The sequence below is a fragment of the Amycolatopsis ultiminotia genome (assembly GCF_039536925.1).
GTDB classification, from domain to species: domain Bacteria; phylum Actinomycetota; class Actinomycetes; order Mycobacteriales; family Pseudonocardiaceae; genus Amycolatopsis; species Amycolatopsis ultiminotia.
Genome location: NZ_BAAAZN010000010.1, coordinates 203,407 through 260,394 on the forward strand (window position 1 = coordinate 203,407; position 56,988 = coordinate 260,394).

General features: G+C 70.2%; 50 protein-coding genes, 2 tRNA genes, 1 other RNA gene and 1 pseudogene. 32 read left to right on the plus strand and 22 right to left on the minus strand.

The genetic code is table 11. The features are described 5' to 3' along the window. Positions 1-298 precede the first annotated feature (298 nt). Both ABD793_RS23445 and ABD793_RS23450 read left to right on the plus strand, forming a co-directional pair. On the plus strand, positions 299-847 hold the full coding sequence (locus ABD793_RS23445; RefSeq protein ID WP_344863704.1) for a DUF6328 family protein: 549 nt from the start codon (positions 299-301) through the stop codon (positions 845-847). An 87-nt stretch (positions 848-934) separates the two neighbouring features. Further along, positions 935-2,767, plus strand: coding sequence for a LamG-like jellyroll fold domain-containing protein (locus ABD793_RS23450; protein WP_344863428.1), 1,833 nt, complete (start codon positions 935-937; stop codon positions 2,765-2,767). Between the two features lie 149 nt (positions 2,768-2,916). On the opposite strand, the gene ABD793_RS23455 is transcribed toward ABD793_RS23450, so the two are convergent. Next, positions 2,917-3,405 carry an Lrp/AsnC family transcriptional regulator gene (locus ABD793_RS23455; RefSeq protein WP_344863430.1) on the minus strand — a complete coding sequence of 163 codons (489 nt, stop codon included), beginning with the start codon at positions 3,403-3,405 and terminating at the stop codon, positions 2,917-2,919. Between the two features lie 243 nt (positions 3,406-3,648). Here ABD793_RS23455 and ABD793_RS23460 point away from each other — a divergent pair, with 243 nt between their 5' ends. Together ABD793_RS23460 and ABD793_RS23465 are read left to right on the plus strand one after the other, a co-directional pair. Next, entirely contained in the window at positions 3,649-5,178 is a 1,530-nt protein-coding gene (locus ABD793_RS23460; RefSeq protein WP_344863432.1) for an APC family permease, read from the plus strand. Positions 5,179-5,460: 282 nt separating this feature from the next. Further along, positions 5,461-6,426 carry an RNA polymerase subunit sigma-70 gene (locus tag ABD793_RS23465; RefSeq protein WP_344863434.1) on the plus strand — a complete coding sequence of 322 codons (966 nt, stop codon included), beginning with the start codon at positions 5,461-5,463 and terminating at the stop codon, positions 6,424-6,426. 4 nt (positions 6,427-6,430) lie between these two features. Here the strand turns inward: ABD793_RS23465 and ABD793_RS23470 are convergent, their stop codons facing one another. The 3 genes from ABD793_RS23470 to ABD793_RS23480 all read right to left on the minus strand — a co-directional run bounded on the left by ABD793_RS23470 (position 6,431) and on the right by ABD793_RS23480 (position 9,861). Beyond that, on the minus strand, positions 6,431-7,333 hold the full coding sequence (locus ABD793_RS23470; RefSeq protein WP_344863436.1) for a dihydrodipicolinate synthase family protein: 903 nt from the start codon (positions 7,331-7,333) through the stop codon (positions 6,431-6,433). Between the two features lie 108 nt (positions 7,334-7,441). Then, positions 7,442-7,909 (minus strand): heme-degrading domain-containing protein, encoded by a 468-nt coding sequence (locus ABD793_RS23475; protein ID WP_344863438.1) that lies wholly within the window; start codon positions 7,907-7,909, stop codon positions 7,442-7,444. Positions 7,910-8,628: 719 nt separating this feature from the next. Beyond that, on the minus strand, positions 8,629-9,861 hold the full coding sequence (locus ABD793_RS23480) for a M20 metallopeptidase family protein (RefSeq protein ID WP_344863440.1): 1,233 nt from the start codon (positions 9,859-9,861) through the stop codon (positions 8,629-8,631). A 76-nt stretch (positions 9,862-9,937) separates the two neighbouring features. On the opposite strand from ABD793_RS23480, the gene ABD793_RS23485 reads away from it, so the two are divergent. From ABD793_RS23485 to ABD793_RS23500, 4 genes are all read left to right on the plus strand, one after another. After that, positions 9,938-10,420 (plus strand): tRNA adenosine deaminase-associated protein, encoded by a 483-nt coding sequence (locus ABD793_RS23485; RefSeq protein ID WP_344863442.1) that lies wholly within the window; start codon positions 9,938-9,940, stop codon positions 10,418-10,420. Between the two features lie 23 nt (positions 10,421-10,443). Next, positions 10,444-10,884 carry a nucleoside deaminase gene (locus ABD793_RS23490; RefSeq protein WP_344863444.1) on the plus strand — a complete coding sequence of 147 codons (441 nt, stop codon included), beginning with the start codon at positions 10,444-10,446 and terminating at the stop codon, positions 10,882-10,884. Positions 10,885-10,927: 43 nt separating this feature from the next. Next, positions 10,928-11,014, plus strand: a tRNA-Ser gene (locus ABD793_RS23495). 105 nt (positions 11,015-11,119) lie between these two features. Continuing rightward, a complete protein-coding gene (locus ABD793_RS23500; protein WP_344863446.1) occupies positions 11,120-11,944 on the plus strand; it encodes an SAM-dependent methyltransferase in 825 nt (274 codons plus the stop codon). A gap of 1,384 nt (positions 11,945-13,328) precedes the next feature. Here ABD793_RS23500 and ABD793_RS23505 read toward each other — a convergent pair. Continuing rightward, the gene (locus ABD793_RS23505; RefSeq protein WP_344863448.1) at positions 13,329-13,898 is read right to left on the minus strand and encodes a hypothetical protein; all 570 of its coding nucleotides are present in this window, start codon (positions 13,896-13,898) and stop codon (positions 13,329-13,331) included. Positions 13,899-13,923: 25 nt separating this feature from the next. Next, positions 13,924-14,217 carry a hypothetical protein gene (locus ABD793_RS23510; RefSeq protein WP_344863450.1) on the minus strand — a complete coding sequence of 98 codons (294 nt, stop codon included), beginning with the start codon at positions 14,215-14,217 and terminating at the stop codon, positions 13,924-13,926. Between the two features lie 320 nt (positions 14,218-14,537). On the opposite strand from ABD793_RS23510, the gene ABD793_RS23515 reads away from it, so the two are divergent. Next, complete coding sequence (locus ABD793_RS23515) at positions 14,538-15,464, plus strand: TauD/TfdA dioxygenase family protein (protein ID WP_344863452.1); 927 nt, start codon at positions 14,538-14,540, stop codon at positions 15,462-15,464. Between the two features lie 23 nt (positions 15,465-15,487). Next, positions 15,488-15,916, plus strand: a complete 429-nt coding sequence (locus ABD793_RS23520; RefSeq protein ID WP_344863454.1) for a limonene-1,2-epoxide hydrolase family protein — start codon at positions 15,488-15,490, stop codon at positions 15,914-15,916. A 342-nt stretch (positions 15,917-16,258) separates the two neighbouring features. Here ABD793_RS23520 and ABD793_RS23525 read toward each other — a convergent pair whose 3' ends face one another. Further along, positions 16,259-17,278: a CapA family protein gene (locus tag ABD793_RS23525; protein WP_344863456.1), complete on the minus strand. Its 1,020-nt coding sequence runs from the start codon at positions 17,276-17,278 to the stop codon at positions 16,259-16,261. Between the two features lie 175 nt (positions 17,279-17,453). On the opposite strand from ABD793_RS23525, the gene ABD793_RS23530 reads away from it, so the two are divergent. Continuing rightward, a complete protein-coding gene (locus tag ABD793_RS23530; RefSeq protein ID WP_344863458.1) occupies positions 17,454-19,913 on the plus strand; it encodes an endonuclease/exonuclease/phosphatase family protein in 2,460 nt (819 codons plus the stop codon). A gap of 112 nt (positions 19,914-20,025) precedes the next feature. Further along, positions 20,026-21,147 (plus strand): S1 family peptidase, encoded by a 1,122-nt coding sequence (locus ABD793_RS23535; protein ID WP_344863460.1) that lies wholly within the window; start codon positions 20,026-20,028, stop codon positions 21,145-21,147. Positions 21,148-21,399: 252 nt separating this feature from the next. Here ABD793_RS23535 and ABD793_RS23540 read toward each other — a convergent pair whose 3' ends face one another. The 6 genes from ABD793_RS23540 to ABD793_RS23565 all read right to left on the minus strand — a co-directional run bounded on the left by ABD793_RS23540 (position 21,400) and on the right by ABD793_RS23565 (position 26,464). Then, positions 21,400-21,771, minus strand: coding sequence for a hypothetical protein (locus ABD793_RS23540; protein WP_344863462.1), 372 nt, complete (start codon positions 21,769-21,771; stop codon positions 21,400-21,402). After that, positions 21,768-24,518 (minus strand): FtsK/SpoIIIE domain-containing protein, encoded by a 2,751-nt coding sequence (locus ABD793_RS23545; RefSeq protein WP_344863464.1) that lies wholly within the window; start codon positions 24,516-24,518, stop codon positions 21,768-21,770. The genes ABD793_RS23540 and ABD793_RS23545 overlap by 4 nt, the downstream gene beginning before the upstream one ends. A gap of 15 nt (positions 24,519-24,533) precedes the next feature. Then, entirely contained in the window at positions 24,534-24,782 is a 249-nt protein-coding gene (locus ABD793_RS23550; protein ID WP_344863466.1) for a hypothetical protein, read from the minus strand. Positions 24,783-24,787: 5 nt separating this feature from the next. Then, complete coding sequence (locus tag ABD793_RS23555) at positions 24,788-25,048, minus strand: hypothetical protein (RefSeq protein WP_098512721.1); 261 nt, start codon at positions 25,046-25,048, stop codon at positions 24,788-24,790. A gap of 513 nt (positions 25,049-25,561) precedes the next feature. Beyond that, positions 25,562-25,646: transfer RNA gene (locus tag ABD793_RS23560), tRNA-Ser, on the minus strand. Between the two features lie 62 nt (positions 25,647-25,708). After that, complete coding sequence (locus ABD793_RS23565; protein WP_344863470.1) at positions 25,709-26,464, minus strand: PP2C family protein-serine/threonine phosphatase; 756 nt, start codon at positions 26,462-26,464, stop codon at positions 25,709-25,711. 76 nt (positions 26,465-26,540) lie between these two features. Between ABD793_RS23565 and ABD793_RS23570 the strand changes: the two genes are divergently transcribed. Continuing rightward, a complete protein-coding gene (locus ABD793_RS23570) occupies positions 26,541-28,292 on the plus strand; it encodes an N-6 DNA methylase (protein ID WP_344863472.1) in 1,752 nt (583 codons plus the stop codon). A 25-nt stretch (positions 28,293-28,317) separates the two neighbouring features. Beyond that, complete coding sequence (locus tag ABD793_RS23575; RefSeq protein WP_344863474.1) at positions 28,318-29,208, plus strand: serine/threonine-protein kinase; 891 nt, start codon at positions 28,318-28,320, stop codon at positions 29,206-29,208. Here ABD793_RS23575 and ABD793_RS23580 read toward each other — a convergent pair. Then, positions 29,205-29,723: a hypothetical protein gene (locus ABD793_RS23580; protein ID WP_344863476.1), complete on the minus strand. Its 519-nt coding sequence runs from the start codon at positions 29,721-29,723 to the stop codon at positions 29,205-29,207. The two genes, ABD793_RS23575 and ABD793_RS23580, sit on opposite strands and share 4 nt — an antisense overlap. 202 nt (positions 29,724-29,925) lie before the next feature. Between ABD793_RS23580 and ABD793_RS23585 the strand changes: the two genes are divergently transcribed. After that, positions 29,926-30,570, plus strand: coding sequence for a L,D-transpeptidase (locus tag ABD793_RS23585; RefSeq protein ID WP_344863478.1), 645 nt, complete (start codon positions 29,926-29,928; stop codon positions 30,568-30,570). A gap of 9 nt (positions 30,571-30,579) precedes the next feature. Here the strand turns inward: ABD793_RS23585 and ABD793_RS23590 are convergent, their stop codons facing one another. Together ABD793_RS23590 and ABD793_RS23595 are read right to left on the minus strand one after the other, a co-directional pair. Next, positions 30,580-32,097 carry a 3-hydroxyacyl-CoA dehydrogenase gene (locus tag ABD793_RS23590; protein WP_344863480.1) on the minus strand — a complete coding sequence of 506 codons (1,518 nt, stop codon included), beginning with the start codon at positions 32,095-32,097 and terminating at the stop codon, positions 30,580-30,582. 49 nt (positions 32,098-32,146) lie between these two features. Beyond that, positions 32,147-32,824 (minus strand): TetR/AcrR family transcriptional regulator, encoded by a 678-nt coding sequence (locus tag ABD793_RS23595; RefSeq protein WP_344863482.1) that lies wholly within the window; start codon positions 32,822-32,824, stop codon positions 32,147-32,149. Between the two features lie 127 nt (positions 32,825-32,951). Between ABD793_RS23595 and ABD793_RS23600 the strand changes: the two genes are divergently transcribed. Further along, entirely contained in the window at positions 32,952-33,398 is a 447-nt protein-coding gene (locus ABD793_RS23600) for a nitroreductase family deazaflavin-dependent oxidoreductase (RefSeq protein WP_344863484.1), read from the plus strand. Between the two features lies 1 nt (position 33,399). Here the strand turns inward: ABD793_RS23600 and ABD793_RS23605 are convergent, their stop codons facing one another. Together ABD793_RS23605 and ABD793_RS23610 are read right to left on the minus strand one after the other, a co-directional pair. Then, on the minus strand, positions 33,400-33,594 hold the full coding sequence (locus ABD793_RS23605; RefSeq protein ID WP_344863486.1) for a hypothetical protein: 195 nt from the start codon (positions 33,592-33,594) through the stop codon (positions 33,400-33,402). 995 nt (positions 33,595-34,589) lie between these two features. Further along, positions 34,590-35,297: a hypothetical protein gene (locus tag ABD793_RS23610; RefSeq protein ID WP_344863488.1), complete on the minus strand. Its 708-nt coding sequence runs from the start codon at positions 35,295-35,297 to the stop codon at positions 34,590-34,592. Positions 35,298-35,454: 157 nt separating this feature from the next. On the opposite strand from ABD793_RS23610, the gene ABD793_RS23615 reads away from it, so the two are divergent. Genes ABD793_RS23615 through ABD793_RS23625 form a run of 3 tightly spaced genes read left to right on the plus strand, consistent with a single transcriptional unit; the run spans position 35,455 to position 39,668 of the window. Continuing rightward, a complete protein-coding gene (locus ABD793_RS23615) occupies positions 35,455-36,204 on the plus strand; it encodes a response regulator transcription factor (protein WP_344863490.1) in 750 nt (249 codons plus the stop codon). Beyond that, positions 36,182-37,747, plus strand: coding sequence for a sensor histidine kinase (locus ABD793_RS23620; protein ID WP_344863492.1), 1,566 nt, complete (start codon positions 36,182-36,184; stop codon positions 37,745-37,747). Before ABD793_RS23615 ends, ABD793_RS23620 begins: the two co-directional genes overlap by 23 nt. Before the next feature lie 55 nt (positions 37,748-37,802). Then, positions 37,803-39,668 carry a glycosyltransferase family 39 protein gene (locus tag ABD793_RS23625; RefSeq protein ID WP_344863494.1) on the plus strand — a complete coding sequence of 622 codons (1,866 nt, stop codon included), beginning with the start codon at positions 37,803-37,805 and terminating at the stop codon, positions 39,666-39,668. On the opposite strand, the gene ABD793_RS23630 is transcribed toward ABD793_RS23625, so the two are convergent. Then, positions 39,655-40,560 (minus strand): serine/threonine dehydratase, encoded by a 906-nt coding sequence (locus tag ABD793_RS23630; protein ID WP_344863497.1) that lies wholly within the window; start codon positions 40,558-40,560, stop codon positions 39,655-39,657. The genes ABD793_RS23625 and ABD793_RS23630 overlap by 14 nt on opposite strands. Positions 40,561-40,800: 240 nt before the next feature. Between ABD793_RS23630 and ABD793_RS23635 the strand changes: the two genes are divergently transcribed. The 4 genes and pseudogenes from ABD793_RS23635 to ffs all read left to right on the plus strand — a co-directional run bounded on the left by ABD793_RS23635 (position 40,801) and on the right by ffs (position 44,210). Further along, on the plus strand, positions 40,801-43,200 hold the full coding sequence (locus ABD793_RS23635; protein WP_344863499.1) for a sensor histidine kinase: 2,400 nt from the start codon (positions 40,801-40,803) through the stop codon (positions 43,198-43,200). Beyond that, entirely contained in the window at positions 43,197-43,613 is a 417-nt protein-coding gene (locus ABD793_RS23640; protein ID WP_344863501.1) for a roadblock/LC7 domain-containing protein, read from the plus strand. The genes ABD793_RS23635 and ABD793_RS23640 overlap by 4 nt, the downstream gene beginning before the upstream one ends. A 37-nt stretch (positions 43,614-43,650) precedes the next feature. Further along, positions 43,651-43,920, plus strand: a pseudogene (locus ABD793_RS23645) (GTPase); the annotation flags it as partial. Positions 43,921-44,115: 195 nt separating this feature from the next. After that, positions 44,116-44,210, plus strand: an RNA gene (gene ffs / locus ABD793_RS23650) — signal recognition particle sRNA small type. Between the two features lie 25 nt (positions 44,211-44,235). Here ffs and ABD793_RS23655 read toward each other — a convergent pair. Continuing rightward, positions 44,236-45,045: a spermidine synthase gene (locus ABD793_RS23655; RefSeq protein ID WP_344863503.1), complete on the minus strand. Its 810-nt coding sequence runs from the start codon at positions 45,043-45,045 to the stop codon at positions 44,236-44,238. A 213-nt stretch (positions 45,046-45,258) separates the two neighbouring features. Here ABD793_RS23655 and ABD793_RS23660 point away from each other — a divergent pair, with 213 nt between their 5' ends. Then, the gene (locus ABD793_RS23660; RefSeq protein WP_344863505.1) at positions 45,259-47,427 is read left to right on the plus strand and encodes a DNA polymerase III subunit gamma and tau; all 2,169 of its coding nucleotides are present in this window, start codon (positions 45,259-45,261) and stop codon (positions 47,425-47,427) included. 4 nt (positions 47,428-47,431) lie between these two features. Here ABD793_RS23660 and ABD793_RS23665 read toward each other — a convergent pair whose 3' ends face one another. Further along, positions 47,432-48,247 (minus strand): N-acetylmuramoyl-L-alanine amidase, encoded by an 816-nt coding sequence (locus tag ABD793_RS23665; protein WP_344863708.1) that lies wholly within the window; start codon positions 48,245-48,247, stop codon positions 47,432-47,434. A gap of 125 nt (positions 48,248-48,372) precedes the next feature. Here ABD793_RS23665 and ABD793_RS23670 point away from each other — a divergent pair, with 125 nt between their 5' ends. Beyond that, positions 48,373-48,732 carry a YbaB/EbfC family nucleoid-associated protein gene (locus ABD793_RS23670; protein WP_344863507.1) on the plus strand — a complete coding sequence of 120 codons (360 nt, stop codon included), beginning with the start codon at positions 48,373-48,375 and terminating at the stop codon, positions 48,730-48,732. A 4-nt stretch (positions 48,733-48,736) separates the two neighbouring features. Beyond that, positions 48,737-49,333, plus strand: a complete 597-nt coding sequence (gene recR / locus ABD793_RS23675; protein WP_344863510.1) for a recombination mediator RecR — start codon at positions 48,737-48,739, stop codon at positions 49,331-49,333. Between the two features lie 54 nt (positions 49,334-49,387). On the opposite strand, the gene ABD793_RS23680 is transcribed toward recR, so the two are convergent. Next, positions 49,388-50,497, minus strand: a complete 1,110-nt coding sequence (locus tag ABD793_RS23680) for a UDP-N-acetylglucosamine 2-epimerase (protein WP_344863512.1) — start codon at positions 50,495-50,497, stop codon at positions 49,388-49,390. A 71-nt stretch (positions 50,498-50,568) separates the two neighbouring features. Here ABD793_RS23680 and ABD793_RS23685 point away from each other — a divergent pair, with 71 nt between their 5' ends. The 6 genes from ABD793_RS23685 (at position 50,569) to ABD793_RS23710 (ending at position 56,662) form a co-directional block, all read left to right on the plus strand. Continuing rightward, complete coding sequence (locus tag ABD793_RS23685) at positions 50,569-51,594, plus strand: glycosyltransferase family 2 protein (RefSeq protein ID WP_344863514.1); 1,026 nt, start codon at positions 50,569-50,571, stop codon at positions 51,592-51,594. After that, entirely contained in the window at positions 51,591-52,883 is a 1,293-nt protein-coding gene (locus ABD793_RS23690; protein ID WP_344863516.1) for a polysaccharide biosynthesis protein, read from the plus strand. The genes ABD793_RS23685 and ABD793_RS23690 overlap by 4 nt, the downstream gene beginning before the upstream one ends. A 73-nt stretch (positions 52,884-52,956) precedes the next feature. Beyond that, positions 52,957-54,924 (plus strand): DUF6541 family protein, encoded by a 1,968-nt coding sequence (locus ABD793_RS23695; protein WP_344863518.1) that lies wholly within the window; start codon positions 52,957-52,959, stop codon positions 54,922-54,924. 60 nt (positions 54,925-54,984) lie between these two features. Next, positions 54,985-55,689: a glycosyltransferase family 2 protein gene (locus ABD793_RS23700; RefSeq protein WP_425548748.1), complete on the plus strand. Its 705-nt coding sequence runs from the start codon at positions 54,985-54,987 to the stop codon at positions 55,687-55,689. Positions 55,690-55,700: 11 nt separating this feature from the next. Continuing rightward, entirely contained in the window at positions 55,701-56,138 is a 438-nt protein-coding gene (locus ABD793_RS23705; RefSeq protein ID WP_344863521.1) for a DUF2304 domain-containing protein, read from the plus strand. 44 nt (positions 56,139-56,182) lie between these two features. After that, positions 56,183-56,662, plus strand: coding sequence for a uridine kinase family protein (locus ABD793_RS23710; protein WP_344863523.1), 480 nt, complete (start codon positions 56,183-56,185; stop codon positions 56,660-56,662). Positions 56,663-56,988: the final 326 nt, after the last annotated feature.

The following is a 56,988-nucleotide window of genomic DNA, read 5'->3' on the forward strand; positions in this document are numbered from 1 at the left end:
CGCGAATCCCGGAGGCGCCCGCGGTCCTGTGGGCAGCAATGCCGCCGCGAATCCCGGAGGCGCCCGCGGTCCTGTGGGCAGCAATGCCGCCGCGAATCCCGGAGGCGCCCGCGGTCCTGTGGGCAGCAATGCCGCCGCGAATCCCGGAGGCGCCCGCGGTCCTGTGGGCAGCAACGCCGCCGCGAATCCGGAGGGTGCCAACCGCCCGGTGAGCACCAACGCTGGCGCGAGTACCGCGGGCAGCAACGCCGCCGCGAATCCCGAGGCGGCCAGCGACTCTGACAACCCCGCGAATCCCGTGAACACCAACAACCCCGCGAACCCCAAGGGTGTCGAGAGACCCGCGGACGACGACGAACGCACTGGGGAGAGTCATGGTGCGAAGCTGCAGCGGAACGTGGGTGAGTTGCTGCAGGAGTTGCGCGTTGCGCAGGCCGGGGTGCAGATTCTGTTCGGGTTTCTGCTCTCGGTGGTCTTCACGGACCGGTTTCACGAGGCCAGTGGGTTCGAGAAGGCACTGCACCTGGCCGCCGTCCTGCTTTCCGTTGCGGCGACGGCCTTGTTGATCGCGCCCGCGGCGTGGCATCGGCTGCTGTTTCGGGCCGGGCGCAGGGAGGAGATCCTGCGGGTCGGCAATCGCGTGGTGCTCGTGGGGTTCGGGTGCCTGGCCGGGGCCATTGTGGTTGTCGTGGCGCTCATCGCGAAGGTCGTCTTCGGGCCGATCGCGATGGGGTTGGTCGGCGGCTTGGCCGTGCTCGCGTTCGGGGTCCTGTGGTTCGTGCTGCCCGCCGTGCTGCCGGACGACCGCCGCGACCGTCAGCGCGTTCCGCGTACGAGCGACCGCTAGCCCGGGTACCAGAGCCGGGGCAGCTGTTCACCGTGGCGTCGGCCGTTGTTGCCGTGACCGTCGGCGCGGGCACGTAATTTTCTGCGGGTGACAGACTCCTCACGGCGGAACTTCCTGCGTGGCGCCGGATTGCTCAGCGCGGGGGCGGCGGTGTCCGCGGTACCCGGGCTCGACGGGCTCGCTGCCGCGGCAGCCGGACCACCGGCCGGTCGGCCGGACGAAGAAAATCCCCGGTTCACCTTCGCGGTCATGCCGGACACCCAGTACCTCTTCGACGAGGACCGGGGCGACGCCGCACCGGTGGACGCTTCGTTGGCCTACGTCCTCGCGCACGCGCAGGATGACAACGTTGTCTTCCTGGCCCACCTCGGCGATCTCACGCAGAACGGGCAGCCGGACGAGTTCGCCGGCATCAGCCGGTCGTTCCAGACGCTCGATCGGCATCGCTTCCCGTACAGCACGCTCGCCGGGAACCACGACATCGACGGCGCCACCGACGACCAGCGTGGCCGGAGTGCTTATCTCGACGCGTTCGGGCCGCAGCGGCAACGGAATTCGCCGACGTTCCGCGGTGCGTCGAAGGACGGCTACAACACCTACCACGTGTTCCGCGCCGCCGGCCGCGAGTGGCTGGTGCTCGCCATGGACTGGCGTCCCTCGGCGAGCGGGTTCGCGTGGGCGAAGCAGGTTCTCGCGCAGCACCCGCACGCACCCGCCATCCTGACCATCCACGAGCTGGTCAACACCGACGAGCACGGCCAGGCCCTCCGGTCCGACTTCGGGAAGCAGGTCTGGGCAGAGCTGGTCAACGACAGCGATCAGATCTTCCTCACGCTCAATGGGCATTACTGGCCGCCAGGACGGCTGGTCGAACGCAACGCCGCCGGGCACGACGTGCACCTGCACCTCACCAACTACCAGGACCGCTATTACGGCGGCAGCGCGATGATCCGGCTGTATCAGTTCGACCTCGCACGCGGCGTGCTCGACGTCCGCACGCTCTCGCCGTGGCTCGAAGGACGCAACGAGCTCACCGAGCTGCAGCGCATCGAGGTCGAACGCAGCACCGACGTCGACTACTTCAGCCTCGACATCGACTTCGACCGGCGGTTTTCCGGGTTCGCGCCGGTGCCGGTACCGCCGCCGCGTCCGGTGCGGTCGCAGCTGGTGCCGGGCACCGTCGCGTACTGGCGGTTCGAAGGCGGTCAGGCCGATTCCGCGGTGCCGGACGACGCCGTCATCAGGGACCTCACCGGGAACGGCAACGAGCTGCGACGGGTGACGTTGCCGGGCAGCACGCCGGCCGCGTTGACCTATGCCAAGGAATTCGCGCCCCGCCAGCCGTCTCGGGCGAGTCTGCGGTTCGCCGGCGGCAAGAACCCCGGGTGCGGTGCGTACTTGACGACCGTGGCCGGTGCGCCGATGAACCGCGCGACTTTCCGGCGTGGCTACACGGTGGAGGCGTTCTTCCGGCTGCCTGCGGACTTCCGGAACGGCGACCACGGCTGGTGTGGCATCTTCAGCCGCGCCGGCACCGGTGCGGGTGCGGGGAAAACCGGTGACGACCCGGAATCGCCTGCCGTGACACTGTCCGTTTCGGACAGTGTCGAACTGCAGTGGGCGGTGTTCCCGCTCAACCAGAACGGCATCTCGACCAACTGGGGGCACGAACTCCCGTTGGCGAAGTGGTGGCACGTCGCCGTGGTGAACGACGGACGGCGCACGACGCTGTACGTGGACGGTTGCCCGCTCCTGCGCAACCCGAAGACGCCCGCGATCGGCCTTGCCGACCCGGGCGGCGGATGGCTGCTGGGTGCGGCCGGATATGCGGACAAGGTGGAGCAGAGCTTCTACGGCGAACTCGGTGAGGTCCGGATCGTCGACCGTCCGCTGGCGGTGCGGGAGTTCCTGCTGGGGTGACCGGTGCGCCGGCCGATTCCGTGCAATGCACGCGGGCAGCGTTACAGCCACCGTGCTGATGCCGGGCCAGCGAACCCGCGGCCACCCCTGTTCCGGACCGGGCCAGGGATGGCCGCTGGGCGGAACGCACTGCGGGACAGGTCGACCGGTCAGGCCGTGAGCTTCCCCCAGGCGTAATCCTGCTTGGCGAGTTTCAGATACACGAACATCTCCGTCGAGACGATTCCCGGCACCGCACGCACCTCGTCGCCGAGCACGGCCAGCAGGTGCTCGTCGTCGCGGCAGAGGAGCTCCGCCAGCAGGTCGAACCGCCCCGAGCAGAGGACCACCTGGTGCACGTCCGGGATTTTCGCCAGGTGCTCGGCGGCTTCCCGGGGGTCGCCCTCGACCGTGATGCCGACCATGGCCCGTCGGGTCAGGTCGACGTGTTCCGGTGCGGTCACTGCGACAATGCGCATCATTTCGTCACGCAACAGCCGCTGTACGCGCTGGCGGACTGCGCCCTCGGACAGGCCGACCGACTTCGCCAGCCTGGTGAACGACGCGCGGCCGTCGTCCTGGAGCAGCGCGATCAGCGTCCGGTCGGTGGCGTCCAGCGCTCTTGGCGTGCGTGGCTCCTCGACGGTTTCTTCACCCATGCCGTCCCTCCCTGTGTTTCGGCATGTGATTCCTTAGACGCGCAGCGTAGCGGCCGAAGCTGCGGAGCAGGAGGCCCTTTTCCGGATTCGCCCGACGCCCGGCGAAATGTGCGCACTCCTGCGTGGCGGACCCGGCAGGCCCGGCGGATGTGCGGCGGGGCACAGCCGGTGCCGCCGGGGCGTGCGAACCGGGTAACGTCTGGCGGCCTTGCCAAAGCCCCGAACGCCCGAGGAGGACCGGTCATGACCGAAGCCGCCGTGCTCGCCGCCGTGCCGGCCAAGGGACTGCGGTCCCATGCGCTGGGCACGGTGTCGTCCACCGTGATCGGGATGTCGTCGACCGCGCCCGCCTACTCGATCGCCGCGACGCTCGGATTCGTGGTGCTTGCCGGAGCCGGGTTCAAGGCGGCCGCGTTCATCCTGTTCTCGTTCATCCCGGTGCTGTTCGTCGCGGTCGCGTTCCGGGAGCTCAACGCCGCCGAACCCGACTGCGGCACGAACTTCACCTGGGCGACGCGTGCGTTCGGCAGCCGCGCCGGCTGGATGACCGGCTGGGTCGTCACGGTGGCGCAGCTGCTGGTGATGAGCAGCCAATCGGCGCTGACCGGCCGGTACACGCTGCTGCTGTTCGGCCTGCCCGGCCTCGCCGACAACCGCGCCGTGACCACCGCGATCGGCTGCGGCTGGCTGCTCGTGCTGTGCTGGCTGTGTTACCGGGGCATCGAGGTGTCCGCCCGCACGCAGTGGATCCTTCTCGGCATCGAGCTGGCTGTGCTGGTGATCTTCTCCGTCGTCGCGCTCGTCCGCGTGTACGAGGGCAGCGCCGGTCCGCAGGCCAGTACCCCGGAATGGAGCTGGCTGTGGCCGAATGACGTCGGCATCGGCACCGCGGTGTCGGCCGTCCTGCTCGCGGTTTTCATCTACTGGGGATGGGAGAGCTCCCTTTCGGTGAACGAGGAGTCGGCCGATCCGCGGCACGCCCCCGGTCGTGCCGCGGTTCTGTCGACGGTACTGCTGGTTCTCAACTACCTGCTGGTGACGGTGGCCGCGCTGGCGTTCGCCGGAGTCGGCGAGAACGGAATCGGTCTCGGCAACGAGGCGAACTCCGAAGACGTGCTGGCCGGTCTCGGTGGCGCGGTGTTCGGCACGTCCGGGGTCGGCAAGGTGATGGGCGTGCTGCTGATCGTTTCGGTGCTTACGAGCGGCGCCGCCACGAGCCAGGCGACGATCATGCCCGCCGCACGCACCACGCTTTCGATGGCGAGCTACGGCGCGCTGCCGAAGGTGTTCGCCCGCGTGCACCCGAAGTACCAGACGCCGTCTGTGTCGACCTGGACGTTCGGGCTCGTCTCGCTCGGGCTCTACGTACTGCTGGCCGCGTGGAGTGAGAACGTGCTGTCGGACTCGGTCGACGCTGTCGGTCTCACCATCGCGATCGAGTACGCGATGACGGCACTCGCCTGCACGTGGGTGTTCCGGCGGACACTGTTCCTGAGCGTGCGCAACTTCCTGCTACGTGGGTTGTTGCCGTTCCTCGGCGGGGTGTTCTTCGTGGCCGTGCTGGTGCTCGCCGTCATCGAGTACGCGAAGCCGGACGCCGGGGCGACCACGTTGTTCGGCATCGGCGGTGTCGCGGTCATCGGGGTGGTTTCGATCCTCATCGGAATTCCACTGATGTTCACGCTGCAGCGAGCGTGCCGGGACTTCTTCGCCGGTCGCAGGCTGTCGCGTGGTTCGGTCGCACGCGACGGTCAGGTGATCGAGCCGGTCTAGCAGCGGCGTAGCCGGTCCTCATCGGTCTCGCCGGATCGCCAGGCGTTACGTCGCTTCGCAGCGAAAAGTGGAACTTCTGGCCTGCGGTGCCTGTGGTGACCGCTTCGTGAGTGTCGCCGCCGACGCCGAGTGTTACGCGGATAAGCACGCGTAGCGAGCCGTGGGCCGACCGGTTGCGCTGACGAGTTCTTGACGCGTGGGTAACGTCAGTCGCAGAGGTCTTGACCTGCGGTTTGATGAGTTTCCCTGCCGTCGGCCGTCTTATCGGACATGGTTGAACAGATGACGGACTTCGCGACCGAAACCGAGCCGTACCGGCATGAGCTGCGGGTGCACTGCTACCGGATGCTCGGCTCGTTCGACGAAGCAGAAGACTTGGTCCAGGAGACGCTGTTGCGGGCATGGCGCGGGCGGTCGACGTACGAGGGGCGCGCGAGCCTCCGCGCGTGGCTGTACCGGATTGCCACCAACGTGTGCCTCGACCACCTCGAAGCGCACCCGCGTGTACTGCCCACGCTCGACCTGCCTGTGACGCATGATTCGGACCTTGCGCCGCGTCCGGACGTCGCGGTGCCGTGGCTGCGACCAGTGCCGGACAGTCTGCTCGAACCGGACGCTGTTGTCGTCGCGCGCGAGACGGTCGAGTTGGCGTTCCTCGCGGCGATTCAGCACCTTTCGCCGCGACAGCGTGCCGCGTTGGTGCTTCGCGATGTACTCGGCTGGTCTGCTCGGGAGACCGCTACGGCGCTCGGCACCACGCCTGCGGCGGTGAACAGCAACGTGCTGCGCGCGCGTGCTGAGCTTCAGGAGCATCTGCCTGCGCAGCGTACGGAGTGGGCGTCAGGTTCTGGGAACGAAGAAGAACGCGCAGTGGTCGCGAAGTACGTGTCAGCGCTCGTGGATCACGATGAAGCCGCCCTGTCCGAGCTGTTGCGCGAAGACGTGCGTTGCAGCCACGCACCCGGCGCTGGTGGGCATATGGGGCCAGAACCGATGTGGTACGCGGGGCGCGCAAGCGTGCTCGAGGGCTGGGCGCCGGCGTTGCGCGGCGACGACAAGGTGGACTTCCGTGTCCGCGAGACGCGCGCGAACGGCCTGCCGGCGCTGGCCACCTACGTACGCATCGACGGTGAGTTCCGAGCCTTCGCGCTCAACACACTGCGGATCCACGGAGGCAAGGTTGCGGAGGTGACGACCTTTGGCCCGGAGTCGCTGTCGGTGTTCGGCTTTCCGGCCGTGTTGAGCTGAGCGGTCAGGGCAGTCCCCACGACGTCAGTACGGTGAACAGCTCGTCCCGTTCGTCGGCCGTCAGCAGCCTGCTTGGCGGCCGTACGTTCGGGCGGCACAGGCCGAGCTGCGAGAGCGCATCCTTGACCACGCTGACGTTGTTGGCGTTGCCCTCGGCAGCGCGCATCTGCTCGAACGGACGGACCTGGTCCCAGATCTCCATCGCGTCGGCGAAAGCACGGTCGCGCAGCCGGCGGAACAGTTCGAGCGAGAGCTGCGGGGCGACGTTCACCAGTCCGGACGTGAAACCGGTTGCGCCGACTGCGAAGTAGCCCGGTGCGGACAGCTCGGCCAGACCGGCGATCCAGACGAACCGTTCATGCCCGGCGTCGCGCGCGACACTCGCGAACCGCGCGGGGTCCGGCACCGCATACTTCACGCCGATGACGTTCGGAGCCGCTTCGCCCAACCGCGCCAGATCTTCGCCACTGATGTCGGGGTTGCGCACGTACAGGACGACGCCGAGTTCTGGCACTGCCGCGGCAATTGCGCGGTGGTACTCGACCCAACCCGCGCGCGAGACGTACGGGTGCACCGGCTGGTGGATCATCACCATGTCGGCACCGTTGTCACGAGCGTGCTTCGCCGCCTTCACCGCCGTACGCAGGTCGTGGCCCACGCCCGCGAGCACGCTCGCCTCCCGCGCCGCCTTCGCAGCGGCTTCGAGGCACTGCTGGGTTTCGCGCTCGTCGAGCGCGTAGAACTCGCCGGTGTTGCCGTTGGGAGTCACGACCTCGACTCCGCTCGTCACCAGCCGGTCGACGAGCTGGCTGTAGGTGTCGGCCTCCACGTCGCCGTCCGCGGTGAAGGGAGTCACCGGGATCGCCACTACACCGGCCAGCCGTCGCCGCTGCTTTTCGAATGCCACCGAGTGCTTCCGATCTGATATATGATGTCTCGCCCGGCTCGGAGAGTAGCACGAGTGGCTGGGTCGGTCGTCCGGAAAATCGGGTCGGACGTCCTGTTCTCAGGTGGGTCAGGCCAGGAACTTGGTGAGCTGCTCGACCACAAATGCGTGGTCGTCGGCCTGTGGCAGTCCGGATACGCCGACTGTGCCGACCGGTCCGACGTCGGCGACGATCACCGGGAAGACCCCGCCGTGGGCGGCGTACTCGTCCGGATCGAGGCGGGACGAGGCCTCGAAGGTGGTGCCTTTCGAGCGGAACTGGGTGCCGACGAAGAACGAACTGTGGCCGTAACGATCGACCACGCGGCACTTGCGATCGAGCCACGCGTCGTTGTCGGCGGAGGTGCCCGGCAGTGCGGCGTGGAAGAGCCGCTGACTGCCACGGCGAACGGAGATCGCGATCGGCAACCCCCGCTCCCTGCCGGCGGTGAGCAACTGAACGCCCAGCGCAACGGCCGTCTCGTTGTCGAACCGCGCAAAGACGAGACGACTCTCCTGCTCGGCCAGCTCGGCGAGGAGCTCGGTTTCGGTCTGCATGCCGGCCAGTAAATCAACGCTGTTGTGTAATTGCCCCGGCTACCCGCTCGATTCACCCCATTGCCGCACAACCGCAGTCGGCTCGGCACGGGTGCCGAGCGGGCCTCTCACCTGGCGAGGTGCGGCACAAACGGGACGTTCGCGCGACGGGGCGCGGTGTTAGCGGGACGGTCGCGCGGCGGGCTTGCGGTACGAGCGGGATGTTCGCGGCGGGCTGTGGTGTGTGGGGGACGTTCGCGGTGGGCTCTGGCGTGAGCGGGGACGTTCGCGCGGCGGGGCGCGGTGTTAGCGGGACGGTCGCGCGGCGGGCTTGCGGTACGAGCGGGATGTTCGCGGCGGGCTGTGATGTGAGGGGGACGTTCGCGTGGCGGGAGCGGTACGAGCGGGACGGTCGCGCGGCAGGGTGTGGTGTGAGGGGGACCGTCGCGTGGCGGGCGCGGCGTGAGCGGGACGTTCGCGTGGCGGGAGCGGTACGAGCGGGACGGTCGCGCGGCAGGGTGTGGTGTGAGGGGGACGTTCGGGCAGTGGCTTGCGAGGGGTGCGGCTCGCGAGGGGTGCGGCTCGCGAGCCGCACCGTCCCACGGGCCACCGTGAGCCACCCCCGTGAGCCACCCCCGCGAGCCGTCCCGTGCCGCGGGGGTGGCCCCGCAAGGCGGCGCCTACCCGATGCGCAGACCGCCTTGTGCGGGTCGTTCATCCCCGCAATTCATCCCCGCAATTCATCCCCGCAAGGTGTCCAGGGCGAATGCGGTGTGCATGGCCACTCCTGCGGGCAGGGCGGACTCGTCGAAGACGACGCGGTTCGAGTGGTTGCTCGGGGCGTCTTCCGGGCGGTGGTCGGGCGGGCAGCCGCCAAGGAATGCGAATGCGCCGGGGATTCGTTGCAGCACATACGAAAAGTCCTCCGCTCCCATGATCGGGTCGGGGATTTCCTCGACGCACTCGGGGCCGAGGACGTCGGCGCCCAGGGACAGGACCGTGGCGGCGATCGACGGATCGTTGATCGTCGGGGGGTAGCCGGGGTCGACTTCGGCCAGTGCCCGGCAGCCGTGTGCGGTGGCGACGGCCTCGCAGACCTTGGGCAGTTCCTCGCGGACCAGTGCCCGGGTCGGCTCGGACAGGGTGCGGATCGTCCCTTCGAGCACGGCCGTTTCGGGGATGATGTTCGTCGTGGTTCCCGCCGCGATGTGGGTGACCGAGACGACTGCCGGATCGAAGACGTTGATCCGGCGGGTCACCATGGTCTGCAGGGCACCCACCATCGCCGCCGCGGCGGGGACCGGGTCGATCGCCTCGTACGGCGCGGAGCCGTGCCCGCCGCGGCCGATCACCTCGACCCGGAACGTGTCCGCGGACGCCATGATCGGTCCGCTGCGCACCCGCAGCACGCCGCTCGGCATGGTCGCCATCGTGTGCAGGCCGAACGCTCGTGATACCCGCGTACCAGCCGCGTCGAGTACGCCTTCGTGGATCATGTGCCGGGCGCCGTGGTGGCCCTCTTCACCCGGCTGGAACATGAACACCACCGACCCGGCCAGTTCGTCCACTCGTTCGGCCAGCAGCCGCGCGGCGGAGACGAGCATGGCGACGTGGGTGTCGTGCCCGCAGGCGTGCATCGCACCGTCGACTTCGGACGCGAAATCCAGCCCGGTGTCCTCGTCGAGCGGCAGCGCGTCCATGTCCGCGCGCAGCAGCACGGCCGGTCCGGGACGGGCGCCACGGAGCACGCCGGTCAACGACGTCGTGGCGCGGCCCTCGGTCAGCTCGATCGGCAGGTCGGCCAGCGCCGCCCGGATGGCTTCTTGCGTGTGTGGCAACCGCAGTCCCAGCTCCGGCTGGCGGTGGATCGCACGGCGGAGCTCGACGGTGCGGTCCTGGAGTGCCCGCGCGGCGTCGAGCAGTCCGGCGTGCCGGTTGCCGGGGAGGGTGGGCAGGTCGGTGGGTCCGGTCATGGCTCGATAGTGGCACCCGAAGCGATTCCGGTGCACCGTGCGTGCGTTCCCCTTCGCGGCGGAATACGGTGTGCGCATGGCGGTGCAAGAGCCGGTCACGGGTTTCGCGGTGGCAGTGGTCCGTGAGGACGGTCAGTGGCGGTGCAGTGCGCTCGATTCCGCGGCACTGACGGAGCTGGACGCCGCGATCACCGAGCTGGGCAAACTCCGGTCGACCGGTGCGGCGTTCGGGTTGCTGGCCGTGGACGACGAGTTCTTCGTGATCGTCCGGCCCAGCCCGAGGGGGCCGTCGCTGCTGCTTTCGGACGCCGCCGCGGCGCTGGACTACGACATCGCCGCCGACGTACTCGACGTGCTGCGCGTCGATCCGCCGGACGAGGACGACGACGCCGTCTGGCCGGAAGGCGATCTGGAAATCCTGGCCGATCTGGGCTTGCCCGGTGGCGAGCTGGAAGTCATCGTCGGCGAGGTGGATTTCTACCCCGACGAGCAGCTCCAGATGATCGCGCAGAGATGCGGGTTCGACGCCGAGTTCTCGAAGCTGCTGGACCAGCTCTGAGACGCCCGGCCGACACCGAGGCCGTGCGGGCGGCGTTGGAAGCCGCGCGTGGGCCCGGCGCCGATGTGCCCATCGGTGCCGTGGTGTTCGGCCCGGACGGACGTCCGCTCGCCGCCACCCGCAACGCCCGCGTCGAGCTGGGCGATCCCACGGCGCACGCGGAGATCCTCGCGCTGCGTGCGGCTGCCCGGGTACACGGCGACGGCTGGCGGCTGGCGGACTGCACGCTCGCCGTCACGCTCGAACCGTGCACGATGTGCGCAGGCGCACTCGTCCTCGCGCGGGTTGCCCGGCTGGTGTTCGGCGCGTGGGAACCCAAGACGGGCGCGGTGTCGTCGCTGTGGGACGTGGTCCGCGACCGGCGGCTGAACCACCGCCCGGAGGTGCACGGCGGGGTCCTTGCCGACGAGTGCGCGGCCCTGCTCGAGACCTACTTCGCCACCCGTCGTCCACCGGTCGGCTAACCCCCACGACGTCCACGCGGCGGCGTCCGGTACCGTTCTCGGCGGTGGCGTGTCCGAGCGGCCGAAGGAGCACGACTCGAAATCGTGTGACGGTTGATCCCGTCCGTGGGTTCAAATCCCACCGCCACCGCTCTTCACGAGCAGACCCCCGGTACGGAACTCCGTACCGGGGGTCTGCTCGTTCTGCGGACGCAACCGCCCGCGCACTGATCGTCGGATCTCTACGCTGGTGGCCATGACTGCATCAGCGGAACAACTCCCACCGGTGAGCCGTACCGCGGTCGGGGTTGCTGCGCTCCGGGCGCTGGAGAGCGGACGGCCGGACCGATTGTTCGACGACCCCTACGCCGGGGCGTTCTTCCACGCCGGGCGAGCGTTGTTCGCCGATCGCGAGCGGCAGGACGGACGGCTCGGAGAGGTGTTCGCAGAGCAGGTGGCCGTGCGGACCCGGTACTTCGACGAGTTCGTCGACGGTGCGGAGCAGGTGGTGATCCTCGCGGCCGGGCTGGACGCCAGGGCGTTCCGGCTTTCCTGGGCGGACGGGGCGCGGGCGTTCGAGCTGGATCTGCCGGAGGTGCTCGAGTTCAAGGATTCCGTGCTGGCCGAGCAGGGAGCGCGGGCGAGGTGCGCGCGGACCGTGGTGCCGGCGGATCTCCGGGAGAACTGGCCCGAAGCGCTGCTGAACGCGGGCTTCGACCGGAACCTGCCGACGGTGTGGCTTGCCGAGGGACTGCTGGTGTACCTGACCCGCGACGAGGCGGAGCGGCTGCTGACCGAGGTCACTGCGTTGTCCGCGCCGGGCAGCCGGATTTCGTTCGAACACCGACCGGACGGCGACCAGGACGAGGTACTGCGGAAAGCCCGCGCAGTCGGCGGCGAGGTTATCGCACTGTGGCGCGACGGTCTCGGACCCGAAGCCCCGAAGTGGATGACGGCCCGCGGCTGGCAAACCGAGACAGTCACGATCGCCGACCTCGCGGCGCAGTACGGCCGCGAGCCGGCGGGCCAGACCCGAGGCGGATTCCTGGCGGCGACCAGGATCGGTGAACCGAACCACTGAGCCAGGACGGTCGGGACCCCGGTGAGGGTGGCCGGTGAGGCAGGACAGCCGGAAGCCGGTGAGGGACGACCGGTGAGGCGGGGCGGTGGGGCAGCGCCGGGCCGGCCGGCCCGGCGAACGGTGGCAGCCGGACCCGCCGGCCGTGACGCCGGGCGGATTCGTGAGGCGGTACGGGGCGGTCGGATGCAGTCGGCGGGCCCGGGACGGTCTGCGAAATCTGGGCCGAACGACTCGGCCAGCCACAGCGGTAAGCGCGGTGGGCAGACCGGCCACTCCACGGTGGTCGGGCGGCTCAGCTGCGCGAGGTTGGTCGGGCGAGTGAGTAGCTGCGGGTGCGCAGCAGGCCGATTGCGGCATGGGCGGTTGGCACGTCCAGCTGCGCAAGATCGGCCGGGTGCGAGGTGAGCAGGTCGGCTGGATCGTATGGACGAGCCGACCACGGCAGGTCGCTCGGCCAAGGCAGCCACATCGGAATCGACGGTCGGCTCGGCTGCGCAGCTCATGGCGGACCGCGGGCTAAGCGAGTCGGCCGGGCTAAGCCAGCCGGGACAAGCAAGCCAGGACAGGCCAGCCGGGCTATGCGAGGCAGCCGGAGCTGGTGAGGCAGCCGGGACTAGCGAGGCAGCCGGGCTAAGCCAGCCGCGACAAGCAAGCCAGGACAGGCCAGCCGGGCTGAGCGAGCCGGCCGGGCTAAGCCAGCCGGGACTAGCAAGCCAGGGCAGACCAGCCGGGCTATGCGAAGCAGCCGGAGCTGGTGAGGCAGCCGGGACAAGCGAGGCAGCCGGGCTAAGCCAGCCGGGACTAGCGAGTCACCCCGGGGCAGGCAAGCCGGCCGGGTGAGTCAACTGGAGCGGGTCGGCCAGGCATGCCGACGGGCGTAGTCCACCCCGGGCGAGTCGGTCGGGTCGGGTGGCTGGTGAACCAGGGTCGGCCAGCCACGATAAGCCGGTTGTGGTGGGCACGCTGGTCAACCGAGGAGCAGCCGGGACCCAGCCGGTCGAGGGGAACGGGCCCGGTGGGCTGGCGGGCCCAGACCAGCCGACCTAGGCAAGCCAATCGAGCCGGGCAGGCCAACCACCTGGGTCAAGCCGGCCGGGGCGAAGTCAGTCGGGGGCGACGAGCTGGGCTGAGCTGACCGAGGCGAGTCGGCCGGGCCGCGCGGACCTGGGGCGACGAACCGGGCCGGCCGGGGTCGAGCCCGACCGATCCTGGTCAACTGGTCGGATCAAGCAGCTCGGGGCCTGGTCAACCGGCCGGGGCCCCAGCCAATCTGGCCGGCCAACCGGGGTTCGGCCTAACCGGGCCCGGCCAACCGGAGCCCGACCTAACCGGGCCCGACCAACCGGGGCCAGACCAAACCGCAGCCTGACCAAATCGGGCCTGGTCAGTTGGGGAGGACTGGGGTGGTGAAGGGGTCCAGGAAGGTTGTTGCTTCGGTGATGGTGGTTACGCCGTGGGTGACGGCTTCGGTGATGGTTGTGCAGGCGGTGCGGATTCGGTAGGCGGCTTCGGCGGTTCGGTCGCCGGACAGGATGGCTTCGGTGGCTGGGGTGGTGGCTTCGGCGATGGACAGCACCTGGGTGGCCGTCTGCTGGGCCAAGCGGTCCAGCAGATCGGCCAGATCCAGTCCTACCGCGGCGGTGCGGGCGGCGACCTCTGCGGCTTGGCGGTAGTGCACGTCCAATTCGTCGGCCCGGCCACGGAATTCCGCGGCGGGCTCGCCGCCCCAGCGGCGTTCCGCGCTGTGTGCGCCGCGTTCGAATTCCAGCCGCGCGGTCACCAGTACGTCCCTGCCGGTCGACAGGGTGCGTGCGGATTCGCGGATCGCCTGCGGGGAGCAGTCGATCTGGTACAGCGCCGCGATCGGATCGGGCGCGCCGATGCGGATGGCGGCGGCACGCAGGGGAGCCAGCTTGCCGGCGGCGGCATCCAGAGCCGGATGGAGGAAGGGCATCGGCGACGGTCTTTCCGAAGGGACGTCAGGTGGACAGCGCCGTCGCCGGCCGGGGGCGGGCGGAACGGCCGTGAGCGGCCATGCGGAGCCGGCCGGCAAGGTCGGAGGTGGCGTCGCCGAGCACCCTGGCGTCCACGTCCCTTGCGGCGAGTGCGGCTTCCCAGCGCGCGGCGATTTCCCTGGCAGGCGCCGAGATGCCCCACGGTGTCGACTCCAGCCGGGCCTCCGCGAAACGCCCGGCGGCCCGGTCCGCGTCGGCGGCGGCCTGGTCCAGTGCGTCCGCGGCGGCACGCAGTCGTTCGCTCGTGGAACCTGGCATCAGCTCTCCGCACTTCCGGCAGCGGTGGCCACTCGCACCACCCCGTAGGGGGATCTAACCCCATTACCTCCGGTGTGGTCACTCGCCCGGCCGTGGGACGGTTCCACAGAGTGGAGCGGGCTTGACCGCCCCGATGGCCGCGGCGATCATCGCTGCCATGTCGCAGACCCGCGAAACGCCGTGTGCCGGCCGTGTTCCCGCGCGGTCGAAGGGTGGCTGTGTTGCCGCTCTCCTGCTGCGCCGCGGCCGTCTCGGCTCTCCTCCCGCGTAGGGATTTTCCGCTCAACCAAGCCGAAATCACCTAACCACGGGAGAGAACCGTGACCATTGAGCTTCCTGCCCGCCTTCGCTCCGCCACCGCACCCGCCGACGGCATCGTCGAAGGGCCCCGCGTGCTGCGCCGGCTGCCGGAGGGCGTCGGGGAACGGCCGTACGAGCTGTTCACACTCCGTCCTCTCGGCCGGGTGATCGGAGCCGAAATCCACGGGGTCGACCTCGGAGAGTCACTGACCCCCCGGTTGCGCGAGGAGCTGAACCGGGCGCTGCTGGAGTGGAAGGTGCTGTTCTTCCGCGATCAGCGGATCACCGCCGAGCAGCAGCGCGCGTTCGCGCTGAACTGGGGCGAGTTGGAGACCAATCCGTTCGTCCCGCGCGGTGACTCCGACGAGGTCGTCCGGTTCGCCCGCAGCGCGGGCATGCCCGGCTACGAGAACGTCTGGCACACCGACGTGACCTGGCGGCCCAACCCGGCGCTGGGTTCGGTGCTGCGGCTGGTCGAGGTGCCCCCGATCGGCGGCGACACGCTGTGGGCGGACATGGCCGCGGCCTACGACAACCTGCCCGAGGAGGTCCGTGAGCGGATCGACGGACGTACCGCGGTGCACGATTTCGTGCCCGGCTTCGACCGGTTCACCGATCCGGACCTGCTGGCCCGCTGGCAGGACTCGTTCCCGCCGGTCGAGCACCCGGTGGTGCGCACGCATCCGGAGACCGGCCGTCGCACGCTGTTCGTGAACCAGTCGTTCACCACGCACATCGTCGGGCTGGAGCGGACCGAAAGCGACCGGCTGCTGCGGTATCTGTTCCAGCAGGCGCACACCCCGGAATTCCAGGTGCGGTTCCAGTGGGCACGGGATTCGGTGGCGTTCTGGGACAACCGCGCCACCCAGCACTACGCGGTGAACGACTACCACCCGCACGCCAGGGTCGCCGAGCGGGTCGCCATCGTCGGCGACCGGCCGTACTGACCACTCCGGCCTACCCTGGGGCGATGACCGAACCCAAAGCCGTGGTCACCGGCTTCCTCCAGGCGCTCGAAGACCTCGACGTGGACCGCGCGCTCGGTTACGCGGCGGTCGACATCACCTACCAGAACGTGCCGCTGCCGCCCGCGCGCGGGCTCGCCGCGGTGGAGAAACAGCTGCGCGCGATGGCCCGGTTCGGCTCCGGGTTCGAGGCCCGCACGCACCACATCGCGGCGGACGGCAACGTGGTGCTCACCGAACGCACCGACGTGCTGCGCCGCGGTTCGTGGTCCGCCCAGTTCTGGGTGTGCGGCACGTTCGAGGTGGTGGACGACCGGATCGTGCTGTGGCGCGACTACTTCGACTGGACCACGTTCCTCGCGGCCAGTGCGAAGGGCGCCGGACGCGCCGCGCTCACCGGTGCACGCACACTGATCGGGAAATACCGCTCGTGAGCGGCGAGGCCGCGGACGCCGGTGGCGTCGTATCGCGGTCTCGCCGCCCACGAGACTTCCCCGGGGCAAAATCCGTTTCCGCCGCGGTAGCGGGAGCGCTCCCGCCCCCGCGGCTTTCCCCGGACCGCGCCGCGAACTGCGCCCTTCGAGCACGACCAACCCCCACGTGATCGTGTCGCCTCCCCCGCGTTTCGCGGCCGGCGAGCGTCCGGGGTGACTCGAAGTGGTCTGGGCCACTTCCGGTCGCTCTCCAGGTAAAGTACTCCCGCCGGGTACCGTCGTCGCGAAGCTTGATCTGCATTTAAGACAGATCGGCCGTCCGGGTGACGAACCGGAGAACCGTTACGGAGCGCCGAGTCCTTCCACTGTGCCGACTCCGTTACCGATCGCGACGTGGGTGTCCCTTCGCGCGGACAGGTCCGCGACCCGGCGCAGCGCGGCCGTCGCCTCGGAACCGGTCAACGGCACGCACTCGTTGCTTTCGTCGCGGCGCACCGGGATCAGTTCGAGCCGCGGCCGGTCACCGAGCACAACACCGGCGAGCAGCCCGTCGAGGTGCCTGCCGCGCATCGCGGGCCAGTCGAACACGAGGTTGCCGAGGCTGTAGAGGATTGCGCGGCCGCGGTGGACCTCCACCGCCTGCACGGTGTGCGGTCCGTGGCCCACCACCAGATCGGCGCCTGCCTCGATGATCGCGTGCGCGTAGCCGACCTGGTATTCGGTCAGATCGTCGCCGGGCAGCCCCCAGTGCATCGAAACGACGACGTGGTCGGCGGCGGTACGGGCCCGGTGTACGTCCGCGACCACCCTGGCCAGATCGTCGGGCACCGGAGCGGTCCGCACGATCGCCGGCCGGCCGGGTACGTCGAGTACCCGCGGGTCGGGTTGGTAGGCGGTGTAAGCGCTTGCCGCGGCGACGCCGGGGGAATCTTCCAGCGCTTCCTGCCCGACCGGCCAGCACAACGACGTGTAGGCGAGGAACGCGACGTGCCTGCCGGACCGTTCGAGGATCGCCGGGGCGTGCGCTTCGGCCTGGTTCGCGCCCGCGCCGCAATGTGCGATGCCGGCGCGGTCGAGCACGGCCGCGCCGGCGAGCGCGGCGCGGGGCGGGTAGGTGACGTTGTTCGCCACCGAAACCACGTCGATTCCGGCCGCGGTCAACGCGGTGACCATTTCCGGCGGGGAATGCCGCCAGTTCGGTTTGTGCGGGATGTCCGTCCCGGACGATCCGGACAGCGGGCCTTCGAGGTTCACGAACCGCAGGTCGGCGCCGCTGAGCAGGGAAGAAAGCGGAGCGAAGGCCAATTCCGGCGCGCTCCGGCCCTGCAGATTGACATCGCCACCGAGTACAAGCGTGATCACTGCGTCAACCCTTCCAACGGAGGAAATAAGCCGAGCTTGTTACGAATCGTTGCCTTTTCGTCTTCCTACCCTTCGCTTGTTCGGGGGACGATGCCTCGACTGCTCGCGCCAGAGGGGACTCACGGTGACCATAGTCCGTCGTCGTACCGGGGGAAGTACCGCCGGTGGAAGAACGTTGACCAGCGCCGCGGCGATCGCGGCCGCCGCCGTGGTGGTGACCGGTGGTCTGACCGCACCTGCTGCGTCCGCAGCGCCGAGCGCGGCCACCGTGCTCTCCGAGGTCTACGGCGGTGGCGGCAATTCCGGGGCCACACTCACCAACGACTTCGTCGAACTCGCGAACCACGGGGACGCACCGTTCGCGCTCGACGGTTTCAGCGTCCAGTACCTGCCCGCCTCCGCGAACGCTTCCTGGCAGGCCACGAAACTCACCGGTGCGGTCGCCGCGGGCGGTCAGTACCTCGTGGCCGAGGCGAAGGGCGCCGGGGGGACGGTCGCGCTGCCGACGCCGGATGCGACCGGGACCATCGCGCTGTCCGCGACGGCAGGCACGGTCGCCCTCGTTTCCGGTGGCGACGCACTGACCTGCAAGACCGCCGCCGACTGCACGACCGACCCGCGGGTCAAGGACCTGGTCGGCTTCGGCGATGCCGTCGTGCGCGAGGGCAACCCCGCCGCCACGCCGTCGAACACCACGTCGATCGCACGTGCCGAGTCGTTGACCGACACCGACGACAACAGCGCCGACTTCACCGCCGGCGCCCCGACGCCGACCAACTCCAGGGGCGAGACGACCGGCACCGGACCGGGCGAGCCGCAGCCGGTGTCCGCGAGGATCCACGAAATCCAAGGTACGACAAGGATTTCGCCGTTCAAGGACAAGAAGGTCGGCGATGTCACCGGCGTGGTGACGGCGGTCCGCAGCTTCGGTTCCTCGCGTGGGTTCTGGTTCACCGACCCCGAACCGGACAGCGACCCGCGGACCAGTGAAGGGTTGTTCGTGTTCACCGGATCCACCACGCCCTCGGTTGCGGTGGGCGATGCGGTCACCGCGCAGGGCACCGTGAAGGAGTACTACCCGGATGCCCCGGCGACCTCGAACTACCAATCGCTCACCGAACTGACCGGTGCACAGTGGACGGTCGAATCACACGGAAACCGGCTGCCACCGTCCACAGTGCTCACCCCGGACCAGGTGCCGGATGCGCTGGCGCCGAACGCGGGCGGCACCATCGAGCCGTTGCCGCTGGAGCCCTCGAAGTACGCATTGGACTTCTGGGAATCGCACGAGAGTGAAATCGTCAGCGTCTCCGATGCGCGGGTCGTCGCCCCGAGCAACTCCTACGACGAGCTGTACGTGACCACGAAACCGCAGCAGAACCCGACCCCGCGCGGCGGCACGGTGTACCTCGGCTATGACAAGATCAACACCGGTGTGCTGAAGGTGCAGTCGATCATCCCGTTCGACCAGCAGCCGTTCCCGAAGGTCAACACCGGCGACGTGCTCACCGGCACAACTTCCGGTCCGGTGGAGTACAGCAGCTTCGGCGGGTACACGCTGTTCGCCTCGCGGCTCGGTGCGGCGAAGGACAACCACCTGCAGAAGGAGACCACGCGGCGACAGCGGCCGGGCGAGCTCGCGGTGGCGACCTACAACGTCGAGAACCTGGCGCCGTCCGATTCGGACACCAAATACGCGCAGCTCGCGCACGGGGTCGTGGACAACCTTGCCGCGCCGGACGTCGTGACGCTGGAAGAGATCCAGGACAACGACGGCGCGACCGACGACGGGGTGGTTGCCGCGGACCTGACGCTGCGGAAGTTCACCGACGCGATCGTCGCCGCGGGTGGCCCGCAGTACCAGTGGCGGGAAATCGACCCGGTGAACGACAAGGACGGCGGCGAGCCGGGCGGCAACATCCGGGTCGGCTTCCTGTTCAACCCGGCACGAGTGTCCTTCGTGGACCGTCCGGGTGGCAGCTCGACGTCGTCGGTCGGCGTGGTGACCGAGCAGGGCAAGGCACACCTCAGCCAATCGCCCGGCCGCGTGGACCCGGAGAACGAGGCGTGGACCGACAGCCGCAAGCCGTTGGCAGGCGAGTTCGTGTTCGGTGGCCGTACCGTGTTCGTGATCGCCAACCACTTCAACTCCAAGGGCGGCGACCAGCCGACGCACGGCCGCTACCAGCCACCGGAGCGCAGTTCCGAGGTGCAGCGGCAGAAGCAGGCGACGGTGTTGCAGGACTTCGCTGCGAAGCTGATCGCGGCCGACCCGTCGGCCAACGTCGTGGCCGCAGGCGATCTGAACGACTACCAGTTCTCCCCGGCACTGGCGAAGCTGACGTCGGGCGGAAAGCTGAAGGACCTGATCTCGACGTTGCCGCCTGCCGAGCGCTACAGCTACGTGTTCGAGGGCCAATCGCAGGTGCTGGACCATATTCTCACCTCGGCCGCCCCGCGCGGGGTGGATTACGACGTGGTCCACCTCAACGCGGAGTTCGCGGATCAGGCCAGTGATCACGATCCCCAGGTGGTCCGGTTGCGCCCCTCGACCGGCAACCGCCTGCCGGATCTGGCCTACGACCTGCTGGACTACCTCGACCAGTTGCTGGGCCGCACCGCACCCCGCGGATGAGCGGTGCTCCGGTGGTAACCGAAAGAGTTACCCGGTGCTCACTCCGTGGAGGGTTGTCGGCTGACCTGCCCGATTCCTAGGTTCGGAGCATTCCGAACCCAGGAGGCAGCAAGTGCACAGGACGGTGACCGTGTGCGGGGCCACGCTCGTGGCGGTGGTGGTGGCCGCGGCACCCGCGGCCGCGGTGTCCGGCGGGGACAAGGCCGCGTCCGGGGCCGCGCCGTGGATGGCGACGATCGCGTTCAAGGGCGATGATCCGCTGGTCCAGCGTGCGAGCTGCGGTGGCGCGCTGATCGCGCCGGACCGGGTGGCCACCGCGGCGCACTGCCTCGACCACGTCGACCCGACGCATCTGGAGGTGCACCTAGGTGGCGGCACGTTGTCCACCGATCCCGGCACGACCGTGCCGATCCGCGGCTGGTCGCTGCACCCGGGCTTCCGGCTGATCCCGTCGCCCCAGGCGCCTCAGGACCCGTCGAAGTCCAGTGTGGCCGATGACGGGGCGATCATCGAGCTGGCCCATCCGGTGTTCGGGGTGACACCGCTTCCGGTGGCTGCCACCGCCCCGGCGCCTGGGTCCACTGTGGACGTCTATGGGCACGGGCTGACCAAGGCCGTCGACCCGAAGGATCCGACGGCGTCGCTCGGCGACGAGCTGGCACACGGCGAACTGAAGGTGATCGACGACAAGGCGTGCGGAAAGTCGTTCGGCAGCCCGGACCTGATCGACGGTGCATCGGTGCTGTGCACGGCAACCGCCGGCACCACGGTGTGCACCGGCGACAGCGGCGGACCGCTGGTCGAGCACACCCCGCTGGGTGACCGGTTGGCCGGCATCGTCAGCTTCGCCGGTGAAGTGCAGGGGAAACAGTGCGGTGAACCGGCCGCGAACGGGTTCGCCGACGCGACTGCGTTGCGCTCGTTCCTGACTCAGCCACACCCGCCGCTCGCCCCGATGACCGACGGCCACCCGCGGATCACCGGAACCAAAGCGGCGGGCAACACGCTCACCTGCCGGGCTCCGCACTGGCGCGCGGGCAGCCCGGATCAGGTGCAATACGGCTGGTACTACGGCAAAACCGATCCGAGCGGTTTCGAACTCTTCCTGCCGATCGACGGCGCGAAGGACTCGACGCTCAAGCTGACGCCGGAGCGGGCAGGGCAGAAGCTGGAGTGCAGTGTGGACGCATCCACCGCGGGCGGCACGGTGTCACAACTCGCCGAACCGGTGTGACCGACCCGCGGTGACACCGACTGAGCGTGACGCCGAGCGGTGTGAGACGACCGAGCGGGCATGACGCGAAGCGGTTGTGACACCGAGCGGGTGCGGCGTCGAGCTCATGTGCCGCCGACCGGGCATGACGCGGAGCGGCTGCCAAGCCGGGCGGTTGCAGTGCCGAGCGGGCGCCGCAGTGCCGAGCGGGCGGGCGCCGCGGTGCCGAGCAGGCACGGTGCTGGGCGGGCGGCGCGGTGCAGGCGGATCTCGTCAGCGCCGCGCTCGCCAGCCGAGGGCGAGCACTGCCTGTACGAGCTCCTGGTAGCTCGGCTTCACTTCCTCCAGGTAGCGGTCGAGGTACTGCGCCCGCGCGGTCGGCACCGGTTCCGGATCGTCCGGGGGTTCCACGAAGTTGAGCCGGGATACGTTGTGCAGCGCCATTTTCCACCAGCGGACCGCGCGTTCCTTTGCCTTCTCCTCACGTTCGGTGGCCTGCGCGACGGCGGCCTGTGCGTCGGCGAGCTGGCGTTCGATCTCTTCCGCGCGGGCCAGCTCCCAGGTACGCAGGTTCTCCGCCGAGCCACGGGCCAGTCCGACGATCTCCTTGTAGCGCATGGCCGGGCTTGCTGGTTCGTCGGTCACGGTGTTCCTCCTCCGGCGAGGTCGGCGTCCGGGCGCTGGAACGGGATGATGACTTCCGGCGCCCCGTGCGTGGTGCGATCGAAGAACAGTGCCCGGCCCGGCCTCGGCGACCAGTGCACGACCTGCCCGGCGGCGAACGGGGTGAGGTCGTTGCCCTGCACGTCGAGCGCGGCCCAGGTGCCGATGTCGTCGGTGCCGCCGAAACCGAGCGTGTCCTTGAGCCGCGCGATGCTGCGCCACCAGCCGACGGTGTGCACGCCGTGGCTCGGGCCGTTCTTGAGCAGCGCGCGGAGGTGGTCGAGGCCGCTCTTCGGCTGTCCGATCTCCTTCGCCTCCAGCGCGGGCAACGCGGCGTCCACTCCGTACAGCAGCAGGATCCGGGTGCGGCCTTCGGCGAGGCTTTCGGCCATCGAGGTCAGTGCGCCGGACAGATCGTCGGCCAGTGCGGCGACGTGTCCCTCGGCCTGCAGCCGATCCTTGAGCTCCAGCACGGCCGGCGCGCATGCTTCGATCGGGCAGCTGAGCAGGAACTCCACCTCGCCCGCGGCGAACTGCCGGGCCAGTGAGCGGGCCGCGGAGTCCATGATGGACAGTGCCTCGGCGGTGGCGCCGCCCAGTACCGCGACGTTGCGGCCGGGTGCCCGGGGCAGCTCGACCCCGCACGCGGCCTCGGTGACGTCGATGGACTGGCCGAGCAGCGCCTTCGGCCGGGAACCCGGCTTCAGCTCGGTGTAGGCGGGGAACTGTTCCAGCACCGGTGAATGCGCGCCGTCGAACAACCGCGGCCGGGAGAACCGTCCGGCGTAGAGCTCCCACAGTTTATGCTGCAAGTCCACGAACACGTTGCGGGTGCTCGCGTCGGGCACGTGCGCCAGCTGATTGCCGTGCGCGACCCCGGAATCGTGGTTGACCACCGCATGCCATTTCGGGGCGGAAACCGCGGCGTTGTTCGTCTCGGCCAGCACCCGGCGTGCCTTCGGCATGGCGATCCGCAGCGTGCACTGCTCGAACACCGCGGGCTTACCCCAGAACGCTTCGATGCCTGCGACGTCCTGGCTGGCCAGCACCAGATGGATGCCCTGCGAACGGCCGCGCCGCGCGATGTCCTCCAGTAGCTGCGTTGCCTGTGCGGTGACCTGGTCGCGGCCGGCGAACAGGTACTGGAACTCGTCGATCACCGCGACGATCCGCGGCCAGTGCCCGCCCGGATCCTGTTCGCGCAGGTCGGCCAGGTTGGTGACCTCGTGCTCCTTCGCCGCTGCCGACCGGCGGCGCAGCTCGTCGGCGAGGAAACGCAGCAGCGCGAGGCCGAATTCGCGGTCGGTGTTCACGTTGACCCCGACCAGCTTCGCGTGCGGCAGCCAGCTGGCGTCCTTGCGTCCGGGGGCGAGCCCGGCGAAGGACACGCCCTCCTTGAAATCGAGCAGGTACAGCGCGAGCTCGTCCGGTGTGTAGCGGGCGGCGAGACTGCCGAGCAGTGCGTAGAGGAAGTTCGTTTTGCCGGAGCCGCTCGGTCCGCCGATCAGCACGTGCGGGCTCGCGTCGCCGATCACCACCTCGACCGCTTCCCCTTCGTGGAACCCGATCGGGGCACGCAGTTCCCGCGCCGAGCTTTCCCGGCCGAGTTCGGTGGGCAGCAGGTCGGCGAACGACCGTGGCCCGCCCTGCTTTGCGATCAGTGCCTCCGCGATCCGGCCCGCCGCGCGGATGACCTGCCCCGACGGCAACGGCGGATCGAGGTCCACCACCAGATCGGTGCCGGTCATGCTGCTGATCGCCCGGCGTTCGTCGAGCAGGCTGAGCGTTTCGACGGACGCGCTCACCGTGGTCGGCACGTCCACCAGGATCAGGCAGATGCCTGCGGCGAGTGCCCCGCTCGCAACCCGTTTGAGGTCGCGCGCGCGTTCGGGCTCGAGAGTTTCACCGTTCCCGTAGAGCACCGCGATGCGGTACGGCTCGAGGCGTTGCCCGGTGGCCTTGCGCAGTTCACGCAACGAGGTGTGGCCTGCCTGCATACCGGTGGCGTGGATGCGGCGGATGTGCCCGGCCAGTTCGTCGAGCAGATCCTCCAGCCGGGTCGGGTCGTACAGCGACAGCGCGCTGGTGCGGCTGAGCGGGTACAGATCGGGCAGGATCGCGGTGAGCTGACCGACATCCCACAGGTGGATCTTCACCGCACCGGGTTCGAACGTGGACAGCACCCGCATCAGCAGCGACTGCACCACGGCGTCGACCACCGGCCTTGTCTTCGGTGCGGACGTGATGGCCAGGTGTGATTCGTCCAGCAGCGGCACCGCCACGTCGAAGGTGCGGGAGATGTCGCGGCCTGCCGCGGTCGCCGAGCCGACCCGCCACAGCGCGGGTGCGGCGACGCCGGGATTGCCGCCGACCCTGCCGAGCCATTCACTCGGCGGCCGGCCGGCCGGTCCGCGCCCGTGCGCGGCGACGAGGTCCCGCAGCGCGCCAGGACCGGCGCTCCAGTCGGTGTAGAACGCGTTGCGGACCCCGCCGAGCGAGGCGAACACCTCGTGCGCGGCCGGATGCCGGGCCCATTCCGTCTGCTGCTGCGCGTCGGCGTGGTTCATCCCGACCCGCACGATTTCCTGTTCCAGCGCCAGCCGCGCGACCTCGGCTCCCGCGGCTTCGCGGGCGCCCGCTGCCGCGCCGAGCACGAGCCCGATCTGGTGCCGGACCCGGTCCAGCGCGGTCTGCACGCGATTGCGTTGTTCGGCTGACTTACTGGCCATCGGTGTCGCTCGTTCCTACAGGCGGGATTGGTATCCGCTCACCAGGTCCTCGGCGGCGGCGAGACGGGTGAGGACGTGGTCGAGTCCCTCGTCGGCCTGTGCCAGTTGCCCAGGCAGCCACGGATCGGCCTTCGCCTGCGCGTCCACGAGCGCGCGCCGCGCGTCGCCGAGCAGGGCCCGCGCCCGCTCGGCGTGCGCCCGCCCGTCGCCGATGCCCGCCTGGGTGGCGGTGAGCAACTGGTGGATCTCGGCGAGTCCGGACATTGCGGTTACAACCGCGCCGAATAGGAGTCGGCCGAGGAGATCCCGGCCTGGATGGTGCTCTGCATACCGGTGATTCCTTGCAGTGCCTCGGCGAGCAGGCCGTGTGCCTGGTTGACCTCGTGCTGGCTGCTGCCCTGCGTTGCCTGGTTGAGGGACAGCTGGGCTTCTTCGAGTGCTTGCGCCGCCTGCTGCAGTGCGGCGATGCTCGCGGACGCCTTCTCGTTCGCGAGCGCGATACCAGCGCGGATTTCTTCCACTCCGGCCATGGGGGCGGTACTCCTCAGGTGCGTCGTGTGCTGGAACGACCACAACCAAACTTAGCGTGATCAGGTGTCTTCGGTAAGTAAGTGAGAAGGGGAGAATCGACAAGGCCCCGGACGCGATCGGCAGTCCGGGGCCCTCGCAGGAGGCGGCGAACCCGGTCGGCACACGTGCTCCCGGCTCCCGCGTCCCAGCATGGTGACCTGCGGGTTCCCGGGGCACGCGCGGAGCGCCGCGCCCAGGTCAAACCGGTATTCGTGACACCGAGAAACCTCTCCGAGCGGGTACGAACAAGTCTGCGGGGAAGCCTAGCGGGTGCGGCCGTTCGGCCGAGCCGAGCCCCTTGCCCTTTCCCGCGCCCGGCGGGACCGGCTGCGAGTGAGCGGTGTTCACCGGATCCTGGTGCGCCGACGCGGGCTTCGACCGTCCGTTGTGGACTCCCGGGCGACTACGACCACAACGGGAAACGCCGGCCGGCCCGAAGCTGGGCCGACCGGCGTTTCGCCTGGTTACTGCGGCGGAGGATACAGGATTCGAACCTGCGAGGGCGTGAACCCAACACGCTTTCCAAGCGTGCGCCTTAGGCCGCTCGGCCAATCCTCCGTGGGGAAGACTACCGGATGGGTGCTCGGCTCCGGCAGGTGGTCCCGACCTGCGCGCGCGGCTCAGTCGAAGGCCTGGACCACGTCCGCGACCACGATGGTGATGTTGTCCGGACCGCCGCCGTCGTTGGCCAGCGTGATGAGCCGGGGTACCACCTCGTCCGGGGTGCCGGTGGCCAGTACGTCCCGGATCGCCGGTTCGGTGGCACCCGCGGTGAGGCCGTCGGAGCAGAGCAGGTAGCGGTCGCCCGGTTCCGGGGTGAACTCCCAGACGTCCGGGTCTGCCGATCCGGTGCTCTGCAGTGCTTTCATCAGCAGCGAGCGGCGCGGGTGGTCGGCGGCGTCGGCCTCGGAGATGCGGCCTTCCTCGACCATGGCCTGCACGAGGGTGTGGTCGCGGGTGATCCGCCGCAGCTCGCCGTCGCGCAGGACGTAGCCACGGGAGTCGCCGACGTGGGCCGCGGCGAAGCGGGTGCCGTTGAACAGGAGGGTGGTGAGGGTGGTGCCCATACCGTGCGTGGCCGGGTTCTCCTCGGCCACTTCGGCCAGTCGCTCGCCGACCCGCCGTACGACGTCGGAGAGCGTGGTGGTGAGGTCCACGGCGCCGAGGTCGAGCGCGCGCAGATCCGCGTCCAGTGACGCCAGCACGCCCACCGCGGTCGCGCTCGCCACTTCGCCGTACGGTTGGCCACCGATACCGTCGGCCACGGCGAGCAGCCGCCCGGTGGCGTACACGGAATCCTCGTTGATACTGCGTTGTCGCCCGGGATGCGAACCCGCGGCGTGCCGCAGGATGAACCGGGTCTGCTCGGTGGCCATGGTCCCATGAAACCATTGGTTGATTCAGTTAACAAGAAGAATTCTGGAAACCGTGGTCATCGGCTATCGTGCTCGCATGGCAGACGACGCGGCAGTGAGCGCGGCCGACATCGCGCGCCTGGCGGGCGTGCGCCGGGCCGCGGTGAGCAACTGGCGACGACGCTACGACGATTTTCCCCGTCCGGTGGGCGGGACCGCATCCAGCCCGTTGTTCGCGCTGCCGGAGATCCAGAACTGGCTGCGCCGCCGTGGCCGTCCGTTCGAGCTGGCGCCGATCGACCAGGCGTGGCAGCGGTTGCGCGCGCTCGGCGACGACCTCGGTCTCGGCGCGCGCGTCGCCGCCGCCGGGGAGTACTTGGCTGACCGCGCCGAACGTCCTGACGACCGGGAACTGCGCACCCTGCTCGGCGAGTTGGCCGAGCGTGACGGGCCTGCCACGACGTTCGAGCAGCTCTGCGAACGCTACTTCGAGGCGCACGCCCGTCGGCTCTCCCCGACGCCGTCCGCGTATGCGGATCTGATGGCTCGGCTCACTGACGCGAGCGGATCTACTGTGCTCGATCCCGCGTGCGGCTTCGGCTCACTGCTGCTCGTCAGCCGCGCGGCCCGCGTACGGGGGCAGGATGTCGACCCCGATGCCGCGCGCATCGCCGGCATCCGGCTTCGCTTGCACGGCGTGGACACCGACGTGCACGCCGCCGACGCGTTGCGCAAAGACGCCTTCGCCGGGCAGGAGGCCGACGTCGTGCTCTGCGATCCGCCGTTCAACGAACGCGGATGGGGGCACGAAGAGCTCGTCGGGGACGCGCGATGGGAGTACGGCCTGCCACCGCGTGGCGAGTCGGAACTGGCCTGGGTGCAGCACTGTCTGGCGCACGTGAAGCCAGGCGGCACAGTCGCGATCCTGATGCCCGGCGCGGCGGCCGGACGCCGGAGCGGCAAACGGATCCGCGCCAACCTCCTGCGCTCCGGTGCGTTGCGAGCGGTGTGCACCCTGGCTCCCGGCGCGGACCTTTGGCTGCTCGTGCGGCCGGAGCCGGGACAGCGTCCCCCGGCGACGGTGCTGATCGCCGAGATGGCGGGCACTGCGCAGGCCGAACGGCTGTGGCGGGATTACCTCGGCGATCCCGAGCAGTTCGGACAGCGCATCATCGACCTTCTCGACGAGGACGTGGACCTCACCCCGGCGCGGCACCGCGCGCACCGGGCCGATCCGGGCGAGGAATTCCTTGCCAAGCAACGGATTCTCCAGCAGGTCGACCTCGAGCTGCCGCAATTGGCACCGGCCGCGGGAGAACCCGTGCAGACCACTGTCGGCGAGCTGGTGAAGGCCGGTGCGCTGCGGATCCGGCACGCGCCGCCGCGGACCGCCGACGGCGACGAACCCGTGCTGACCACCGACGACGTGCTCACCGGCGGTCCGCCCACCGGCCGTGCGGCGCCCGACGACGGCGCCGTCTACGCCCGTGCGGGTGACGTGATCGCCTCCGTCGCCGGCGCCGTCACAGTCCATAGTGGACCTCCGGTACGGCTGGGTACCGCGCTTTCGCGCTACCGCGTCGATCCGGACCGGCTCGACGCAGACTTTCTCGCGGGCTGTTTGCGTGCCGCGGACTTCCCGGTGCACAGCGCGTCCACCCGGATCGACACGCGCCGGCTGAAGGTGCCGCGTCACTCGCTCGACACGCAGCGTGCCTATGGTGTCGCGTTCCGGGCCCTCGCCGATTTCGACCGTGCCCTGCGGCAGCAGGCGGAGATCGGTCGTGACCTGGTGCGGCTAGGCTTTGCCGCGCTCGCCGAAGGACGGCTGAAGCCCGGTGGCGGGTGAGCGCTGTGACGCCGTGAGGGGGCCCATGCTCATCGCGGATCGCTACGAGGTCGAAGACCTCCCGCTGGGCCGGGGCGGGATGGGTGCTGTGCACCGTGGGCACGACCGGCGGCTCGGCCGTCGCGTCGCGATCAAACTGTTGCGGTTGCCAGGCGGGGACGAAGAGCTCGAGGAGCGCTTCGCGCGCGAAGCGCGCATTCTCGCCACTCTCGACCATCCCGGTGTGCCCACGCTGTACGACTTCGGCACGTCCGACGACCGGCTGTTTCAGGCCATGCAGTTCGTCGAAGGCGTCACGGTCGCAGACCTGCTTGCCGAACACGGTCCGCTGCCGGTGCAGTGGGCGGCTGCAATCGCCGCGCAGGCCGCGGCCGTGCTTTCGGCGGCCCACGCACGGTCTGTGTGCCACCGGGACCTCAAACCCGCCAACCTGATGCTCTGTCCCGACGGCAGTGTGAAAGTGATGGACTTCGGGCTCGCTGTGCTGCGCGAAGCCGACGTCGCCCGCTTCACGCGTGCCGGGCAGCTGCTGGGTACACCGTCGTACATGGCGCCGGAGCAGATCCAACGCGGGCACGCGGAGCCGCGTAGCGATCTGTACGCGCTGGGTTGTGTACTGCACGAGATGCTTACCGGTCGTCCGGCCTTCACCGGGCCGACGGCGTACGCGGTGTTCGAGAAGCAGGTGAAGGACCTACCGTCGGCGATCGCGGGCGCGCCCCCGGATCTCAACGCACTGCTGGTCGAAACGCTTGCTAAAGATCCCGATGCCCGTCCAGCCGGAGCAGACGTGTTGTACGCACGGCTCGCACCCTTCGCGACCGACTTGCCGCCGTTGCCCGGGTTCCTGGATCCGCCTTCCGCGCCTAGCCCTGCGCGGATGTACGCACGCATAGTGGGTCGCGTACCGGGTTAGCGACCGGCACCGACGGCGGGACGGCTCTGCGCTGCGAGCGGAAGGCCGCGCTGCTGGATCCGGTAGTAGGTGAAGGCGTTCTGCACACCGATGCTGACGCCGAGCGTGAGCATGATCGTCGACGACGTGAGTGCTCCGCTGACCCCGAGCGCTGCTCCGGCGAACCCGAAGCCGACGCGAACACCGACAGTCGCGAGCCACAGCAGCAACGTGGCGACAGAGCCCTTCTGGAACGTGGTGTCGCCGCGTCGGGAGAGGGTGGTCGTTGCGCTGCGAAGCAGACCGAGGACGCCGAGGACCACGATGTCGACCGCGAGTAGCGCCAGCTCGCCACCGGTTGCCTGCCCCAGCGCGCCGGCCGCGCTGCACACACCGATCGCGGTGAGCAAGAGCGGCATGGTGACAAGGCTCTTGCGGGTGAGCAACGTGCCGCGCAACTGGCGGTAGATCACGCGGTAGAAGACGAGCACCCCGATGGCAAGGTAGCCGAGCAGGTAGAGCGGATTCAGGTCCATCGGGTCTCCTTTGTGGATCGGATGGTCCCAGCTTCGCCGGTCCACGGCGCGAATTCGTCGGCGCGCAGGCTGGTCCCGGGTGGAAGCACGAGTCAACCCGTGGGTGGAGGTCTTTCCTGCGCAACCGAACGGGGGTGCCGCCCGTCTATCCCGATGCGGGCCCGGACGAACGGGATCCGACGACACACGGGGGTGGGCAAGAGTGAAACGGCTTCTGGTGAGTGCCATGGTCGCGGCCGCGGGGTTCGGCCTCGCCGCGTGCTCCGGCGCGCAGGCCGGGGTGACCGGCGGCGGCGCAGTGGCCGCAGGTGCGAGCGTCCCGGCGACGTCCGCGGCGACCTCGGCCACGCCGCCGACCTTGACCACACCGACGACCTCGGCCACGCCGCCGAGCAGTACCACCGGTGCGCCGAGCAGCTCGGCCACCACGTCGAAGCCCGCGCAGACCAAGCCGAGCACGACCAAGCCCACGACCACCGCGGCGGTGCCGTGCGCGAACGTGGCCTCGGCGTCGGGCACCAGCGCGTGCGTGGACCTCTCCGCGCACCGCGCGTGGCTGGTGCGGGACGGGAAGGTGCTCTACGGCCCGGTATCGATGCTCCCCGGTCGCAAGGGACACGCGACGCCGACCGGCACGTTCCACGTCACGTCCAAGGAAAAACTGCACCGCAGCCGTGAATTCGACAACGCGCCGATGCCGAACTCGGTGTTCTTCTATCCCGGCGACGCCTTCCACACCGGCAGCCTGAAGACCTACTCACACGGCTGCGTGCACCTGTCGGCCACATCGTCGCTGCGGTTCTTCACCACCCTGCACGTCGGCGACGTGGTCCAGGTCGTGCCCTGAGCGGGACGCTCAGCGCAGATCGGCGGGCCGGGTCCCGGATGCGGTGAGCGCCACGCCAAGCGCAACGCGTTCGGTGAGCCAGCTGCTCGGGCGATACCGCGGGTCGCCGGTGGCGTGCAACAGGCCGTTGAGGATGCGTAGCACCTTCTCCGCGCCGAACGCTTCTCCCCACTCCAGCGGACCGCGTGGGTAGCCGAGGCCGAGGCGGACCGCGGTGTCGATGTCGGACGGTGTGGCCAGGTTCTGCGCCGCCAGGTAACAAGCGGTGTTCACGATCGACGCGAGCAGCCGCTGTGCGATCGGGGCCGGTCCGTCGCGCACGATCGTCACCGGACGGCCGGTGGCGGCCAGTGCACCCCAGGCGGCGCGGCCGAACGCCGGGTCCAGTCCGGGGTGCACGGACAGCGTGAAGCGCTTTTCGTGGCCGAGTACGTCCACTCCGGACACCCGATCGGGCGGCAGCTCGGACCGGCCCGCAGCCTCCACAGTGGACTCTCCACGCAGCGGAACCAGCAGTGCGGCGTCCGGATAGGCGTCCGGGACGACCTGGACCCCGGCAGCCGAGAGCATCCGGGCGAGCTGGTCGTCGGAGGTGTACACCGGGATGTCGCGCACCTCGGGTGCCGGTGGTTCCGGCTCGACCTGCTGCTTGCCCTCGGTGTACCGGTAGAACCCCTCGCCGGTTTTGCGCCCGTACAGCCCGGCTGCCACCCGCGGGCGGGTCAGCCAGGACGGGCGCAGCCGCGGCTCCGAGTGGAATCCGCTCCAGATGCTTTCCAGTACCGCGTGCGAGACGTCCAGCCCGGTCAGGTCGAGCAGCTCGAACGGGCCCAGTTTGAGCCCCAGCACGTCCCGCGCGATGCGGTCGACGTCGGCGGGTTCGGCCAGCGCCTCGGACAGGATCTGCAGGGCCTCGGTGTTCAGTCCGCGGCCGGCGTGGTTGACCAGGAACCCCGGCGCGTCCTTGGCCAGCACCGGTTCGTGGCCCCAGCGCCGCACCAGCTCGAGTGCCTCGGCAGGCAGCCACTGCGCGGTGCGTGCCCCCGGCACCACCTCGACCAGCCGCATCAACGGGACCGGATTGAAGAAGTGCAGGCCGATCAGCCGGGCCGGATCAGTCAGCCCGGCGGCGATTTCGGTGACCGACAGCGAACTGGTGTTGGTGGCGAAGACGGTTTCCGGACCGCAGACCCGCTCGAGCCCGGCGAACAGCGTGTGCTTGATCTGCACGTCCTCACGGACCGCTTCCAGCACCAGGTCCACGCCCTCGGCCGGGGCAAGCGGATCGGCGACCGGGATCATCCGGTTCTTCGCCGCGCGTGCCTGCTCCTCGGTCAGCTTGCCCTTGGCCGCCAGCCGGTCCAGCATCCCGCCGACGTACTCGATCGCCTGGCCGACAGCATCCGGCGCGGCGTCCGCGAGTTCCACCGTGGTGCCGCCGGTCGCGGCCAGCTGCACGATGCCCCTGCCCATCACGCCGGTGCCGATCACCCGGATCCTGCCGACCTGCCCGGCCCATCCCGTCACTGCGAAACCGCCTTCCCGCGTTTGCCACCGGGACCGAACCTACCCGGCGCTACAAACCCACGAAGTCGGCCATTTGCCCGATCAGGTGCTCGAAGTACGCGTCCGCGGGCTCGAAGCTGCCCACGTACTGGCCGAAGACCTCGAAGCTGATCGTGCCGTACAGGTGGGTCCACGCCCCGACGGCCCTGGTGACGATCTCGACCGGTGCGTCCAGTTCGAGCAGCTCGGACAGCGACCGGGCCTGCTTGCGCAGCTCGGCGGACATCGGTGCGGTCACCGCCGGTTCGTCCGGATCCGCGTCCCGCAGCACCGCGACCAGCGCCATCGGCAGGCGTGCCGCGGGGCCGACGGTGTCCCGGGGAGCCTGGTAGCCGGGGATCGGCGAACCGAAGATCAGCGCGTACTCGTGCGGATGGGTCTTGGCCCAGTCCCTGGTCGCGTGCCAGATCTTGCGCCAACGGCTGCGCGGGTCGCCGGTGCCGGGGTCGGCCTGTTCGGCGGCTTCGCCGACGGAGTTGTACGCGTCGACGATCAGTGCGGTGAGCAGGTGGTCGCGGCTGGGGAAATAGCGGTACAGCGCCGAGGACACCATGCCGAGCTCGCGGGAGACCGCACGCAGCGACAACCCGTGCGCGCCCACCTCGGCGAGCTGACGGCGGGCCTCGTCCTTGATCTCGCGAGTGAGTTCGGCGCGGACCCGTTCACGCGCGGTCCTGGGTGCGGTCATGCGGTCAGTGTGCCAGTTAGAGAGCGCTGGGCAAAACAGAGAGCAGTGCTCTTGACTGAACCCGTGCCAGTGTTGTTCACTGTTCTGGACAGAGAGCACTGCTCTCGCAACCGACGAGGAGAATCCGATGACCACCACCCGGTACATCCAGCCCGGCAAGTCGACCGACCTGTTCAACCGGATCGTGCAGCGGCTGACGAAGCTCGGCATCAGCGTGTTGGGCAGCCGGGTGCTGGGCGTGCGCGGACGCAAGTCCGGTGAGCTGCGCGAGGTGCCGGTGAACCTGTTGTCACACGACGGCGCGCAGTACCTCGTGGCACCACGCGGGGAGACCCAGTGGGTGCGGAACCTGCGCGCGGCCGGCCAGGGCCAGTTGCGGGTCGGCCGCCGGGTCGACGAGTTCACCTACCGCGAACTGGCCGACGACGAGAAGCCCGTGCTGCTGCGGGTCTACCTGAAGCGCTGGAAGTTCGAGGTCGGGGCGTTCTTCGACGGCGTCGACGCGAGCGCGCCGGACGAGACGCTGCGCCGGATCGCGCCCGGCTACCCGGTGTTCGAGGTCCGGCCGGCCTGATTCAGCGGGTCCGGCTGCGTCGCGCGCCCGCCGCCACCAGCACCGCGCCGACGAGGAACGCCACCAGCCCGATCAGGAACCACAGCTTCTGGCCGCTCATGAAGCTGCCCCCGAGCACGCCCGCGCCCTGCAGCACCCACACGGCGCCGACCAGTACCAGCACCGCTCCGAACGCCAGCGTGATCCAGCGTTTCATCGACACTCCTTCTCGATCGGCCCGCCGCCGCTGTGCTCCTGGCGGCGGACCGTATCCGACCTCGCCGCCGAACAGTGCCACGTGTTGCCGGATTCCCGCCAGGCCACGCCGCGGTCCCCGCCGAGCGCTTTCACCGGTGGTGACGTGCGGCCCCGAACCGCGAACATCGAGGCATCGCACACGAGCGCGACCGGAAGAGACTGCCGCGCCGGCGAACCACTGCCCTCCCCGCGCCGAGTCAACCTACGCACTTCGGCACCTGCTCTGTTCGGCCGCTGGCCAGGTGGGTTGGGGTTGATCCGGGGTTGGCCGCAGCCCTGCCGACGAACGGGACCGCCACTCTTGGGCGCGGGCGTGCCGGAATCGGTCTGGGAAGCGCCGAAGCCGCCTCGGGTGTGCGGGGTCCACCGCTCGCCTGCCGCCGAAGCCGAGGCGGGGATCGGAACACCCGGCCCGGTCACTGCAGGTGACCCGGAGCGACCGGCCCGGAGGAACCGAAGCACAGCCAACCCCGGCGAGCAGGGGACGATCCCCCAGGTCCGACCGGCCGTCCCGGCGCGCGGCAACGCTGCGGGCTTGGTCGAGCGGTCTCGAGGCAACGCTGCGGGCTTGGCGGGGCGGTCCTGGCGGGGGCTGTGTCGCGAGGGTCGGTCGAGTGCTGTCGGTGGGGGTTCTGCTGTGGGATCGGTCGGGTTGTTCCGGTGTGCGGTCGTGCCGGGAGGGTCGGTCGAGCTGTCGTGAGAAGGGTTCTGCCGCCGAGGCTTGGTGTGGGTTTGTGCGGTGCGGGCTCGGTGGAGCGGTCTCGGTAAGGGGTTCTGCCGTGGGGTTGGTCGAGCGGCCTTGAGCGGGGACTGCGCCGGGGCCGGTCTAGCCGTCTTGGCGTGGGGTTCTGTTGCGAAGGCCGGTCGGGTCTTGGTGGCTGGGGCTACGTCGGGTGGGGCGGGTGAGCGGCTGCGGGGTGGGGCTGGTTCGGCGGCGTTGGCCGAGTCACCCTGTCAGTTGCCGTTGCCGTTGCCGTTGCCGTTGCCGTTGCCGTTGCCGTTGCCGTTGGCGTTGGCGGGTTGGCCGCCGGGGCCGCCGGGGCCGCTCTGGCCGGGTTGGCCGTTCCGGCTGCCTTGGCCCGGGGCCATGCCTGGGCCGCCCTGGCCCCGGGATGTGCCGGAGCGGCTGGAGGTTTCCGGTTCGCCCAGGGAGACTGCGGTTGCGGTGGTGCCTTCGACCTTGGCGACCACCGTGACGTTGCTGCCCGACTTCGGGTCGCCCGTCTTTTCCGTGCCGGAGTTCAGGGCGTAGGTCTGCCGGTAGCCGTCCTTGCTGGTCAGGGTGACCGAAGTGGCGCTCAGCTCGGTGATCGTGCCGGTCTGCATGCGTTCGGTGGTGTAGCCGCCGGTCGGGTTGGCCACCACGAAGTCGCCGTGCAGGGCGTCGCGCAGGGCCGTGGTGCCTGCCGAATCGCCCCTGCCCATCATCCCGCCGGGGCCCATCATGCCGCCGGGACCACCGGGGCCGCCGAACCGACCCTGCTGCGCAGACGCGTCGTTGGCGCTCGTGCCTGCCCAGATCGCCAGTCCACCGCCCACCGCGATCACCACCGCGACTCCCGCGGCGATCGCGGTCTTGCGTCCCGACCACGCGTTGCCAGGGCCGGTACCGGGAGCGGGTGGCTCCCCCCACGTGGCGCCCTGTGCTGGATCGGTCGTCATGCTTTCCTCCGGGTCGTACGCTCGGTCACCGCTCGAGCGTCGCCGCCGCCGCTGTGCGGAAGCTGTGACCGACGTGGGTGGGCGCTGTGCACCTGTGCACAGGAAACGCACAGGCGACGCACAGCTCGACCTGAACGAGCGGCCCGAGGATGGCACCATGAGCAGTGTGAACGCCACGCCTGCCGGTTCGGCCAAGGCCGAGTTGCGCCGCGCGGACGGCAGCCCGGTCCGGGTCCTCGTGGTCGACGACGAGACCACTCTCGCCGAACTCGTCTCGATGGCTCTGCGGATGGAGGGCTGGGACGTGCGCAGCGCGGGCACCGGCGCCGAAGCGGTCCGGGTGGCCCGCGACTTCCGCCCGGACGCGGTCGTGCTGGACGTCATGCTCCCCGACTTCGACGGTCTCGAGGTGCTGCGCCGGATGCGGACCGAGACCCCGTACCTGCCGGTGCTGTTCCTCACCGCGAAGGACGCGGTGGAGGACCGCATCGCCGGGCTCACCGCAGGCGGCGACGACTACGTGACCAAACCGTTCAGCCTGGAGGAGGTGGCACTTCGGCTGCGGGGACTGCTCCGTCGCGCCGGTGGCGTTTCCGGTGCGGGTGGTTCGCAGCTCGTGGTCGGCGATCTGACGCTCGACGAGGACAGCCGTGAGGTGCACCGCGGCGGCGATCTGGTCCCGCTCACCGCGACGGAGTTCGAACTGCTGCGCTACCTCATGCGCAATCCCCGGCGAGTGCTGTCCAAGGCGCAGATCCTCGATCGCGTGTGGAGCTACGACTTCGGTGGTCAGGCCAATATCGTCGAGCTCTACATCTCCTATCTGCGCAAGAAGATCGACGCCGATCGCGAGCCGATGATCCACACCATGCGCGGCGCAGGGTATGTCCTCAAACCCGCCGGCTGAACCGCAGGCGTCATCCGGCCGGCGGGCGCGCCGGCCGTGGTCGTTGCGCCGCCGGCTGATCGTGCAGCTGGCCGCACTGCTCGCGCTGGTGTGCCTGGTCGTCGGCGTGGTCACCGAACTCGCGTTGCGGGATTTCCTCGTCGGCCAGCTGGACCACCGGCTCGCCGCGGCGAGCGACCGCGGTGCGCACGGTGGCGTCAAACCGCCGTGGATCTATGGCGACAAACCGCCCCCGGACCCGTTGCGGGCGCTCGGTCAGGGGGACGGCACGCTCGCGCTGGTGGCCCGCAACGGCACGGTCAGCGCGGCCGTGCTCGACTTCGACCGGAACAAGGACAGGTCGCCGCAGGGGAAACCGCCGCCACCGGGGCCGGGCAGGCCGCCGCCGCTGGAGCAGCTCACCGGCGACCAGCAGCAGGTGCTGCTGGACCTGCCGCCGGACGGCACACGCAGCACGGTGGACCTCGGCGGTGGACTCGGCACCTATCGGGTCATGTCGTCCTACGCCGCCGACGGTGCGTTCACGGTGATCGGCCTTCCGCTCAGCGAAGTGACGGATACCTTGTGGCGACTGGGTTTCATCTTCGGTGGCGTGGCGCTGTGCGGGCTGCTGGTCGCCGGGTTCGTCGGCGCGATCACGATCCGGCGCACGATGGCCCCGCTGGACCGGCTGGCGGCCACCGCGTCCAGGGTCTCCGAACTTCCGCTCGACCGTGGCGAGGTGGCGCTGTCCGAGCGAGTGTCCGAAGTAGACACCGACCCGCGCACTGAGGTGGGTAAGGTCGGTTCCGCGCTCAACCGGATGCTCGGCCACATCGCGGGTGCGCTCGCCGCGAGGCAGGCCAGTGAAAGCCGGGTACGCCAGTTCGTTGCGGACGCCAGCCATGAATTGCGCACCCCACTCGCGGCCATCCGCGGCTACGCCGAGCTGGTCCGGCGAACCGGTGCCCAGGTACCCCCGGACGTCGGTTTCGCGATGAACCGCGTGGAGTCGGAATCGGCGCGGATGACCACGTTGGTGGAAGATCTGCTGCTGCTCGCACGGCTCGATTCGGGCCGTGCGGTGGTGCACGAGCCGGTGGACCTTTCGCGGCTGGTCGCCGACGCGGTCGCCGATTCGCACGTGGCAGGCCCTGATCACAAATGGCTGCTGGAGGCGCCCGGCGAACCGCTCACCGTGCGCGGCGACGCCGGGCAGCTGCACCAGGTCTTGCTCAATCTGCTCGGCAACGCGCGCACGCACACCCCGCCGGGCACCACGGTGACCACCACGTTGTCGGCGGCCGGCGAGCGGGTGACACTGTCCGTTTTGGACGATGGACCCGGTATTCCCGCGGAGGTCCTGCCCGAGGTGTTCGAGCGGTTCGCCCGTGGGGACACGTCGCGTTCGCGCGCGGCCGGCAGTACCGGGCTCGGGCTGGCCATCGTCGCGGCCGTGGCGGCGGCGCACTCCGGACGCGTGACGGTCGACAGCAGACCGGGCCGGACCGAGTTCGTGGTCACCTTCGCCTTGGTGCGTGACGACGGCGACACCCGGCGGTGACCGATTCACAGCCGACACACAGCCAGTCACCGACCGGTGCCGCAAGAATGGCGGGATGACGACCGTCGTCGTGTCTCCCGGAACAACCACAGTGGACTCACCGGAGCCTGCCGCGCCGCGCTGGATCCGGCCTGCGGTTGCCGTGCTGCTGCTCGGCACGGCCGCGCTTTACCTCATCGATCTGTCGATCTCCGGCTGGGGCAACGACTTCTACGCGATGGCCGTGCAGGCGGGCACGGAGAGCTGGAAGGCGTGGTTCTTCGGCGCACTCGATCCGGGCAACGTGGTCACGGTCGACAAACCACCTCTTTCGCTGTGGGTGATGGGACTTTCCGCGCGGGTCTTCGGGTTCTCCAGCTGGAGCATGCTGGTGCCGGACGCGCTGGCCGGGGTGGCCTCGGTCGGCCTGGTGTACCTGGCCGTGCGGCGGCTTTCCGGTCCGGTCGCCGGGCTGCTGGCAGGTGGGCTGTTCGCACTCACGCCGGTGGCCGCGCTGATGTTCCGGTTCAACAACCCGGACGCCCTGCTCGTGCTGCTGATGGTCGCGGGTGCGTACTTTCTGGTTCGGGCGCTGGAAAAGGCGAGCACGGGATGGCTGCTGCTGTCCGGGGTGGCGATCGGACTCGGCTTCCTGGACAAGATGCTGCAGGCGTTCCTGGTGCTACCGGCTTTCGTGCTGGTGTACCTGGTGGCCGCGCCGACGCCGCTCGGCCGTCGGCTGTGGCAGCTGCCGGCCGCGGCAGGCGCGGTGGTCGCGTCCGCGGGGTGGTGGGTGCTCGCGGTGGCCGTGTGGCCCGCCGCGGATCGCCCGTACATCAGCGGTTCCACCGACAACAGCGTGCTGGAGCTCGCCTTCGGCTACAACGGTCTCGGCCGGATCTTCGGTCAGGAACACGGTGGCGGCGGGGCCGGGCCGAGGCTGCCGGAGGGGCTCGACTTGCCCGGCGGACGTGGTGGTTTCGGCGGATTCGGCGGTGCCACCGGGCTGAGCCGGCTGTTCGGTGACCAGTTCGGCACCGAGGCGTCCTGGCTGCTGCCCGCCGCGCTGATCGGACTTGTCGCCGGGCTGTGGTTCACGCGCCGCGCGCCTCGCACCGACCGCACGCGCGCCGCGCTGATGCTGTGGGGCGGCTGGACCGTGGTCACCGTCGTGGTGTTCAGCTACATGAGCGGCATCATCCACCCGTACTACACGGTGGCGCTCGTCCCCGGTATCGCGGCGACGCTGGGGATCGCCACCCGTGAACTGTGGCGGGGCCGGGCGAACTTCGCCTCGCGCGTGGTGCTCGCGGTCATGCTCGCGGTCACCGTGGTGTGGGGATTCATCCTGCTGGAGCGGACGTCCGGCTGGCAGCCGTGGCTGCGCTACACCGCGCTGGTGCTCGGCGCGCTCGGGGTGGTCGCGCTGCTCTTCGGGGCGGACCGGCTGCGGCGCGCGGCGCCGGTGGTCGCGGTGCTCGTGTTGGTGGCCTCGGTGCTGGGCACGGCCTCGTTCACCGTCGTCACCGCGGCCAGCGCACACAGCAGCGGAATGCCGTCGTCCGGACCGGAGCAGCAACGCGGCGGCCGCGGTGGGTTCGGCGGGCAGGCGCAGTCCGATCCGGAGGTGAACCGGCTCCTGCAGGCCACCACCACGAATTGGGCCGCGGCGCAGACCGGGGCAATGCAGTCCGCCGGGCTCGCGCTGAACAGCGGGAAGCCGGTGATGGCCATCGGCGGTTTCAGCGGCAGCGATCCGGCGCCCACGCTCGAACAGTTCCGGCGGTACGTCTCGGCGGGCGAGATCCACTACTTCGTGGCCGGTGGCCGTGGCTTCGGTGGTGGCCGGGGCACTGCCGGGCAGATCACCAGCTGGGTCGAGGAGAACTTCCCGGCCACCACCGTCGGCGACACGACGGTCTACGACCTCACGCGAAAGTGATTCCGGTGTTCGCACCGCAGAGCAGGAAGCACGGCAGGTCCGCGGGGATCCGGCCGGCCAGCCATGCGGCCAACGGTGCGGCCGCGGCCGGTTCGACCACGAGCCGGAACTCACTCCACAACCGATCACGGGCGGCGAGTATCTCCGCGTCGGTCACCAGTACCGAGGTGACCGAAGGCGTGGCGAGGAGCCCGAACGGAACCGAACCCACGCGGGTCGCGCCCAGCGCGGAGGAGGCCACCGAGTCGATCGTGACGTCGACCGGTTCGCTTGCCGCCAACGCCGCGTGCAGGGCCTGGCTCCCTTCCGGCTCCACCGCGTAGATCCTGCGTCCGTCCGCGGCGAGGGTGGCCCCGGCGGCGAGTCCACCGCCGCCCACTGCGATCGCCACCGCATCGACGTCCGGTGCGGCTGCCACGATTTCCGCGGTCACCGTGCCCTGACCGGCGATCACCGCAGGGTCGTCGTAGGCGTGCAGGTAGCGCGTGCCCGGTTCCTCGGCCACGGCGCGCGCGGCGGCGGCCGCTTCGGCGTACGTCGTGCCGTGCCGGATGAGCTTCACGCCGGTCGCTTCGATGCCGGCCGCCTTGGCCTCCGGAACCGTCTCCGGTACGTAGACCACCGCGGGCAGCCCCAGCGCCTGCGCCGCGGTGGCGACGCCAAGGCCGTGGTTGCCACCGGAGGCAGTGACCACCCGCTCCGCCGACGGCCCGGTGAGCAGCGCGTTCACCGCGCCGCGGAGCTTGAACGAACCGGACCGCTGCAGGTGCTCCAGCTTCAGCACGACTGGCCTGCCGTCGATTTCGGTGCGTAACAGCGGTGTCCTCCGTACGTGTGGTCGGATTCGATCCGCGGCGGCTCGGACGTCGGCCGGGGTTGGCGTGGCAGGCATAGCGGCCATTCTCCTCCCGGTCGCGCCGCCTGCGGTACCGGTGGTCGGGAATCCGCAGCGTGGACGGGCTGCGGCTGTCGGCAATCAGGCATTGTCGGGGCCTTGCGGACCTCGCTAAGCTCTGCGCGAACGGTGGGTGGCCGACCTTGTGCGTTCCGCAACGAGCCTTACCAAAAGTAGTGAACTCCAGCGGATGTCCCCGTTCGGTGCACTCCTCACCGGGAACGGAAGGTGACGTGGATGACCCGGTCGCACGCTCCCGGCGCGCGGCTGTCCGGCCGGCTCGGGATCCGCGGCAAGGTGGCCCTGCTCGCCCTGGTTCCGCTGGTGCTGGTGGTGCTCGTGGCCGTGCCGCTGGGGTGCACGCAGGCGAGTGCCGCGGTGGCGGCGACGCGCACCGCGGGCGCCGTGTCGCAGGCCCAGCGGATCGGGCACCTCGCTCAGCAGCTGCAACGTGAAAGTCTTTTCGCTGCGGCCTTGTCGGCCGACCCGGCGGCGTCCTCCGCCGAGCTCGGCCAGCAGCAACGAGCCGTCGACGTCGAGCTGAACCACGTGCGCGGCAATGCTCCTGCCGAGATGGCTGGCGCACTCGGGCGCGTCAGCTCACTGTCACAGCTGCGCGGGAACACCTTGCACCACAGCGCTTCCCCCGATGACATCGCACACGGTTACGACGTCGCGATCACCGGCATGATCGATGCACTCGGGCTCGTCGCACACACCACTTCAGACGGTGACGGACTGCGGCAGCTGGGTGCAGTGGACTCACTGCTGCGCGCGAACGAACAACGGGCGCTTCGGCTGACCGCGCTCGTCGCCGGCGCCGGTTTGCCTGGACAGTCCCTTGTCGACAGTGCCGGCCAGCGCGCCAGTGCCTACGAGGAGCGCTTCGCGCAGCAGGCGGATCCGGGCGACGCGGCACTGGTCGCGGGCGTCGAATCAAGCGCATTGGCCCGGCAGTTCGCCGGCACGCAGATCTCGCCGGGGATGGTCACCGCCGCGACCGAACTTGCCGGACAGCGGGCTGTTGCGCAGGACGAGGTGCTCGATTCGATCGTCGGCCGCACCGCCGCCGGCGCGAACGAGGCCACCCGGCGCGCGTGGTTCACCGGTGGCGCCGCGGTCGTCCTCTTCGGACTGGTGCTGGTGTTCGCCGTGCTGATCGGCCGGTCGATCAGTCGCCCGATGCGCAGGCTGGCTTCGCAGGCTCGGGCGGCGGCCGCGCTGTCGGACGCCGAGTTCGCCCAGATCGTGGAGCCCACCGACGGCGCGCCCGCGGCGTTGCCCGAGCTGAATGTGGCCTCCGGCGGAGAACCGGCCGAGGTGGCCGAGGCGTTCAACCGGCTGCGTGGCTCCGCGGTCGAGGCGGTGTCGAGAGAGGCGGCGAGCCGCCGGGCCGCCACGGATCTGCTCGCCGGCGCCGCCCGGCGCACCCAGAACCTGATCAGCAGCCAGCGTGCGCTCGTCGGGGAACTGCGCCGCAGCGCGACCGAGCCGGTGCTGAGCGCCGATCTGCACCGGCTGGACCGCACCGCGGCGCGGCTCCGGCGGACCGCGGACGATCTGCTCGTGGTGTCCGGCGATCCCGGCGAATCCAGCGTCGGCGGACCGGTCGAACTGGCCACCGCACTACGGTCGGCTGCCGAAGAGCTCGACGACGAAGCACAGGTGCGGCTGGCCGAGCCTGCCGCCGTGCAGCTCGTCCCGTCGCTTGGCCCGGACCTGGTGCTGGTGTTCTCCGAACTGCTGGACAATGCGGCGGCGTTCTCGCCCCCGGACTCGTTCGTCGACGTCGCCACGCGGTTCCAGGCCGACGGTGACCTGCTGGTGAGCATCACCGACCACGGCGTCGGCCTGCCTGCCGAACGGCTCGCCGAGGAGAACCGCAGGCTGGCCGCACCGGACGAGGGTGCTCCGGTGCCACAGCTGGGGCTCGCCGTGGTCGCCAAGCTCGCCCGGCGGCACGGGCTCACCGTCGAACTGCAGCCGACCGAGGCAGACGCGGGCCTCACCGCGCAGATCACCGTGCCGTACGCGTTGTTCACCCGCAACGTGGACACCCGGCACGAGCCGGAGCCGGTCGGGCTGTTCGAACCGGGGCAGATCCCGGACCCGGTCCCGGATCTGCTGCCCGCTCCCGCGATCGCCGCGCCGGACTCCCCGGTGGCGGACGGGTTCGGCTGGTTCGCGATTCGGGAACCGGACTGGCCTGCCGCCGAACCGGACGACGATTTCGCGGCCAGCGCAGGCACGCTGGCCGGTCTGCTCGAACCGTCCACTGTGGATGGCCCGGATACCGCCGCCGCCGCGAACACTGCCGATACCGCCGACACTGCGGACGCCGCCGCCGACGCCGCCGACGCGGTGGACCCGGTGCACGGCGAGGCGGCCGCCGATCCGCAGCCGACGCAGCGGTTCGCCCCGGTGCGACCGGAACAGCGCGACGGCATCGAGCGGCGCGTGCCGGGTGCCCAGCTGGCGCCGGAGCTTCGGCTGCCACAGGCCGTTCGCGCGCCGTCCGCGCGCCGAGGGCTGCGCGACCCCGCAGCGGAACGCGCCAGGTTCGACGCGTTCTCCGACGGGGTCGCCAAAGCCGAACAAGCCACCGCCGTCATCGCTGCCGATCAAGGAGGACCATGACCGCCCCCGCAGCCCAGAACTTCACCTGGCTGATCAACCGTTTCGCGCTGCACACCGCAGGGGCGATCGCCGCGATCGCGGTGTCCGCCGACGGCCTGCTGATTGCCGGTTCGCAGGATCTGGACCGCGCGGACGCGGACCGGCTCGCGGCCACCTGCTCGGCAATGCTGGCGCTGGCCAACGGCGTGTCCGACAGCCATCCACTCGGCGACCCGGACAAGGTCGTGGTCGAACTGGACCGCGGGTACCTGGTGGTCTGCACGATCAGCGTCGGCTGTTCGCTCGGCGTGCTCGCGAACAAGCAGGCGAGCCTCGGCACCATTGCCTACGAGATGGCGATGTTCGCCAACCGGGCCTGCGAGGTACTGACGCCCGCCCTGATCGAGGAGCTCAAGAACACCGTTGGTGCCTGAACAATCCCGGGGCGCGGGACCGCGCCCGGCGAAAGTCGTGCTCGTCGGTCCGCCGGGGGCGGGCAAGACCACGGCGGTGCGTGCCGTCTCGGAAATCGCCCCGCTGCGGACCGACGCGGGCGGCACCACGGTGGCGCTCGATTTCGGGCGGGTGACTCTCGATGCGCACACGCGGGTGTACCTCTTCGGTACGCCGGGGCGGCGACCGGATCTGGGTGCCGGCGCGGACGGTGTGCTGGTGGTGCTCGATCCACGCCGGCCGGACGAGGCGTATCCGGTGCTGGACTACGTCGAACGGACCCGGCTGCCGTTCGTGATCGGGCTCAACCTGTTCGACCGGGTACTCGACCGCTCGCTCGGCGACCTGCGCTGGGCACTGTCCGTGCGCGAGGAGGTGCCGATGTGCGTCTTCGACGCGCGTGCGGCCTCGTCGGTGCGGTCCGCCCTGCGCGCGGTGCTGCGGGTGGGCACCGGTGCCACGCAGGCGCCCGCTACACTTGCCGATGGACCCCGCGCGGCGTCCACCCTGTGAACCTCCCCAGGGCCGGAAGGCAGCAAGGATAAGCAGGCTCTGACGGGTGCGCGGGGTCCCCTTTCGTTTCCGGGACCTCGTCTCCGCGGCTCAAAACAGCCCGAGCAGGTCCTCCGGCGGAGCCGGCGAAGGCATCGCGTCCGCGTCGGTCAGCGGTTCCGCCTTCCCCCGCAGCCGGCGCAGCTCGTCGTCGTGCACGTAGCGCGCGGGATAGGCCGAGGACGCCGCGCGACGGGCCAGCTCGGCATCGGGCAGGCCGGTGCGGGAGGCGGCGAGTACGAGGTTGCCGAACCGCCGTCCGCGCAGCACCCCAGGCTCGGCCAGCAGCGCCACGTGCGGGAACACCTCCGCGAGCGTGGCGAGGAACCGGCGGGCGAAGGGCAGCCCCGGTCCGTCGGTGATGTTGGCGAGCAGCACCGCGGCCGGGCGGAGCACCCTGGCGACGTCGGTGACGAACTCGACGGTGGCCAGCCCGCCGGCGAGCGTCGCGCGTTCGAAGGCGTCGACCACGACCAGGTCGGCGGATCCGGCGCGGCGGCTGCGGATGCCCTCGCGACCGTCCTGGATGCGGACCCGCAGCTGCGGCACGGTCCGCAGCTCCAGCTGTTCCCGCACCAGCTCGATCAGCGGCTCGTCGGCGTCGAACACGAGCTGCCGCGAACCGGGACGGGTCGCCGCGACGTACCGCGGCAGCGAACACCCGGCACCACCCACGTGCACTGCCTCCAGCGGCCCGTCCGGCAGGCAGTCGACGAGGTCGCCGAGGCGGCGCACGTAGTCGAATTCGAGGTTCGTCGGGTCGTCGAGATCGACGTACGACTGGGCGACCCCGCCGACGGACAGCAACCACGCCCGGGGCCGGTCGGCGTCCCGCAGCAGCTCGGCGGTGCCGAACCGCACCGGGTACTTACCGGGGAGGGGACCGCTGCGAGCTCGGTCGCGTCCTCGGCCGGAACGGGCGTGGCTCAACCGGAATCCTTCCGTCGGATGCCCGCCGAGGGTACGCGGACGCGCTGGGTACGGGGCCGCGGCGCGATGCACCGACGGGTCCCGCGCGGGCCCGGCTGCCTCGGCGCCCGACGGGGGCGGTGCGCGTCACTGTAGTCTCGGGCCGTGGCTCTAGCGCTGTACCGGAAGTACCGTCCGGCGACCTTCGCCGAGGTCGTCGGCCAGGAGCATGTGACCGAACCGCTGCGCACCGCGCTGGCTGCCGGGCGGATCAACCACGCGTACCTGTTTTCCGGGCCACGCGGTTGCGGCAAGACCTCCAGCGCCCGCATCATGGCGCGCTCGCTCAACTGCGCCGAAGGCCCGACCCCCGATCCGTGCGGCAAGTGCAACTCGTGCATCGCACTGGCCCCGGAGGGCCCTGGCAGCGTCGACGTGACCGAACTCGACGCGGCCAGCCACGGTGGTGTCGACGACGCCCGTGAGCTGCGGGACAAGGCGTTCTACGCGCCTGCCGAATCGCGCTACCGGGTGTTCATCATCGACGAGGCGCACATGGTCACCACGCAGGGCTTCAACGCCCTGCTGAAGATCGTCGAGGAACCGCCGGAACACCTGATCTTCATCTTCGCCACGACCGAGCCGGACAAGGTGCTCACCACCATCCGCTCGCGCACGCACCACTACCCGTTCCGGCTGATCCCGCCGGGCTCGATGCGGGAACTGCTGGAGCGCAACGTCGCGGCCGAGGGCGCCACGGTGGAGCCCGCGGTCTACCCACTGGTGGTCCGCGCCGGTGGTGGTTCCGCACGCGACACCCAGTCGGTGCTGGACCAGCTGCTGGCCGGCGCCGGCCCGGACGGCGTCACCTACGGGCGCGCGGTGGCCCTGCTCGGCGTCACCGACGTCGCGCTCATCGACGACATGGTCGACGCGCTGTCGGCGGAGGATTCCGCCACGGTGTTCGTCACCGTGGAGAAGCTGGCCGATGCCGGGCACGACCCGCGCCGGTTCGCCACCGACCTGCTCGACCGGCTGCGTGACCTCGTGCTGATGCGTTCGGTGCCGGAGGCCGGTGAGCGCGGTCTGGTGTCCGCGCCTGCCGAGGAACTGGCGCGGATGAGCGCACAGGCCGAGCGAATCGGCCTTGCCACGCTGTCCCGCTATGCCGACATCGTCCACAGTGGACTGCTGGAGATGCGCGGCGCGACCTCGCCCAGGCTCGTGCTCGAACTGCTCTGCGCGCGGATGCTGCTGCCCTCGGTGATCGAGGCGGAAAAGGCGCTGCTGGCCCGCATCGAACGCCTCGAACGCCGCGCGGTGGTCGCCACCGGCGGCGATGCCGGCGTGGAACCTCCGGTACGGGAGTTCCAACGGCCGTCGCAGCGCCCGGCAGCACCGGAACCGTCGGCACCGGCTGCATCGGCACCGGCTGCACCGGCACCGGCGGAGGTCCCGGTGCGACCGGCCGCGTCCGACCGGCCGCGAGCTGCCGAGGCGCCCGGCTCGGCCCCGGCCAACCCGGTCGAAGAGAGCCAGCCGGCCGCCGCCCGCTCGGCGGAGCAGGGGCAGCCGACTCCCGCCCGCCCCGTGGAGCAAGGCCAACCGGCCTCGGCGCCTCCGGCGGAGCAGGGCCAGCCCCCTTCGCGCCCAGCGCAACAGCGGCAACCGGCTCCTGAGCGTCCGGCGGAGGAGAGTCGTCCGGCACCCGTTGACGCGGCGCCGGAGCAGCCGGTTGCGTCCGGGGCGGTCGACGAGGCGGGCATCCGCACCGTCTGGCCGCAGCTGCTGGCCGCGCTGCGCAAGTTCACCGGTGGTCGCAGCCTGGAAGCGATGCTCACCCAGGCGACCGTGGTCGAGGTGACCGGTACGACCGTCACGCTCACCCACAAGTCCGAGCCGCTCGCCCGCCGGTTGAACGACCAGGACAACGCCCGCAAGATCGCCGCAGCGCTCGCCGACGTGCTGCCGGGGGAATGGCAGATCCGGTGCGTGCACGGGGCCGCGCCTGCCGCCCAGCCGCGGGCTGCCGCGCCACGGCAGCAGCAGCCTGCTCCGGAGCGGTCGTTCACGCGGCCGTCCGCGGCACCGTCGTCTCCCGCGGCCACCCCGGCACCGCCTGCGGCGGCTCCGGAACCGCCCAACCGGCCCCGGGTCACCACGGCCGAGCCGGACATCCCGCTGCCGCCGGAACCCTCCGACGAGGACGACGACATCTACTCCGAGGACTCCAGCCCGGTGCCGCCCGCCCCGCCCGCGCCGCCGGAGGAGGACCCGGAGCAGATCGCCCGCAAGCTGATCTCCGACCAGCTCGGCGCACGACCGCTGGACTGACCGGCTACTGCGCGGTCAGATAAGCCTCGATCGCCTGCGTGATGGCTTCGGCGTAGCGGGTCTGCCCGGTGGCCGAGGACATCTGCGCGGCCTCGGTGGCGTTGCGCATGTTGCCGCATTCCACGAGCACCGTCGGGCGGGTGGACAGGTTGAGCCCGCCGAGGTCCGCGCGTGCCGAGAGCCCCGCCGAGCCGATATAGGTCGAGGTGGTGAACCCGTCGGTGCGCAGGGTGTCGCGCACCGTGTGCGCCAGTTTCTGCGACGGCTCCCCCTGTGCGGCGTTCAACGGCGGCGACGAATAGGCCACGTGAAAGCCGTGTGCACTCGCCGAAGTGGAACCGTCCGCGTGGATGGAGACCACTGCGTCGGCTTCGGCGCTGTTGCCGATTTTCGCGCGCTCGTCAACGCACGGGCCGACACCGGTATCGTCGGAGCGTGTGTAGACCACCTTGATCCCCTTGTCCGCCAACGCCTTTCCGACTTCCTGCGCGACGGCGAAGGTGAACGCGTGCTCGGGATATCCGGCGTTGGTCGAGGTACCGGTGGTGTTGCACGGCTTCATCGCGCCCCGCCCGGCGGGCACCTTCCGGTTGATTTCCTTCGGGTTCGCCGAATTGCCGCCGTTGTGCCCGGGGTCGAGCACGACCACCTTCCCGGCGTTCGGTGGCGGCGTGACCGACGTCGACGGCGTGCTGGGGACGGTGCTCGGCGCCGGGCTGCTCGAGGGCACCGGGGAGGTGGACGGCGGAGCCGCCGCAGGCGGGGTAGCGGTGCCACCACCGCCGGAACACGCTGTGAGCAGCAGCAGGCCGGTCAGCAGCGGGAGTCGGTTCGCACGCACGGTGACCACCGTGCCACAGCGCTCGCCTGCCGCCAGGACGGACGCGCCGGGCACGCAGCTACGCTGGGCACGAACACCCAGTGGCGGAAGGATCGAGTGCGATCATGGTGCAACCCGGCGGCGGCTTCGACATGTCGCAGATCATGCAACAGGCCCAGCAGATGCAGCAGAAGCTGGTGGAGGCCCAGGAGGAACTCGCGGCCACCGAGGTCACCGGCACCGCGGGCGGCGGGCTGGTCACCGCGACCGTGTCCGGCGACAGCCAGCTGAAGAGCCTCGCCATCGACCCGAAGGTGGTCGACCCTGACGACGTCGAAACGCTGTCCGACCTGGTGGTCGCCGCGGTGCGCGACGCGTCGGCCAACGCGCAGAAGCTCACCGAGCAGAAGCTCGGCCCGCTGGCAGGCGGTCTCGGTGGCGGGGGCGGTATGCCGGACCTCGGCAGTCTCGGGTTCGGCGGCTGACGCTTTGTACGAGGGTGTCGTCCAGGACCTGATCGACGAACTCGGGCGGCTGCCGGGAGTGGGTCCCAAGAGCGCCCAGCGGATCGCGTTCCACCTGCTGGCAACCGATCCGGTGGACATCGCGCGGCTGCAGGACGTGCTGGGCAAGGTCAGGGAAGGCGTGCAGTTCTGCGAGATCTGCGGCAACGTCTCCGAACAGCAGACCTGCCGCATCTGCCGGGACGAGCGGCGCGACCTCACGGTGATCTGCGTGGTCGAGGAGCCCAAGGACGTGCTGGCGGTGGAGCGCACGCGCGAGTTCAAGGGCCGCTACCACGTGCTGGGCGGTGCGCTCGACCCGCTGTCCGGCATCGGCCCGGAGCAGCTGCGCATGCGTGAGCTGTTGAAGCGGATCGGCGAGGCCGACGTGCGCGAGATCATCATCGCCACCGACCCGAACACCGAGGGCGAGGCGACGGCCACCTACCTGGTCCGCATGCTCCGCGACTTCCCCGGCCTGTCGGTCACCCGGCTGGCCTCGGGTCTGCCGATGGGCGGCGATCTGGAGTTCGCCGACGAGCTGACCCTCGGCCGCGCACTGTCCGGACGACGCACGCTCTGAACGTGCGAACGGCCCCCTCGCCCGCGTGGTGCGGGGGCCGTTCGCGGGCGCAGGTCAGCAGTAACCCAGTTGCGCCAACGAGTTCACGATGATTTCCGACGGGTGGTACTTGTCCATCCAGGACTCTCCGCGCCGGTTCTGGTAGGTGTCCAGGAAGTTCTGCAGCTTGTCCCCGCGCATTTCCGTCAGCACCACGGTTTCGCCGAGGTGCTGTGGGGTCTCGGTGCGCTCGCGGTGCACCGCGCAGGGCAGGCCGAGGTAGTAGCACTCGGCGGACAGCCCGCCGGAGTCGGTGACCACGTACTCGGCGCGCGCGACCAGCGGCAGGAACTTCAGGTACCGCATCTTCGGCTGCGCGATGAACTTGTCGTCGAACAGGTGGTCAAGGCCGAGTGCGCGGATCTTCTCCCGCTCCGGCGCGCCCGCCATGTACAGGATCGGCAGCTGCCTGCTCTGCTCGCGCAGGATCTCCAGCGCCTCGCGGTACTTGTCCGCGCGCGAGACCAGTTCGAACCGGTGCAGGGTGGCCAGCCCGAACTTCTCCGGCAGGTTCGGCACATCCAGCGGCTGGTTGATGGCCAGCCGCATCGCGTCGATCGCGGTGTTCGCCTCGGTGTCCACGACCACGCCACGCGCGTTGCGCAGGTTGTGCACCTCGCGCTCGCTCGGCGCGAAGTGCATGTCCACGATCTTGGCCGCGATCTTGCGGTTCAGCTCCTCCGGCAGCGGCGACATGATGCTGCCCGAACGCGCGCCCGCCTCGACGTGCCCGACGCGGGCCTTCAGGATCCGCTTGCCGATCAGCGAACCGTACGGCGTGGTGAACGTGTCGCCGTGCACCAGCACCAGCGGCGGACGGCCGTCCTCGGTGAGCGCGGCCCGCAGTTCGTGCCGGCGGCCCCACGCGGTGCGCAGCACCTGCGCCGCCCATCCCGGCACCTGCGCGGGCGATTCGAGGTTGTGCGCCTTCTCCTCCGGCACGAACCACACATCGGGTTCGGGCAGCTTCAGATCGGCGAGCACGTCGGCCACCTCGTCGACGTGCTGAGCGGTGAACCAGATCTTCGGGCGCAGGCCGCGTTCGGCGATCCCGTGGTAGACCGGGGCGATCTTGATCAGTTCCGCAGTGGTGCCGAGAATGAAGGAAATCACCGTTGGGCCCATTCCTGGTCGGTGTCGGTGAGCGCCAGGATACTGGCCACGTCCGGTTCCCCGGCACAGGGTAGCCTCGCCCCGTGAGTGCCAACCCGCTCCTCCCCTCGCTCAGTGTCGTGATTCCGGTGCACAACGAGCAGGACTGGATCGAACGCAGCGTCGGCGCACTGGTGAGCGCCGCCGAGGCCGCGCGCTGGCCGGTCGAGATCGTGGTGGTCGACGACGGCAGTACCGACCGCACCCCGGAAAAGCTCGCCGAGCTGCGCGCGCGGTACGGGATCACGGTGCTCAGCCAGGCCAACGGCGGCCGGTTCGAAGCCCGCCGCGCCGGGCTCGCCAAGGCGTCCGGAACGCAGGTGCTGCTGGTCGACAGCCGGGTCATCGTCGATGTGGACGCGCTGGTCTTCCTGCGCGACCAGCTCGCCGGGCATCCGGAGCGCACGGTGTGGAACGGGCATGTGAACGTCGCCTCCGAACACAACCCGTACGCCGGTTTCATGGCCGGTCTGGTGAAGATCCCGTGGCGGCGCTACTGCGCGAATCCGCGGCTGATGTCGTTCGGCATCGACGAATTCGACGTGTTCCCGAAGGGCACCGGATTCTTTTCCGCACCGCGGGAAGTGCTCGAACAGGCGAGTGCCGCATTCGAATCGCTGTTCGAGGATTCCCGCTTCGCCAGTGACGACACCGGGGTACTGCGCTGGATCGCGGAGCGGCACCGGATCTTCCTTGCCCCGCAGCTGTCCGCGACCTACCACGGGCGCGATTCGTTCCGGAAGTTCACCGCGCAGTCCTATTTCCGCGGCACCACGTTTGTCGATTCGTACCTTGCTGCACCGGGGCCGGCCCGCAACGGGCTGTTCGCCGCATTGGCGGTCGGTGCGCTGGGGCTGGGGCTGGCCACCCGCCGTCCGCGCACGGCGGTGGCGCTGGCCGCGGCCGGTTCCGCGGCCGCGGGTGCCGCGGTGACCCGGTTCGGCGCCACGAAGTCCGAGGCCCGCGCGGTCGCCATGCTCGCCCCGGTGTTCGGCACCGGCTTCGGCGCGGGCGCGGTCCGCGGGCTGGCCTTCGCCCTGCGCGCCCGCGTGCGCCGGTCCGGCCGATGAGCACGCCGGTGACCGAAGAGTCCTCGCTGGCCCGCGAAACCGGCCGCTCGGTCGGCAAGATCGGCATCTCGCTGCTGGTTGCCATCGGGCTCGGGTACGTCTTCACGTTCGTGTCCGCGATCGTCCTCGGCCCGGTCAACAACGCGGTCTTCGCGTCGTTCTGGGGCATCCTGATGGGCCTCGGCGGCGCGCTCTCCCCGCTGGAGCAGGAGCTGTCCCGGCAATCCGCGGTCGCGGCCGTGGAAGGGCACCGCGTCGGCCGCTCCGCGCTGCGGGTGCTCGCCGTCGGCATGGCGGTGGTCGCCTTGGCCGCCGCGATCACGCTCGTGGTTCCGGTGCTCAACGACCGGTTCTACGGCGGGCACATCGAGCTCGGCATCATCACGCTGTGCGGCGGGATCGCGTTCGCCTGTCAGTTCGCGACGCGGGGCCTGCTGGTCGGCGGCAACGCGATCAAGCCCTACTCCCGTCTCGTCGTCGCCGAGGCCGCGGTACGCGCGGTGCTCATGGGACTCGTGGTGGTTTCCGCGATCTCCGGGGTCACCACCTTCGCGATCGCCGCCGCAGCCGGATCGTTCGCCTGGCTGCTGTTCGCCCGCCCCGCCCGGCGGATGCTCGACTTCGAGGTGAACGGCGAGGGCTGGCGCCCGGTCACCGCGCGGATGCTGCTGTTGCTGCTCGGCGCGGGTCTCACCGCAAGTGTCATCACCGGCTACCCCGCGCTGGTCCGGGTGCTCGCGCCGGGCGGTGACGAACACCAGGTCGGGATCCTCTTCGCGGCGCTGCAGGTGTCCCGGGTCCCGCTGCTGCTGCTGACACCGCTGCAGGCGCTCGCGGTACCGACCGTGGTCCGGCTGTCCGGTACCGCGGACGGTATGCACCGCCTGCGCAGGCTCATCGCATTCGGCGCGCTCGGCACGATCGGGGTCGGCGTGCTCGGCGTCGTGGTGGGCTGGCTGATCGGGCCGTGGCTGGTGCAGCTGCTGTTCCGGGCGCAGTACGCGGGAGCGCAGGGCTGGTGGATCGCGGGCATGGTGTGGGGCGCGGTGCTGCTGACCGCACTGCAGCTGATGACTGCCGTGCTCGTTGCGCGGACGCAGGCGAACCGGGTGCTGGTGACCTGGGCGGTGGTGGCTGTGACGACTGCGCTGGTGCTTCTGCTGGTACCGGGGGACACCGTGCTGCGCGCGGTGCTCGGGCTCGCCATCGGCCCGACCGCCGGTCTCGTGGTCGCACTGGGGTTCGTGTTGCGGAGGCCGGGCAACGTGCCGGACGTTCCGGGCGTCTGAGTAATGTGCACCCCGGATCGAGCCGCCGAAACGGTCGGTGAGGTGTACCGGTGAGGGTTGGACAGCGAATCCGATGAACGTAGTACTGATCTTGCTCGCCTTCTGGGTGCCGGGTGTCGTCTTCGGTGCGGCGGTCGGCCTTCGTGGCTGGACGCTGGCCGCGGCCGGGCCCCTGCTCACCTTCGGCATCGTCGCGCTCGGCATTCCGGTGCTGGGTGACTTCGGCATCCGCTGGAACCTGCTCGACGTGGCACTGTGGACAGTGCTGCTGTCGGTGGTCGGGTTCGCGGTCGGCTTCGGGGTGCGCCGCTTCACCGCGCGCAGGCACGGGGACTGGACCGAAGGCGAGGACTCACCGGACCGTTCGGTGCGCGGGCAGGTGCTGATCGGGCTCGGCGTGCTCGTCGGCATGGCCGTGGGTACGGTCACCTTCCTGCGCGGCAGTCACTCGCTCGACCGCGTGCAGCAGGGCTGGGATGCGCCGTTCCACGGGAACCTGGTGCGCTGGATCGCCGAGCACGGCGACGCCCGTCCGTCCACTGTGGGCACCATCGCGAACCTGCCGGACCAGGCGGACTACTTCTACCCGGACACCTATCACGCGCTGCTCGCGCTGGTCTTCGACAAGGCCGGGCTCACCATGATGCCGACGCTGAACCTCGCCGTGCTCGCGGTGATCCTCAGCGTGCCGCTCGGTGTCGCCGCGATGTGCCACGCGTGGCGCATGCCCGCTCTCGGCACGGCCGCCGCCGCCGCGGTGACCACCTGGTTCACCGCGTTCCCCTACGACTCGCTGTGGCGCGGTCCGCTGTGGCCGTACGTGGCAGGCGTGGCGATGATCCCGGCGATGCTGGCCATCGCGCGGTACCTGTTGCGGCCACGCGGGATCGCGGGCCCGGTCGCGATCGGTGTCGGCGTCGCCGGTCTCACCGGGCTGCACACCAGCATCGTGTTCGTCATCGCGGTCTACTTCATCCTGATCCTGCTCGCGGTCCTGTGCCGCTTCGAGAAGCTCGAATGGCGGCGAAGCGCGCCGTCGCTGATCGCCACGGTGGTGCTCGCCGCCGTGCTCGGCGTGCCGCTGGTGCTGCCGTCGCTCTACAACGCGGGCGGGGTGACGAGCGCGTACTGGTCGTCGGAGGCCACGGTCAGCGGCGGGCTCGGCGAGACCATCACGTTCTCCCCGATGTCGAACTTCCCGCAGTGGTGGATCGGGGTGCCCGCGCTGATCGGCATCGTGCTGATGGTGCGGCACCGCCGGATGCTCTGGATGGTCGCCGCCTATGTCGTGTTCGGCGGCCTGTTCGCGGCCACCGTCTCGCTGGAGACCCCGCTGATCCACACGCTCACCGGCATCTTTTACAACGACCACTGGCGGATCGCGGCACTCGTGCCGCTGGCCGGTTCGGTGGCCTTCGGCGAGTTCGTGCACACCGGCGCGGGCTGGCTGGCCCGCAAGACCGAGCGGCGGGTGAAGCTGCAGCCTGCCACCCTCACCCTGGTCTCGGCCGTGGTGATCGGGCTGGTCATCGGCGGGCTGAGCCGCGGCGGCTACATCGGCCGCAACTCCTCGACGCTCGGGATCAACTACAACGACGGTCCCACCGTGTCGAAGGCGGAGGAGGCCGCGTACGCCTGGCTGGCGCAGCACACCCAGCCGGGCGAGCGCGTGATGAACGACAAGGCCGACGGTTCGGTGTGGATGTACGCGCTCGCCGGGGTCACGCCGGTGGAGTGGACGTTCTACGGCGCCGAGCCGGACACCAAGGCCGGCTACCTGAGCGCGTGGCTCGACGATATCGACAAGTACCCGCAGGTCCGCGAAGACCTCACCGACCTGCACGTGCGCTACGCCCTCAAGGGCGTCGGCAAGGCAACCCCGGACGCGAAGCAGTCGGTCGGCGTGGCCGATCTGGCCGCCGGCCCGGACTTCCGCGTGGTCTTCCAGAACGCAGGGGCGACCATTTACGAGATCGAGGGCCAGCAGGGTGTGGTCGCCGCGGGTGCGGCGACCGGGTCCGACCGCCCGCACGGGCGGTGAGAAGCTACAGTGATCGCCGTGTCCACCTCTTCCGTGCGCACCCGACGGGTCCTCATCGTGATGCCGGCGCTGAACGAACAGGCCAGCGTCGGATCGGTGATTTCCCAGGTCAGGGAGTCACTGCCGGGGATGGACATCCTCGTCGTCGATGACGGTTCACAGGATCAGACCGCCCGGATCGCCCGCGATGCGGGTGCCGAGGTCGCGCGGCTGGCGGTGAACCTCGGCGTCGGCGGTGCGATGCGCACCGGCTTCCGCTACGCCGCCGCCCGTGGCTACGACGTGGTCGTCCAGGTCGACGCGGACGGCCAGCACGATCCGGAAGAGGTCGCCGCGCTGCTGAAGCTGCTCGAGGACGGCGCCGACATCGCGATCGGCTCGCGGTTCGCGGGCAAGGGCGCATACCGGGCCGTCGGCCCGCGCAAGTACGCGATGGTCGTGCTCTCCCTGGTGTTCTCCCGGCTGGCCAGGTACCGGATCACCGACGTCACGTCCGGGTTCAAGGCGATGGGCCCGCGGGCGATCAAGCTGTTCGCGTCCTACTACCCGGCCGAATACCTCGGGGACACGGTGGAGGCGCTGGTCATGGCGATCCGCGCGAAACTCTCCATCGCCGAGGTGCCGGTGGTGATGCGGGAGCGCACCGCGGGCACGCCGAGCCACTCGCCGCTGAAGTCTGCCGTGTACCTCAGCCGCGCGGGCCTCGCGCTGCTGCTGGCACTGGTGCGCCGCCGTCCGTCCGTCGATTCGTCCGACGCAGCGTAAGGAGTCCGCACATGGCCGGCTGGCAGATCCTCAGCATCGTCGTCGCGTGCCTGGTGCTCTTCGTCGTCCTCGAGATGATGCGGCGCCGGAAGCTGCGGGAGAAGTACGCCGGCGTGTGGCTCGTGGTCGCGGTCGGTGTCGTGGTCCTCGCGGCCATCCCGCAGGCCGCATCGTTCCTGGCGAAGATCACCGGTGTCCAGACGCCGTCGAACTTCGTCTTCCTGCTGGCCGGCGTGGTGCTCGCGCTGGTCGCGCTGCACCTGTCGACCGAGGTCGGCCACCTCGAGGAAGAGGTCCGGACCTCGGTCGAGGAGATTGCGCTGCTGCGCTGCGAGCTGGCGGACGCCAAGCGGGACCTCGACACCCGGATCGCCGAACTGGAGAGCCGCACGGCTGCTCCGGACGACGTCAAAGGGCTGCCCGAAGTGAGCCACGCACGCGTTCGCTGATCTCCGCGCTGTTCGCCGCTCCACCGCGGCTCGGTGCGGTCCGGGTGCTTGCGATCGACGGTCCGTCCGGCGCCGGTAAATCCGCGCTGGCAGGCTCGGTTGCCGACGCGCTCGGCCATTCGGCCGCACTGGTGAGCACGGACGCATTCGCCACCTGGGCCGATCCGGTGGCCTGGTGGCCGCACCTGGAACGGGGCGTGCTGGAACCGCTGGCGCTCGGCCGGGCGGGGCAGTACCGGAGGATGGACTGGACCTCCGGCGAGCCACGACCGGGCGAGCTGGTGCACGTGGCCGTCCCCGAGGTACTGGTGCTGGAAGGCGTGTCGAGCGGCCGCCGCGCCATCCGTGGACGGCTGTCCTGGCTCTGCTGGCTGGAAGGCGGCAGCGAGGCGGACCGCCTCATCCGCACGACTACTCGCGACGGCCCGGAGGCCCGCACCGAACTGCGTCGCTGGCAACTGTTCGAACGCGGCTGGTTCGCCGTGGACGGCACCCGGGAGGCAGCGGACACCCGCCTGCGGTGACCGCCGTTGCGGCGGTTGTGCTTGCTGCGCTGCAGCGGTGCGATTCGCGCGGCCGATGCGGCTGCCGCGGCGCTGGACGCGAGTGGTCTGGACATCGGTGTCGAGCCAGCCCGGGAACGCGTCTGACGGCAAGTCTGCGCCCTTGCCCGGCCCCGGACTTTGCCGCCGATGCCCGATCGAGTGGTCTGAACCTCCGGCACGCACCGGAGGTTCAGACCTGTCCGGAATGGTCCGCCGGGATCGTCACGCAGTGTCCGGACCCGCACGGTGGGACTGCGCGGACGGCTGGTCGCATTAGTCCATTCGTGCGATCGAACTGCCACTCT

Coding starts and splice junctions, on each gene's coding strand:
- ABD793_RS23455 (WP_344863430.1), bottom strand. CDS start 3,405: ATGGGTGAAGAAACCGTCGAGGAGCCACGCACGCCAAGAGCGCTGGAC.
- ABD793_RS23460 (WP_344863432.1), top strand. CDS start 3,649: ATGACCGAAGCCGCCGTGCTCGCCGCCGTGCCGGCCAAGGGACTGCGG.
- ABD793_RS23465 (WP_344863434.1), top strand. CDS start 5,461: ATGACGGACTTCGCGACCGAAACCGAGCCGTACCGGCATGAGCTGCGG.
- ABD793_RS23475 (WP_344863438.1), bottom strand. CDS start 7,909: ATGCAGACCGAAACCGAGCTCCTCGCCGAGCTGGCCGAGCAGGAGAGT.
- ABD793_RS23480 (WP_344863440.1), bottom strand. CDS start 9,861: ATGACCGGACCCACCGACCTGCCCACCCTCCCCGGCAACCGGCACGCC.
- ABD793_RS23485 (WP_344863442.1), top strand. CDS start 9,938: ATGGCGGTGCAAGAGCCGGTCACGGGTTTCGCGGTGGCAGTGGTCCGT.
- ABD793_RS23500 (WP_344863446.1), top strand. CDS start 11,120: ATGACTGCATCAGCGGAACAACTCCCACCGGTGAGCCGTACCGCGGTC.
- ABD793_RS23505 (WP_344863448.1), bottom strand. CDS start 13,898: ATGCCCTTCCTCCATCCGGCTCTGGATGCCGCCGCCGGCAAGCTGGCT.
- ABD793_RS23510 (WP_344863450.1), bottom strand. CDS start 14,217: ATGCCAGGTTCCACGAGCGAACGACTGCGTGCCGCCGCGGACGCACTG.
- ABD793_RS23520 (WP_344863454.1), top strand. CDS start 15,488: ATGACCGAACCCAAAGCCGTGGTCACCGGCTTCCTCCAGGCGCTCGAA.
- ABD793_RS23545 (WP_344863464.1), bottom strand. CDS start 24,518: ATGGCCAGTAAGTCAGCCGAACAACGCAATCGCGTGCAGACCGCGCTG.
- ABD793_RS23550 (WP_344863466.1), bottom strand. CDS start 24,782: ATGTCCGGACTCGCCGAGATCCACCAGTTGCTCACCGCCACCCAGGCG.
- ABD793_RS23555 (WP_098512721.1), bottom strand. CDS start 25,048: ATGGCCGGAGTGGAAGAAATCCGCGCTGGTATCGCGCTCGCGAACGAG.
- ABD793_RS23565 (WP_344863470.1), bottom strand. CDS start 26,464: ATGGCCACCGAGCAGACCCGGTTCATCCTGCGGCACGCCGCGGGTTCG.
- ABD793_RS23570 (WP_344863472.1), top strand. CDS start 26,541: ATGGCAGACGACGCGGCAGTGAGCGCGGCCGACATCGCGCGCCTGGCG.
- ABD793_RS23575 (WP_344863474.1), top strand. CDS start 28,318: ATGCTCATCGCGGATCGCTACGAGGTCGAAGACCTCCCGCTGGGCCGG.
- ABD793_RS23580 (WP_344863476.1), bottom strand. CDS start 29,723: ATGGACCTGAATCCGCTCTACCTGCTCGGCTACCTTGCCATCGGGGTG.
- ABD793_RS23595 (WP_344863482.1), bottom strand. CDS start 32,824: ATGACCGCACCCAGGACCGCGCGTGAACGGGTCCGCGCCGAACTCACT.
- ABD793_RS23600 (WP_344863484.1), top strand. CDS start 32,952: ATGACCACCACCCGGTACATCCAGCCCGGCAAGTCGACCGACCTGTTC.
- ABD793_RS23605 (WP_344863486.1), bottom strand. CDS start 33,594: ATGAAACGCTGGATCACGCTGGCGTTCGGAGCGGTGCTGGTACTGGTC.
- ABD793_RS23610 (WP_344863488.1), bottom strand. CDS start 35,297: ATGACGACCGATCCAGCACAGGGCGCCACGTGGGGGGAGCCACCCGCT.
- ABD793_RS23615 (WP_344863490.1), top strand. CDS start 35,455: ATGAGCAGTGTGAACGCCACGCCTGCCGGTTCGGCCAAGGCCGAGTTG.
- ABD793_RS23620 (WP_344863492.1), top strand. CDS start 36,182: ATGTCCTCAAACCCGCCGGCTGAACCGCAGGCGTCATCCGGCCGGCGG.
- ABD793_RS23625 (WP_344863494.1), top strand. CDS start 37,803: ATGACGACCGTCGTCGTGTCTCCCGGAACAACCACAGTGGACTCACCG.
- ABD793_RS23630 (WP_344863497.1), bottom strand. CDS start 40,560: ATGCCTGCCACGCCAACCCCGGCCGACGTCCGAGCCGCCGCGGATCGA.
- ABD793_RS23635 (WP_344863499.1), top strand. CDS start 40,801: ATGACCCGGTCGCACGCTCCCGGCGCGCGGCTGTCCGGCCGGCTCGGG.
- ABD793_RS23640 (WP_344863501.1), top strand. CDS start 43,197: ATGACCGCCCCCGCAGCCCAGAACTTCACCTGGCTGATCAACCGTTTC.
- ABD793_RS23670 (WP_344863507.1), top strand. CDS start 48,373: ATGGTGCAACCCGGCGGCGGCTTCGACATGTCGCAGATCATGCAACAG.
- ABD793_RS23680 (WP_344863512.1), bottom strand. CDS start 50,497: ATGGGCCCAACGGTGATTTCCTTCATTCTCGGCACCACTGCGGAACTG.
- ABD793_RS23690 (WP_344863516.1), top strand. CDS start 51,591: ATGAGCACGCCGGTGACCGAAGAGTCCTCGCTGGCCCGCGAAACCGGC.
- ABD793_RS23695 (WP_344863518.1), top strand. CDS start 52,957: ATGAACGTAGTACTGATCTTGCTCGCCTTCTGGGTGCCGGGTGTCGTC.
- ABD793_RS23700 (WP_425548748.1), top strand. CDS start 54,985: ATGCCGGCGCTGAACGAACAGGCCAGCGTCGGATCGGTGATTTCCCAG.
- ABD793_RS23705 (WP_344863521.1), top strand. CDS start 55,701: ATGGCCGGCTGGCAGATCCTCAGCATCGTCGTCGCGTGCCTGGTGCTC.